The 57,671-nt window shown below is 63.2% G+C and carries 47 protein-coding genes (1 of these 47 running past the window's edge); 12 read left to right on the plus strand and 35 right to left on the minus strand.

Going from position 1 to position 57,671, the window contains the following annotated elements; all coding sequences use genetic code 11:
- Positions 1 to 215: 215 nt before the first annotated feature.
- Positions 216 to 1,313 (minus strand): sugar diacid recognition domain-containing protein, encoded by a 1,098-nt coding sequence (locus ACIP1G_RS22195; RefSeq protein WP_400740803.1) that lies wholly within the window; start codon positions 1,311 to 1,313, stop codon positions 216 to 218.
- Positions 1,314 to 1,476: 163 nt separating this feature from the next.
- On the opposite strand from ACIP1G_RS22195, the gene ACIP1G_RS22200 reads away from it, so the two are divergent.
- From ACIP1G_RS22200 to ACIP1G_RS22215, 4 genes are all read left to right on the plus strand, one after another.
- On the plus strand, positions 1,477 to 2,805 hold the full coding sequence (locus ACIP1G_RS22200; RefSeq protein ID WP_400740805.1) for an MFS transporter: 1,329 nt from the start codon (positions 1,477 to 1,479) through the stop codon (positions 2,803 to 2,805).
- A 244-nt stretch (positions 2,806 to 3,049) separates the two neighbouring features.
- Positions 3,050 to 4,570, plus strand: a complete 1,521-nt coding sequence (locus tag ACIP1G_RS22205) for an FAD-dependent oxidoreductase (RefSeq protein WP_400740807.1) — start codon at positions 3,050 to 3,052, stop codon at positions 4,568 to 4,570.
- Between the two features lie 72 nt (positions 4,571 to 4,642).
- Positions 4,643 to 5,653 (plus strand): aldo/keto reductase, encoded by a 1,011-nt coding sequence (locus tag ACIP1G_RS22210; RefSeq protein ID WP_400740808.1) that lies wholly within the window; start codon positions 4,643 to 4,645, stop codon positions 5,651 to 5,653.
- 222 nt (positions 5,654 to 5,875) lie between these two features.
- Positions 5,876 to 6,973: an alkene reductase gene (locus ACIP1G_RS22215; RefSeq protein ID WP_400740810.1), complete on the plus strand. Its 1,098-nt coding sequence runs from the start codon at positions 5,876 to 5,878 to the stop codon at positions 6,971 to 6,973.
- Positions 6,974 to 7,453: 480 nt separating this feature from the next.
- Here ACIP1G_RS22215 and ACIP1G_RS22220 read toward each other — a convergent pair whose 3' ends face one another.
- The 11 genes from ACIP1G_RS22220 to ACIP1G_RS22270 form a co-directional block, all read right to left on the minus strand.
- The gene (locus ACIP1G_RS22220; protein WP_400740812.1) at positions 7,454 to 8,434 is read right to left on the minus strand and encodes an LLM class flavin-dependent oxidoreductase; all 981 of its coding nucleotides are present in this window, start codon (positions 8,432 to 8,434) and stop codon (positions 7,454 to 7,456) included.
- Positions 8,435 to 8,534: 100 nt separating this feature from the next.
- Positions 8,535 to 9,446 (minus strand): LysR substrate-binding domain-containing protein, encoded by a 912-nt coding sequence (locus tag ACIP1G_RS22225; protein ID WP_400740814.1) that lies wholly within the window; start codon positions 9,444 to 9,446, stop codon positions 8,535 to 8,537.
- A 191-nt stretch (positions 9,447 to 9,637) separates the two neighbouring features.
- On the minus strand, positions 9,638 to 10,714 hold the full coding sequence (locus ACIP1G_RS22230; RefSeq protein WP_400740816.1) for a metal-dependent hydrolase: 1,077 nt from the start codon (positions 10,712 to 10,714) through the stop codon (positions 9,638 to 9,640).
- A 92-nt stretch (positions 10,715 to 10,806) separates the two neighbouring features.
- A complete protein-coding gene (locus tag ACIP1G_RS22235; protein WP_400740912.1) occupies positions 10,807 to 12,228 on the minus strand; it encodes an undecaprenyl-phosphate glucose phosphotransferase in 1,422 nt (473 codons plus the stop codon).
- 178 nt (positions 12,229 to 12,406) lie between these two features.
- Positions 12,407 to 13,165 carry a WecB/TagA/CpsF family glycosyltransferase gene (locus tag ACIP1G_RS22240; protein WP_400740914.1) on the minus strand — a complete coding sequence of 253 codons (759 nt, stop codon included), beginning with the start codon at positions 13,163 to 13,165 and terminating at the stop codon, positions 12,407 to 12,409.
- Positions 13,165 to 14,352 carry a glycosyltransferase family 2 protein gene (locus ACIP1G_RS22245; protein WP_400740818.1) on the minus strand — a complete coding sequence of 396 codons (1,188 nt, stop codon included), beginning with the start codon at positions 14,350 to 14,352 and terminating at the stop codon, positions 13,165 to 13,167. The genes ACIP1G_RS22240 and ACIP1G_RS22245 overlap by 1 nt, the downstream gene beginning before the upstream one ends.
- Positions 14,349 to 15,551: a glycosyltransferase gene (locus ACIP1G_RS22250; protein ID WP_400740820.1), complete on the minus strand. Its 1,203-nt coding sequence runs from the start codon at positions 15,549 to 15,551 to the stop codon at positions 14,349 to 14,351. The genes ACIP1G_RS22245 and ACIP1G_RS22250 overlap by 4 nt, the downstream gene beginning before the upstream one ends.
- A gap of 199 nt (positions 15,552 to 15,750) precedes the next feature.
- Positions 15,751 to 16,728, minus strand: coding sequence for a glycosyltransferase family 2 protein (locus ACIP1G_RS22255; RefSeq protein ID WP_400740821.1), 978 nt, complete (start codon positions 16,726 to 16,728; stop codon positions 15,751 to 15,753).
- 5 nt (positions 16,729 to 16,733) lie between these two features.
- On the minus strand, positions 16,734 to 17,258 hold the full coding sequence (locus tag ACIP1G_RS22260; protein WP_400740822.1) for a serine O-acetyltransferase: 525 nt from the start codon (positions 17,256 to 17,258) through the stop codon (positions 16,734 to 16,736).
- A gap of 8 nt (positions 17,259 to 17,266) precedes the next feature.
- Entirely contained in the window at positions 17,267 to 18,223 is a 957-nt protein-coding gene (locus tag ACIP1G_RS22265) for a glycosyltransferase family 2 protein (protein ID WP_400740824.1), read from the minus strand.
- 108 nt (positions 18,224 to 18,331) lie between these two features.
- A complete protein-coding gene (locus tag ACIP1G_RS22270) occupies positions 18,332 to 19,798 on the minus strand; it encodes an FAD-dependent oxidoreductase (protein WP_400740826.1) in 1,467 nt (488 codons plus the stop codon).
- Positions 19,799 to 20,366: 568 nt separating this feature from the next.
- On the opposite strand from ACIP1G_RS22270, the gene ACIP1G_RS22275 reads away from it, so the two are divergent.
- From ACIP1G_RS22275 to galE, 3 genes are all read left to right on the plus strand, one after another.
- Positions 20,367 to 21,893 (plus strand): O-antigen ligase family protein, encoded by a 1,527-nt coding sequence (locus tag ACIP1G_RS22275; RefSeq protein ID WP_400740827.1) that lies wholly within the window; start codon positions 20,367 to 20,369, stop codon positions 21,891 to 21,893.
- Positions 21,893 to 24,499 carry a cellulase family glycosylhydrolase gene (locus tag ACIP1G_RS22280; protein ID WP_400740829.1) on the plus strand — a complete coding sequence of 869 codons (2,607 nt, stop codon included), beginning with the start codon at positions 21,893 to 21,895 and terminating at the stop codon, positions 24,497 to 24,499. The genes ACIP1G_RS22275 and ACIP1G_RS22280 overlap by 1 nt, the downstream gene beginning before the upstream one ends.
- Before the next feature lie 107 nt (positions 24,500 to 24,606).
- Entirely contained in the window at positions 24,607 to 25,581 is a 975-nt protein-coding gene (gene galE / locus ACIP1G_RS22285) for a UDP-glucose 4-epimerase GalE (protein ID WP_400740831.1), read from the plus strand.
- 146 nt (positions 25,582 to 25,727) lie between these two features.
- Here the strand turns inward: galE and ACIP1G_RS22290 are convergent, their stop codons facing one another.
- The 9 genes from ACIP1G_RS22290 to ACIP1G_RS22330 all read right to left on the minus strand — a co-directional run bounded on the left by ACIP1G_RS22290 (position 25,728) and on the right by ACIP1G_RS22330 (position 34,258).
- Complete coding sequence (locus tag ACIP1G_RS22290; RefSeq protein ID WP_400740832.1) at positions 25,728 to 26,534, minus strand: CpsD/CapB family tyrosine-protein kinase; 807 nt, start codon at positions 26,532 to 26,534, stop codon at positions 25,728 to 25,730.
- A gap of 11 nt (positions 26,535 to 26,545) precedes the next feature.
- Positions 26,546 to 28,108, minus strand: coding sequence for a GumC family protein (locus ACIP1G_RS22295; protein WP_400740833.1), 1,563 nt, complete (start codon positions 28,106 to 28,108; stop codon positions 26,546 to 26,548).
- A gap of 19 nt (positions 28,109 to 28,127) precedes the next feature.
- A complete protein-coding gene (locus tag ACIP1G_RS22300; protein WP_400740834.1) occupies positions 28,128 to 29,243 on the minus strand; it encodes a hypothetical protein in 1,116 nt (371 codons plus the stop codon).
- Between the two features lie 24 nt (positions 29,244 to 29,267).
- Positions 29,268 to 29,825 (minus strand): polysaccharide biosynthesis/export family protein, encoded by a 558-nt coding sequence (locus tag ACIP1G_RS22305; RefSeq protein WP_400740835.1) that lies wholly within the window; start codon positions 29,823 to 29,825, stop codon positions 29,268 to 29,270.
- Between the two features lie 264 nt (positions 29,826 to 30,089).
- Positions 30,090 to 30,266: an EPS-associated small membrane protein EppA gene (gene eppA, locus ACIP1G_RS22310; protein WP_400740836.1), complete on the minus strand. Its 177-nt coding sequence runs from the start codon at positions 30,264 to 30,266 to the stop codon at positions 30,090 to 30,092.
- A gap of 259 nt (positions 30,267 to 30,525) precedes the next feature.
- Positions 30,526 to 31,068, minus strand: coding sequence for a helix-turn-helix domain-containing protein (locus ACIP1G_RS22315; RefSeq protein WP_400740837.1), 543 nt, complete (start codon positions 31,066 to 31,068; stop codon positions 30,526 to 30,528).
- Positions 31,069 to 31,295: 227 nt separating this feature from the next.
- Positions 31,296 to 32,714, minus strand: coding sequence for a short-chain fatty acid transporter (locus tag ACIP1G_RS22320; protein WP_400740839.1), 1,419 nt, complete (start codon positions 32,712 to 32,714; stop codon positions 31,296 to 31,298).
- Between the two features lie 153 nt (positions 32,715 to 32,867).
- Entirely contained in the window at positions 32,868 to 33,524 is a 657-nt protein-coding gene (locus ACIP1G_RS22325) for a CoA transferase subunit B (protein ID WP_201204503.1), read from the minus strand.
- 35 nt (positions 33,525 to 33,559) lie between these two features.
- Entirely contained in the window at positions 33,560 to 34,258 is a 699-nt protein-coding gene (locus ACIP1G_RS22330; protein ID WP_400740840.1) for a CoA transferase subunit A, read from the minus strand.
- A gap of 140 nt (positions 34,259 to 34,398) precedes the next feature.
- On the opposite strand from ACIP1G_RS22330, the gene ACIP1G_RS22335 reads away from it, so the two are divergent.
- Positions 34,399 to 35,304: a LysR family transcriptional regulator gene (locus tag ACIP1G_RS22335; RefSeq protein WP_400740842.1), complete on the plus strand. Its 906-nt coding sequence runs from the start codon at positions 34,399 to 34,401 to the stop codon at positions 35,302 to 35,304.
- A complete protein-coding gene (locus ACIP1G_RS22340; protein WP_400740844.1) occupies positions 35,292 to 36,113 on the plus strand; it encodes an aldo/keto reductase in 822 nt (273 codons plus the stop codon). The genes ACIP1G_RS22335 and ACIP1G_RS22340 overlap by 13 nt, the downstream gene beginning before the upstream one ends.
- Positions 36,114 to 36,568: 455 nt before the next feature.
- Here the strand turns inward: ACIP1G_RS22340 and ACIP1G_RS22345 are convergent, their stop codons facing one another.
- From ACIP1G_RS22345 to lexA, 4 genes are read right to left on the minus strand one after another with little or no spacing between them, the layout of a single operon-like run.
- A complete protein-coding gene (locus ACIP1G_RS22345) occupies positions 36,569 to 39,649 on the minus strand; it encodes an error-prone DNA polymerase (protein ID WP_400740846.1) in 3,081 nt (1,026 codons plus the stop codon).
- The gene (locus tag ACIP1G_RS22350; protein WP_400740848.1) at positions 39,646 to 41,064 is read right to left on the minus strand and encodes a Y-family DNA polymerase; all 1,419 of its coding nucleotides are present in this window, start codon (positions 41,062 to 41,064) and stop codon (positions 39,646 to 39,648) included. Before ACIP1G_RS22350 ends, ACIP1G_RS22345 begins: the two co-directional genes overlap by 4 nt.
- Before the next feature lie 6 nt (positions 41,065 to 41,070).
- Positions 41,071 to 41,691, minus strand: coding sequence for a translesion DNA synthesis-associated protein ImuA (gene imuA / locus ACIP1G_RS22355; protein WP_400740850.1), 621 nt, complete (start codon positions 41,689 to 41,691; stop codon positions 41,071 to 41,073).
- On the minus strand, positions 41,691 to 42,308 hold the full coding sequence (lexA, locus tag ACIP1G_RS22360) for a transcriptional repressor LexA (RefSeq protein ID WP_400740852.1): 618 nt from the start codon (positions 42,306 to 42,308) through the stop codon (positions 41,691 to 41,693). The genes imuA and lexA overlap by 1 nt, the downstream gene beginning before the upstream one ends.
- Positions 42,309 to 42,401: 93 nt before the next feature.
- Between lexA and ACIP1G_RS22365 the strand changes: the two genes are divergently transcribed.
- Entirely contained in the window at positions 42,402 to 43,058 is a 657-nt protein-coding gene (locus ACIP1G_RS22365) for an HAD family hydrolase (RefSeq protein WP_400740854.1), read from the plus strand.
- A gap of 300 nt (positions 43,059 to 43,358) precedes the next feature.
- A complete protein-coding gene (locus ACIP1G_RS22370; RefSeq protein ID WP_400740855.1) occupies positions 43,359 to 44,270 on the plus strand; it encodes a LysR substrate-binding domain-containing protein in 912 nt (303 codons plus the stop codon).
- A 36-nt stretch (positions 44,271 to 44,306) separates the two neighbouring features.
- On the opposite strand, the gene ACIP1G_RS22375 is transcribed toward ACIP1G_RS22370, so the two are convergent.
- From ACIP1G_RS22375 to ACIP1G_RS22395, 5 genes are all read right to left on the minus strand, one after another.
- Complete coding sequence (locus ACIP1G_RS22375) at positions 44,307 to 46,367, minus strand: TonB-dependent receptor (protein WP_400740857.1); 2,061 nt, start codon at positions 46,365 to 46,367, stop codon at positions 44,307 to 44,309.
- 100 nt (positions 46,368 to 46,467) lie between these two features.
- Positions 46,468 to 47,817 carry an MFS transporter gene (locus ACIP1G_RS22380; RefSeq protein WP_400740859.1) on the minus strand — a complete coding sequence of 450 codons (1,350 nt, stop codon included), beginning with the start codon at positions 47,815 to 47,817 and terminating at the stop codon, positions 46,468 to 46,470.
- Positions 47,818 to 47,884: 67 nt separating this feature from the next.
- The gene (locus tag ACIP1G_RS22385; RefSeq protein ID WP_400740861.1) at positions 47,885 to 48,208 is read right to left on the minus strand and encodes an NIPSNAP family protein; all 324 of its coding nucleotides are present in this window, start codon (positions 48,206 to 48,208) and stop codon (positions 47,885 to 47,887) included.
- A complete protein-coding gene (locus ACIP1G_RS22390) occupies positions 48,208 to 49,926 on the minus strand; it encodes an FAD-dependent oxidoreductase (RefSeq protein ID WP_400740863.1) in 1,719 nt (572 codons plus the stop codon). Before ACIP1G_RS22390 ends, ACIP1G_RS22385 begins: the two co-directional genes overlap by 1 nt.
- Positions 49,923 to 50,750: an SDR family NAD(P)-dependent oxidoreductase gene (locus tag ACIP1G_RS22395; RefSeq protein ID WP_400740865.1), complete on the minus strand. Its 828-nt coding sequence runs from the start codon at positions 50,748 to 50,750 to the stop codon at positions 49,923 to 49,925. The genes ACIP1G_RS22390 and ACIP1G_RS22395 overlap by 4 nt, the downstream gene beginning before the upstream one ends.
- 177 nt (positions 50,751 to 50,927) lie before the next feature.
- Here ACIP1G_RS22395 and ACIP1G_RS22400 point away from each other — a divergent pair, with 177 nt between their 5' ends.
- Complete coding sequence (locus tag ACIP1G_RS22400; RefSeq protein WP_400740867.1) at positions 50,928 to 51,800, plus strand: helix-turn-helix domain-containing protein; 873 nt, start codon at positions 50,928 to 50,930, stop codon at positions 51,798 to 51,800.
- A 120-nt stretch (positions 51,801 to 51,920) separates the two neighbouring features.
- Here ACIP1G_RS22400 and ACIP1G_RS22405 read toward each other — a convergent pair whose 3' ends face one another.
- From ACIP1G_RS22405 to ACIP1G_RS22425, 5 genes are all read right to left on the minus strand, one after another.
- Positions 51,921 to 52,691, minus strand: coding sequence for an IclR family transcriptional regulator (locus ACIP1G_RS22405; RefSeq protein WP_400740868.1), 771 nt, complete (start codon positions 52,689 to 52,691; stop codon positions 51,921 to 51,923).
- 65 nt (positions 52,692 to 52,756) lie between these two features.
- Entirely contained in the window at positions 52,757 to 54,214 is a 1,458-nt protein-coding gene (locus ACIP1G_RS22410; protein ID WP_400740870.1) for an amidase, read from the minus strand.
- Positions 54,211 to 55,521 (minus strand): citrate-proton symporter, encoded by a 1,311-nt coding sequence (locus ACIP1G_RS22415; protein WP_400740871.1) that lies wholly within the window; start codon positions 55,519 to 55,521, stop codon positions 54,211 to 54,213. Before ACIP1G_RS22415 ends, ACIP1G_RS22410 begins: the two co-directional genes overlap by 4 nt.
- Positions 55,522 to 55,602: 81 nt before the next feature.
- A complete protein-coding gene (locus ACIP1G_RS22420; RefSeq protein WP_400740872.1) occupies positions 55,603 to 56,778 on the minus strand; it encodes a M20 aminoacylase family protein in 1,176 nt (391 codons plus the stop codon).
- Between the two features lie 182 nt (positions 56,779 to 56,960).
- On the minus strand, positions 56,961 to 57,671 hold the 3' portion of the coding sequence (locus tag ACIP1G_RS22425; RefSeq protein WP_400740874.1) for an RHS repeat-associated core domain-containing protein. 102 nt of this gene lie beyond the right edge of the window; only the last 711 of its 813 coding nucleotides appear in the window; its start codon lies off the right edge, out of view — the gene reads right to left on this strand; its stop codon occupies positions 56,961 to 56,963.

Genomic DNA, 57,671 nt, shown 5'->3' on the forward strand with positions numbered 1-57,671 from the left:
AAGGCGGTCGCGCGCGCCTGGCACAGGAGGGACTGGCCCGAAACAAACGTAGGAGCGGCTTTAGCCGCGAAGCGCCGCGCGGGCGGCGCTCGATCGAATAGGCGCTGCTGAAGGCACGGAGAACACCTTGCACCGGCTTTGCCGGTGTTCGCGGCTGTAGGAGCGGGTTTACCCGCGAAGAATCCAACGCGGTGCATGGCGAGCGCAACATGCCTTTAGTCAGCAGGCAACAGCTGCAACCCCAAGTACAAGCTGAGCATGCCTTCCAGGCGCTGCGGGTCGACTTCACCCAGTTCGGCAATCCGCTCCAGGCGGTAGCGCAGGCTGTTGCGGTGAATGCCCAGGGCGTCGGCACAGGACTGGCTCTGGCCGTCATGGGCGCACCAGGCTCGCAGGGTGGCGAGCAGCTGACCACTGCTGTCCTTGCTACGTATGCGCTGCAATGGCTCCAGCAGCTCATCCAGCGCATCATCGTTGCGATGCCGCCACAACAGCGCCGGCAGCCGGTAACGCTGCAGGCTGAGCAAGCGCTCGCCGGGCAGCACCTCGCGCCCGTAGGCCAGCAAGTCACGCACCCGGCGATAACCCCGGCGCAATTGCTCCAGACTTTGCGCGGCACTGCCCAAGGCCAGCCGCTCCACGTCCCAACCATGGCGTTGCAGGCGCTCCAGCAGGCGCGACTCATCCAGCGCCACGCCGGCTGGGCGGCACCACAGTAATGACTGGCGCGCCGGGCTGACGCACCAGCTGTCCGGGTAACGGCTCATCAACCAGGCTGAAAGCGCCTCGGCGGGTGGCCCCGAAGCCAGTTCGAACAGGCACGGCACGCGCGCCAGTTGAGGCTTCAGGCCCAGTTGCCGAGCTTCGTCGAGCAAACGCGGGGAGTCACCGCTACCGCCCAGCAGCAACGCCAGCAGGTCGTCACAGCGCTGCCGCCGCCATTGCTGGTCGGCCTGCAAATGGCGCTGGGCCAACAACATTTCGGCGGTCATGCGTACCAGCTCGCCATAGGTGCGTACCTGCTGCGGGTCACCGGTCAGGCCCAGCACGCCCATCAGCCGGCCATCGAGCATCAGCGGCAGGTTCACCCCGGGCTGCACACCCTTCAGGCATTTGGCAGCATCCACGTCCAGTTCGACGATGCGGCCGTTGGCCAATACCAGTTGCGCGCCTTCGTGACGGGTGTTGATGCGCTCCGGTTCGCCACTGCCCAGGATCAGGCCCTGGCTGTCCATGACATTGACGTTGCACGGCAAAATGGCCATTGCCCGGTCAACGATATCCTGTGCCAGGTCATGGTCGAGTTCGAACATTGCGTGTTCCTTTGGGTGTTAGGCTTTTGGGCCCGGGCACAGCAGCCTGGGTCAAGCACTGTGCAAAAGCACAAAGACAGGCACGCCGCAGTCCCCGAGACTCGTCAGGGCGAGCGCCGGAACAGGCGACGCGGCGACAACCATAACAACAGAGAACCCGATCATGGCACACAGCCCCGCCCCTGACCAAGGCACGGATACCACCCGCAACGCGCTGTACCGGCGCATTACCCTGCGGCTGATTCCGTTCATTTTCATCTGCTACCTGTTCAACTACCTGGACCGCGTCAACGTCGGCTTTGCCAAGCTGCAGATGCTCGACGCCCTGAAGTTCAGCGAAACGGTGTACGGCCTTGGCGCCGGCATCTTCTTCATCGGCTACGTACTGTGCGGCCTGCCGAGCAACCTGGCGCTCAACCGCTTCGGCCCGCGGCGCTGGATAGCGCTGATGATGATCGCCTGGGGCAGCTTGTCCACCTGCCTGCTGTTCGTCACCACCCCAACCGAGTTCTACGCCCTGCGCCTGCTCACCGGCGCTGCCGAAGCCGGCTTCTTCCCGGGTGTGGTGCTGTACCTTTCGCGCTGGTTCCCGGCGGCCCGTCGCGGGCGCATCATGGCCCTGTTCATGTCGGCGATCCCGGTATCGGGCCTGCTCGGCGGGCCGTTCTCCGGCTGGATCCTGCAGCACTTTGCCGCTGGCCAACATGGCCTGGCCGGCTGGCAGTGGATGTTCCTGATCCAGGGCCTGCCGACCGTTGCCTTGGGTGTACTGGCCGTGTTTCTGCTCAGTGACGGCTACCACAAGGCCCCCTGGCTGAGCCCGGCAGAACGCCAGGTGATTGCCAGCGACCTGGAGGCCGATGCCGCAAGCAAGCCGAGCACCACCGGCGACAGCGTGCTGGCCGTGCTGACCAACCCGCTGATCTGGACCTTCGGTTTTGTCTACTTCTGCATCCAGAGCGGTGTGTACGCGATCAACTTCTGGCTGCCGTCGATCATCAAGAGCATGGGCTTCGACAACCCACTGCTGATCGGCTGGCTCAGCGCCATCCCGTACCTGCTGGCCGGTGTGTTCATGATCCTCTGCGGTCGCTCGGCCGACCTGCGCAACGAGCGCCGCTGGCATCTTGTAGTACCGATGCTGATGGGCGCCATCGGCCTGCTGATTGCGGTGAACTTCGCGGGTAATCCGACCATTGCCATCCTCGGCTTGTCGATCGCCACCATGGGCGCCCTCACTGGCTTACCGATGTTCTGGCCGATGCCGACGGCGCTGCTCAGCGCCAGTGCCGCCGTGGCGGGCCTGGCGATCATCAACTCGGTGGGGCAGATGGCTGGCTTCCTCAGCCCGTATCTGGTCGGGTTCATCAAGGACCAGACCGGGTCTACCGATGCCGCGTTGTATTCGCTGGCGGCGCTGATTGTGGTCGGTAGCCTGGTGGCCTTGCGCGTGACGCGGGCTGGTGCGCTGAGTTCTGCACGGGCCAGTTGAACCCATTCGCGGGTAAACCCGCTCCCACAGGGATACCACAATCTTCCAGCTTGTGGTTACCCTGTGGGCCCCGCAGGGATCCACTCTGCCCAAACCTGAGGTGATCCTGTGGGAGCGGGTTTACCCGCGAAGAGGCCCGCCCAGGCCACACAAAACTTCCCGCCCCCGCCGATCGTCAGCTCAACGCACCCCTTCCCCAGCCCAGGCGTCAAATGGTTCCAAAGGCCCCCTTTGGAGAAGCCCCATGACCCAGCACGCCGTGGCCCGCCTGGCCCAACTGGACGAAAGCCGCCCCTTGCGCGTCCAGGCCGGTAGCGAAGAACTCATCCTCATCCGCCAAGGTGACCAGGTACATGCCTACCAGGGCAACTGCCCCCACGAAGGCGCCCCGCTCAATGAAGGCGTCATCTGCGGCGGCCTGCTGGTCTGCCCCTGGCACAAGGCCGCGTTCGCCGTGGACGAGGGCGCGGTCTGCGAACCCCCGGCCCTGGCCGACCTGCGCCGCTACAAGGCTTGGGTCAAGGGCGATGAAGTCTGGGTCGACGACCAACCGCTGCCAGCAATCGAACCGCCCAGGCACAGCGATGCCCGCTGTTTCGTAGTGGTCGGCGCCGGTGCCGCCGGCAGTGCCGCAGTCGCCACCTTGCTGGCCCATGGCTTCGCCGGCCGCCTGGTCTGGGTCGATCAGGAACGCCAGCCAGCCTACGACCGCACCTCGCTAAGCAAATTCGTGATTGCCGGGCAGATGGCGCCCGATGAAGTGCCCGCGTTGCTCCAGGCCGACGCCTTGCGCAAGGGCCAGCTGGAGCGCAAGCACGGCAAAGTGCGTACGCTGAACAGCCAGAAGCGCCAACTCATCCTCGCTGACGGCCAGCAGATCGACTACGACGCCTGCCTGATGGCCAGCGGCGGCAAAGCGCTGCGGCCCGATATCCCCGGTGTCGACCTGCCTGGGGTGTTTACCCTGCGCTCACGGGACGATGCCGCGCAATTGCTCGACGCCGCCGAACCCGGCCAGCCAGTGGTCATCGTCGGCGACGGCTTCATTGGCCTGGAAGCCGCCTCGGCGTTGCGCAAGTACGGCGCACAAGTGCACGTGGTCACCCGGCATGAAGTGCCCTTGGTCCGGCAGCTGGGCGAGCGTATCGGCCGCTCTATCCGCGAGTTGCATGAACGCAAAGGGGTCACCTTCCACGGCCCCACGGAAGTCGAACGTATCGAAGGCCAGAGCAAGGTCGAAGCCGTACTGCTGGCCAACGGTGAGCGGCTGCAGACGCCGCTGGTGTTGCTGGGCACCGGGGTAAAGCCGGCCACCGCGTTCATCCAGTGCGTGCCGCTGGCCGACGACAAGTCAGTGCGTGTCGATGCCGAAATGCGCGCTGCCGACGGCCTGTGGGCCGCAGGGGATATCGCCACCTTTCCACTCTCGGGGCGCCCGGTGCGCATCGAACACTGGCGCCTGGCCCAGCAACACGGGGTGATCGCCGCCGCCAACATGCTCGGCGAGCAGCGCCGCTACGCCGACGTGCCGTTCTTCTGGACCTATCAGCACGGCCGCACCTATGAAGTACTGGGCCATGCGCGGGACTGGAACCGTATCGAGTACGTCGGTGAGCCGGAAAAAGGCGACTTCATTGCCCTGCAATGCGTGGATGAACAGGTCGAGGCGGTCATCGCCAAAGGCTATTCCGATGCCATGGCGACACTGTCGCAGCGCATGAAGCGACCGTTGAGCCTGCAGGACGCTTTGGCACTGATCAGTTGAGGGTTGCCTTTCAATGCACCTCGGTTGTGTGTAAAACAGGTAGTTCAGCCGATTGCAAAAGGACCCACGCGCATGATCTACCGTCCCCTCGGCCACAGTGGCCTGCAGGTTTCCGCCCTTACCCTGGGCAGCATGATGTTCGGCGGGCAGACCAGCACCGAGGACGCCCTGCGTATCATCGACAAGGCCTGGGACCAGGGCATCAACTTCATCGACACCGCTGACGTGTACAACGGTGGTCGCTCGGAAGAAATCGTCGGCGAAGCGGTGGCCCGTCATCGCCAGGACTGGATTGTCGCCAGCAAGGTCGGCTTTGGCCCGGTCGACGGCCTGCCTAACCGTAGCGGGCTGTCGCGCAAGCACATCTTCAACGGCCTGGATGCCACGCTGACGCGCATGGGCATGGACTACCTGGACATCTATTACCTGCACCGCGAAGACCACAAGGTGCCGCTGGAAGAGACCGTGCAGGCGATTGGCGACTTGCTGCGCCAGGGCAAGATCCGCTATTGGGGCGTGTCCAACTTCCGCGGCTGGCGCATTGCCGAGGTCTGCCATATTGCCGAACGCCTCGGTGTGCCCAAGCCGGTGGTAAGCCAGCCGCTGTACAACATCGTCAACCGCCAGGCCGAGCCGGAGCAACTTACCGCCGCAGCAGCCCATGGCCTGGGCGTAGTGCCGTTCAGCCCGTTGGCGCGGGGCGTGCTCAGTGGCAAGTATGCGCCGGGTGCGGTGCCGGATGCCGGCAGCCGCGCCGGGCGCCAGGACAAGCGCATCATGGAGGTGGAGTGGCGCCAGGAATCGCTGGCCATTGCCCGGCAGATCCAGGCGTATGTGGAGGCCAAGGGCGTGGGCAGCGTCGAGTTCGCGATTGCCTGGGTGCTGAACAACCAGCTGGTCAGTTCGGCGATTGTCGGGCCGCGGACTGAAGAGCAATGGGACACCTATGGCGGTGCGCTGGCGGTGAAGATCACTGCGGAGGATGAGGCGTTCATTGATTCGCTGGTGACGCCGGGGCATGCTTCTACGCCGGGGTTCAATGATGTGGCGCATTATGTGAGTGGGCGTTTGGCGCGTAGTTGATTTTCCTCCTGTTCTGGCCTCTTCGCGGGTGAACCCGCTCCTACAAGGATTACCTACACCTTCGGGCAATGTGCAATCGTTGTAGGAGCGGGTTTACCCGCGAAGAGGCAAAACAGGCAACACACAGGCCATTGGGGAGCCCTGCGCCGGGCTCCCGGTCCCCCCTTTCCCCAATCACCTCGGTATCGTGCGCACCATTGGTTTTCCACCTCTGGAGCTGCAATGAAACTCTTGCAACCGCTGCAAATCGGCCCACTCACCCTGCCCAACCGCGTGTTCATGGCCCCCCTCACCCGCCTGCGCAGCCTGGAGCCGGGCGACGTACCGACCCCGCTGATGGCCGAGTACTACCGCCAGCGTGCCAGCGCCGGGCTGATCATCACCGAAGCCACGCAAATCTCTTTCCAGGCCAAGGGCTATTCCGGCTCGCCAGGCATTCACAGCGCTGAGCAGATCGCTGCCTGGAAAAACATCAACGAGGGTATCCACGCCGACGGCGGCCACAGTGCCGTACAGGTATGGCACACCGGGCGGGTGTCGCACACTTCCCTGCAACCCGGCGGCGAAGCCCCGGTGGCGCCGTCCGCACTGCCGGCCGGGGCACGTACCACCCTGCGTGACGAGCAAGGCAACCTGATACGTGCCGAAACCTCTGCACCGCGCGCACTCAGCGAGGCAGAAATTGCCGGTGTCGTCGCCGATTTCGGCCAGGCTGCGGTGAATGCCCGCGAGGCCGGGTTCGACTTCATCGAGCTGCACGCCGCCCACGGCTACCTGTTGCACCAGTTCCTCACCCCAAGTGCCAACCAGCGCGAAGACCGCTACGGCGGTAGTGTCGAGAACCGTGCGCGCATCGTGCTTGAAGCAGTGGACGCGGCGATTGCCAGCTGGAGCGCTGAACGCGTGGGTATCCGTGTGTTCCCGTTGGGTGGTTTCAATGGCGTGGACAATGGCGAAGACCAGGAAGCCGCAGGCTTGTACCTGATTCGCGAGCTGGCCAAGCGCAACCTGGCCTACCTGCACCTGTCCGAGCCGGACTGGGCCGGTGGCAAGCCGCTACGTGATGAATTCCGTCAGGCCATCCGCGCCGCCTACCCGGGGGTGATCATTGCTGCTGGTGCGTATACCGCCGAGAAAGGCGAAGACCTGATTGGGCGGGGTCTGATTGATGCCGTGGCGTTCGGGCGCAGCTACATTGCCAACCCGGACCTGGTCGAACGGCTGCGGCTGCAGGCGCCGCTGAACGAGCACCGGGCGCAGTTCGATTATGCCAATGGGGCTGAAGGGTATACGGATTATCCGTTCCTCAAGCGGGCGTGATGCTGGAAAGGGAGCTTGTTAGGCTCCTTTTTAAGCATCTTGGTTGCGATGTGCTTGGCACAATATTTTCGTCGCCTTTGAGATCGAGCGCCGCCCGCGCGGCGCTTCGCGGGACAAGCCCGCTCCCACTGTCTGTTTCGGGCCAGTCACGCCTGTGAAGTCACCGCTGGCCGCCTTGCTGTTCCCTTCGATATCGAAGGGGACGCAGTGGCTCCTCATCGATCTCCAGCCAGGCACCAGGGCTGCAACCCACCTGGCACAGGAATAATTGGCCCGAAACAAATGTGGGAGCGGCCTTGTGCCGCGAAGCGCCGCGCGGGCGGCGCTCGATCTGTGCATCGCCTCAAATCCCAAGACATGCACCTGAGCGCCTTTTCTGTTGCCTGTGCCGGCCTCTTCGCGGGTAAACCCGCTCCTACAGGGGGCCACAAAATGTGAGGTCTTGTAGGAGCGGGTTTACCCGCGAAGACGCCGGCAGCCTTAACCCAGTTCAGCCAGTGCTTGAGCCGCATAGGCATGCGAGCGCTGCCGCGCCAGCGGGTCATGGATGCGGCAATCGATCATCAGTTCATCCGCCCCGGTCTGCTCGATCAGCGAGCGCAACCCTTCCCGAACCCGCTCAGGCCCACCGGCCACGGTGCAGGCCATCACCTGCCCCAGCACTGCCCGCTCATGTTCCGGCAGGCTTTCGACATAGCCCTCCTGCGGTTTGGGCAACAAACCGAAACGCCCGACGTGCAGGTCAAGCATCCACTTGCGATGGGAACTGGCCAGGTAATCCGCCTCGGCATCGCTGCCTGCGGCGAACAGGTTCATGCCCACCATCACATAGGGCTTGGCCAATTGCGCCGACGGCTGGAAGTTGGCTCGATAATGGGCAATCGCCTGCAACAGGTAACGCGGGGCAAAGTGCGAGGCAAAGGCATAAGGCAAGCCCAACTTCGCCGCCAGGTCGGCGCCGAACAGGCTGGAGCCAAGGATCCACACCGGCACCGCGTGCGCGCCCGGTACACCGCGCACCCGGCGGTTGCCGTTGTCGGCCAGGTAGTCACGCAGCTCGGCAATGTCCTGGCTGAAGTCGCGCTCTGGCGCGGCACCGCGCAAGGCCCGCACGGTCGGCCCGGAGGTGCCCGGCGCGCGCCCCAGGCCCAGGTCGATGCGGCCCGGGTGCAGGGTGTCGAGCGTGCCGAACTGTTCGGCCATCACCAGCGGCGCATGGTTGGGCAGCATGATGCCACCGGCACCTACGCGGATATGCTTGGTGGCGTTGGCGATCTCGTTGATCACCAGCGAGGTGGCGGCCGAGCCGATGCCCGGCATGTCGTGGTGTTCGGCGATCCAGTAGCGGCTGTATTGCTGTTGCTCGACATGGCGCGCCAGTTGGCGGGATTCTTCGATTGCGTCGGCGAAGGTCTTGCCTTCGCCGATCATCACCAGATCCAGTACGGACAGAGCAGTCATGGGGTCTCCAGAGGGATTATCAGTGGCTGCCAGTTTCCCTGCTGCAAAGCCAGTGATAAACCCAGCTTCAGGCCCGACATAAGGGCCTGTCAGTCCCCAATCAATACTCCCAGGGCACGCCCGGTTCCCAGCTGGCCACCAGCAGGTCGATGAAGCCACGTACCCGTGGTGACAGGTGACGCTTGCTTGGGTACACGATGCGGATCGGGTCTGCCGGTGGCCGGTAGCCTTGAAGCACTTCCACCAGGGTGCCGGCGCGCAGGTCGTCACCGGTGATGTAGGTGGGCAGGTGAATCAGCCCGAAGCCTGCCCGAGCGCCATCGAGCATGGCCTCGGAGCTGTCGATGTTCAGCCGCCCGGGGTCTTCGCACAAATGCAGCCCAGCCTCGGTATGGAAGCGCCAGGGCATGGCTTTTTCGCCGGCCAGGAAGGCGATCTTGTCGTGGCCGTAGAGGTCGGCGGGCACCTGGGGTACACCACGCGCGTCGAGGTACGCGGGCGACGCACAGGTGACAAACTGCTGCCAGGCCACCGTGCGGGTCAACAGTTGTGAATCTTCCTTGGGCGCGCCGATACGCACGGCGACGTCAACACCCTCCTCGACCAGGTCGACGAAACGGTCGGTGAAGCGAATGTCCGCGCGCAGTTCGGGCCATTTCTTGAGGTACTGGTCAAGAATCGGCAGCACGTGACGCTGGCCCAGCGACAACGGTGCGGTCAGGCGCAGGGTGCCGGTGGGTTTGCCGCGGCGCTGGGCCATGGTGCTTTCCACTTCATCCAGGTCATCCAGAATCTGCCGCCAGCGCTCGTAGGCGACCAGGCCCTCGTCGGTCAGGCTCAGCTTGCGCGTAGTGCGGTTGAGCAGGCGCACGGCCATGCGTGCTTCCAGGCGGGCGATGCTCTTGCCCACCGCCGAACGCGTCAGGCCCAGGCCGGCGGCGGCGGCGGTGAAACTGCCGGCCTTCGCGGCACTGACGAAGGCGGCGATGTCGCCGAAGCGGTTGGGTTCCATGGCTGGGATCCTTGGTTCAAGGTGACCGCTGTAGATGGGTATGAAATTGAAGATTGCAAGCGGGGGCCGCGTTGCGGCCCTTCGCGGGTAAACCCGCTCCTACACGGGACAGCGCAAGTCTCAAGCACAGCGCTGTCCCTTGTAGGAGCGGGTTTACCCGCGAAGGGCCGCAACGCGGCCCCATAGCAGACTCAACGCACGCGCTCTGCTGCGCCGGGCCGAAGATAGCGCTCGGTCCAGGCAGCCAGCGGCAAAGGCGGCTGTTGTGCAACGATACGCCGCCAGATCAGCACCAGGTCATCGCCATTGAACATCGAGCCAGGCCCGGCACCTTTCCACATCGAGGGCACATCGACAACCCAGTGGCCTTGGCTGTCGCGGTGCGCCATGTTGAAGCGAAAGGTGTAGCCCCCCGGGATGCCCATGCGCAGGTCGGTGACCACCAGCGCATCGCCCACCTGGTCGTAACGCAGCCAGTCGTTGGTGAACCAGCGCAGGCGCTGATGCAGTGGGTCAGCTGCCAATGCTTTGGCCAATTCCAGATTACGCGGCAAGCGCTGCATTTCCGGTGCCTGGCGGTCGAACCCGCTGCTGATGCCTTCGTAGTAATCGCCATCCGGGGTCTTGGCCAGCACCCGCCAGACCAGGCTGTTGAAGGCAATTGGTACGGCGCGTACGTCGCTGGCGACGATACCTTGCTGGTTCAAGGCCGCCTGGAAACGCTGCTCGGCCGCCATGCGCCCGGCCAGGCCAAAGCCCAGGTAAGCCGTGCTGAACAGCAGCGCCAGGGCAAGTAATCGCACAGCCTTGCCGCTCAGCCCTTTGATGACCGCGTAGGCCACCGCGGCCAACAGCGGCAAGGTGTAAACCGGGTCGATGATGAACACCGCTGCCCAGCTTTCCGGGGTGGTTGGCAAGGGCCAGAACAGCTGCGTGCCGTAGACCGTGAAAGCGTCGAGCAGCGGGTGTGTGACCAGCACCAGCCAGAACGCCAGGAACAACCTGGGCAAGGTGTAGCCTTTACCGGGCCAACATGTGTTGACCAGCCAGGCCAGCAGCAAAGCCAGCCCGGTCAGCACGAACAGGGAGTGGGAAAAACCGCGGTGGTAGGTCATCTGCGACACCGGGTCGGCATAGCGGATGATGACATCCAGGTCAGGCAGTGTGCCCAGCGCAGCACCATAAAGCAGCGAGCGGCGGCCCTGGATGCGGCCCAGCACGGTACCTTGCAGGGCGGCGCCAAGAACGGCTTGGGTGATCGAGTCCAAGGGAGCATTCCTGAAAGGGGGTTTCCGGAAGCTACAGTCATCCAGGCCAGCAGTGCAAATCGGCTACTGGCCAGTCATGCCTCACATCGCGCTCAATAAGCCTGCTTGCCTGTGAACGCATTGAGGGTGCGCACCAGGATCACGAAATCCAGCCACAACGACCAGTTGTTGATGTATTCGATGTCCGAGTCCACCCGCTGGATCATCTGCTCGATATCCTTGGTCTCGCCCCTGAAGCCGCGCACTTGCGCCAAACCGGTCATGCCAGGTTTGATGTTGTGGCGGGCAAAGTAGTCGACGATGTCCTGCGAGTACATCGTGTCATGTTGCAAGGCATGCGGCCGTGGGCCAACCAGCGACATTTCCCCGGTCAGCACGTTGAACAACTGCGGCAGTTCATCCAGGCTGGTGCGGCGGATAAAGGCCCCTACCCGGGTCAGCCGCGGGTCATTCTTTTGCGCCTGTATGACCGCGCCATCTTCCGGCTTGTGAACATGCATGCTGCGGAACTTCCAGATGCGGAACGATTCCCCGGTCCAGCCCGCACGCTCCTGGCGGAAGAATACCGGCCCGCGGCTGTCGAGCTTGATTGCCAGCGCAACGGCCAGCAGCACGGGCGATGCAAATAACAGAATCAGCGCCGCCAGCACCCTGTCTTCGAGGTTTTTCAAGAACAGGCTCATGCCCGTCAGCGGTGTTTCAGACAAGGTCAGCACCGGGATACCGGCAATTTCCCGCACGCTGTGGTTGATCAGGCGTAACGAAAAGATATCCGGTACCCAGTTCACCGCAATGCACTTGTCGAGCAACTTGAAGTAGACATCATTGATGACTTCGGAGCCCCCGAGCGGTGTTACCAGGTACACGGTTCGAATACCGTGCTGGACCAGGATCTCGTCGAGCTCGGTAATATGCCCGAGCACCGGCAGGCGTTGTTTGCCCTCGGCACTTTCGCGCCCCGGCTCATCGGCCTGGCCGATCAGCACGCAGCCCAGTACCCGCTCGCCGAACCAGGGGTTATTACTGATTTTTTGATACAGGAAGTTAGCCAGGTCACCGGCGCCAATAATCAGTGCATTATCCAGGCGCGCATGCGCAGTAAAACGCTTTTGCAATTCACGCACAGCAAAGTGCAGGAATAGCTGGGCAATGTAGCCAATGATGAACAACTGCACGACCAGCAGCCGCGAATAGGTTTCACTTTGTTTGGTCAAAAAGGCCATGACCACCAAAAAACAAAACGTTGCCGACCACGCCTTGAAGAGCCGGAATGCCTTGATCGAAAGCGCGACGTTGGTACGGTAGATCGCATAATGATCGTAAATGACGGCCAGCGCACCTATCAGCAACAACAGCATGATCACGTAATCAGACGTGATATAGCCGAACTGATCATAGATCAGGTACCAGGCAATACCGGTTACAGCAATACCGTCAAGACCTGCCTGGATGGCGTTGCTTACGCTACTTCTTCTTTGCAGCAAAGAGCGACTGCTTCTGGGTTCGAAAACCATTTCAGACCTCATTAATTTGAGCGTAGCAAGTGCCTTTCCATCAAACATCAAGTCTTGAAAACAGCTTATGCAAAGCCAATGAAGCAGGATCGTGCGGCCCCCAAGCCATTGATATCACTGTAGCAGCCACCTGCCGCGGGTGTGCCGTGAAAGGTCGTTACCTCGTTTTTTGGCCGATTCACACGGCTCGCCTGGCCGAAACCGCCGCTTTGCCAAACAACAAGCTGCGCAGCAAAAATAGCGGATTGCCCACCACGTAGCGCTTGAACAAACGTTTCGGCTCACACAGCAGCCGGTAGGCCCACTCGCCCCCCAAGCGCCGCAGCCAGCGCGGCGCCCGGCTGACCTTACCGCCGAGAAAGTCCAGAATCGCCCCACCACACACGATCAGGCAGGGCCTGCCCGTGGCGGCCAACCTGGCCGCCACGGCTTCCTGCTTGGGCATGCCCATGCCCAGCACGATCAGCTCCGGTTGCTGCTCCCTGGCCAACGCCAGGTAGCTATCGACACTGGCAAAGCCATCGTGAACCGAAACCGGCACTACCCCGAACAGGCTTTCGCTGCGCTGCACGGCCTGCCCCAAGTAAGGGTGCTGCGTGCCCCAGAACGCCACCCGTCGCCCCCGGTAAGCAGCCATCAGCCTGGGGATGAAGTCGGTACCGTTCATGTTCAGCCCAGGCTCAAGCCCCAGGCGGCGGTAAAGCAGCGACATGCCGGAACCGTCACGCAGCAACACGTCTGCAGCCGAGAGCGCAGCGCAGTATTCAGCGTCTGCTACCACCAGGTTCATTGCATGGGCATTGACAAAACCCAGCACCGTGGTTGTTTCCGGGCAGGTCAGCGTGTTCAGCAGGCGCTGCGCTGCGGCGTCGTCCGGTACCACATCGAGCTTGTCGATAATAGTCTTCCAGCGTTTCTGCCAATGCTGCTCGCCCATCAGCCATCGTCCCTTTTTGAACGCACCCATTCGACCTGGCGCTTGATCAGAAAACCGAGATACAAGGGGATTTTCCTTGCCGCGTAAAATGGCGCATACAGCAGTACGGAAAACGGGATCAGTTCGCGACAGAACCGCGCCCACGCCAGCACAACGGCAAGGCCCAGCATGCCCAACGCGGTAAGCGCGATGCACGCAGGGGCCACCAGGCCGAACAGCAGGTAGGCCAACCACGCCACCAGGTTCAGCCCTAGCAGCGTCAGCACCAACAACGCCAAAGGGGGCACCATCAGGTCCAGGGTCATCGCAAACAGGCTGCCATTACCCTGGGCAAGCGCAGCCAGCACCCGCTTTGGCGCATCGGCCAGTATCAAGCCAAGGTGACCATGCTCCCAGCGTGTACGCTGGCTGTTCAGGCCTTGCTGGCTGGATGGGAACTGGCTGGTGACCAAGGCTTCGGGGCAGAACACCGGCGGCTTGCCCTGCTGGCAAAGGTCCAGGCCGAGCTTGATGTCTTCGACCAGGTGACCATTGGCCAGGTCGATCGAGGCCAGGTCGTGCCAACCAAACGCCATGCCCGCGCCCATCAACTGGCATGGCAAGCCCAGCCGCGCCCAGCCACGTGGGCGCACCAGGTTTTTCACTCGCCAGGCAAATTCGGCAACCTGCACTTTCAACCCGGCACCTGCGGGTGCACGCATCAGGTAAAGCGCTTGTACCGGGCGTTCGACTTCCTGGTAGCGACGCGCCAGGCGCTCGATCGCCCCCGCGCTTACCTGGCAATCCGCATCCACCACAATCACCACTTCGGGCGGCCGCTGGGCCAGGTGCCGCACGCCGAAGTCCAGCGCGTAGCCCTTGCCGCGCAACAGCGCATCGTGGCGTTCCACCACTTCGGCACCGGCCTCGCGAGCCAGTCGCGCCGTGTCGTCCGTGCAGTTGTCTGCCACCACCAGCAAGCGGTCGCCCTCCAGCAACTGCGGCCCGACAGTCGCCAGCGTTGCACGAATGATCGACGCTTCATCATGAGCAGGTATCAACACCGCCACCCGTGGCCGCACGCTGTTGCCCAGGGGCCGCGTGCGCGCCGGCAGGCAAGCCAGCAGCACCTGCAGGAAAAACACTGTCGCAGGCACCAAGGCGATAACCGCCAGCAGGCCCAGTAACCACCCCAGTACAGTTATCATGCGGATGCCTTGAAGTAGCCGGCCAGCCTGGCCGCCTCGGTGTCTATGTCGTGCCGTTGCAACACGCGCTGATAGGCCGCCTCCCCCATGCGCTGCAGCACTTCGGCAGGTTGTGCCAGGCAGTCGGCCATGGCCGCCGCCAGTTCGTCCACGGCACCGGCGGGGAACAACCAGCCGTTCTCGCCAGTCCGCACCAGCTCGGGGATGCCGGCCACATAGGTGGTCAGCACTGGCCGACGCAAGGCCATGGCCTCCATGATCACCACCGGCAGGCCCTCGGCGAAGCTGGGCAGCACCAGCGCGCGGGTGGCGAGGATTTCTTCGCGCACCTGTGCGCTGCTGATCCAGCCGGTAATGCGCACCTGCTGCTGCAAGCCGTGCTGGGCAATCAAGGCTTCGATCTGCGCGCGCATCTCACCGTCACCCGCCAGTACCAGCTCAAAGGCAACCGCCTGTGCGGCCAACCTGCGCGCCGCCTCGATCAACAGCAACTGGCCCTTTTGCTCGCACAGGCGCCCGACGCACACCAGCCTGGGTGCCGACGGCACATTGACCGGCGCCACCTGATGAAAGCCCCGCTCCAGGCCGCAATGCACCACCTTCACCTTGGCCCAGTGCTCATGCGCCACCCAGCGGAACAGCTGGCTGCGGCCGTAGGAGCTCACCGCCGCGACAAAGGCGGCACGCCGCACCTTTTCGCCCATGTGCAGGAACTGTGGCTTGTCGAACTCTTCCGGCCCATGCACGGTAAAGCTGAACGCCGGCCCGCCGAGCACGTTGGCCAGCATGACCACTTCGGTGGAATTGGTACCGAAATGCGCATGCACGTGTTTCGCCCCGCCAGCCTGCAACCACTGCAGCACTTGGCAGGCCTCGGCCAGGTAGACCAGGTGATAGGGCCAGGGGCGGTCCGCCCGTAGGCCAAGGCGCATGGCCAGCCACAGGGCCTGGAAGAAACGCCCCGGCTGCGCGCGCAGCACCTGCCACGTCGGTGTCAGCAACCCTTTGACGCCGTCTTGCAGTACGTAGCGGGTCTTGCCCCGCTCCGTGGTGTCCTCGGCGTCCTGCAGCTCGGCGTCCCAGCCGCGCAGGGCAATACGCTGCACCTCTACCCCCTGGCGCTCAAGCGCCAGGATTTCGCGGCGGATGAAACTGTGGCTGACCTTTGGGTACTGATTGATGAAGTAAGCAATGCGCATACGTATCCAGATCCAAACCCGCTTGATGACCAACCTCCCCTGCCCAGCTTCACTGCTGTCGACTACGGGTGGTGTGTCTACTGCCGATGCATTCAACGTAAATGCATCCCCCTGTTTTCCTTGTAGCCCAAGGTTGTGAACGCTGCTTGGAATGCTGCCTGCAAGTGGGTGAAAACATCGTCAAGCCACTGGGCCTTGCTCATTTGTATTCGATCAAAGCCGACTTGCCGGCCGCAAAGCGGTGGCGCAGGAACTTCAGCTGGCCGAGCATTTCCGGAAACTTGCCCAGCACCAGGAACACCGCTTGCAGCCAGTTCTCGCGCGTCGCCTTGCCACCGCGGCGCGCCAGGCGCACGGCCTGCAGCGGGTACACCAACAGCAACAGCAGGCCCCAACCGCCCAGCAGCAGGCAGGCCAACAGGACCGTCACGGGTATGCCCAAGCCCCATAACCAGGCCCGGCGCGACTCACGCAGCCAGTGCCGCTCGGGTGGCCGACCATGCAGGTAAGCCCCTTCGGCATAGGCGTGGCCGGCACGCAGGCTGCGCCGCCACCATTGGCTGAAATGGGTCATGGCAGCGTCGTGCAAGGTCATTTCGGCGCCCAGGCGCCAGACCTTCCAACCCTTGGCGCGCAAGCGCACGCACAGCTCAGGCTCCTCGCCGGCGATCAGGTCGGGGCGGAAACCGCCAACGGCGGCGAAGGCCTCCACGCGCATCAGCGCATCGCCACCACACGCCTTGGCCTCGCCAATCGGTGTGTCCCATTCCAGGTCGCACAGCAGGTTGTACACCGACCGCTGGGGGAAGCGCTCACGCCGGCGCCCACACACCACCGCGACTTCCGGGTGCTGGTCGAGAAACGCCTGCGCGGTGCCAAGCCAACGGGCATCCACCTCGCAATCGCCATCGACGAACTGCACCAGTTGCATCGTTGGCAGCAGCCGCTGCAAGGCGGCGAAGCCTTCGTTGCGGGCGCGCGCGGCGGTGAACGGGATGCCCATGTCCAACGCCAGCACCTCCACCCCCAGGCTGCGGGCCAACTGCAAAGAGCCGTCGGTGGAGCCCGAGTCGACATACATGACCTTGTCCGCACCTTGCGCCAGCGAACGCAGGCAGCGCTCCAGGCGCTGGCCTTCGTTGCGGCCGATGACCACCACTCCGATTGCTTTCCCCATGGTCCTCACTCGACAGGCGCCATTGTGGCCGGTTGCCTGGCCTTGATGGTGGCCGGCACGCCCACCGCCAGGGAGTTGTCTGGTACATCCACCAGCACCACGGCATTGGCACCGATGATCACATTGTTACCAATGCGGATGCTGCCCAGTACCTTGGCCCCGGTGCCGATGTCCACGTTGTTGCCGAACACCGGTGCAACCACCTCGCTGACATTCTTCAGGCCCACCACCACGCCATTACGAATGCGGCAGTCGTCGCCGAACCGGGCATAACCACTGACGACGATGCCGCCAAAATGGTCGATGACGAAGTTGCGGCCGATCACTGCCTCGCACGGCAGCTCCACGCCGGTGATGATCTGCACGAACTTGTACAGGACCTTGTAAATGCCTGAGCACAGCTTGCGCAGCAGCGCCGGGCGCACGCCATAGCGCCAACGGCCAAAGCGATAGACCAGCAATACCCAGAAGCCCTGGGCGCCCCAGTCCCCGCCGTGGGCACGCAGGTCGGCACGAATATTCTCGAACATGGCTCCCCCTACCTTGTCGGTTGGCTGGCATACCGGGTCTTGAGCAGCAGTGACCAGGTTGCCCGGCAATGACGCCAGCAGGCCTGTATCGCGCCCCAGCCGCGTCGTTTCAACAGCGCCTTGAGTGCCAGCAGCATGTCGCTCAGGGTAACCAGCAGCATGTGCAGGGCTAGCCCCACTACCCCGTGATGCTTGCGGAAATACAGCAGTTCGCTTTCGATCTGATAAGTCGAAATCTGCCGGCTGGCCGCCTCCAGTTCGGTCACCGACTTGGAGCTCTCGCCACCAATGTGCACCACCGTGGTGTGCGGGTAGAACACCACTTTCCAGCCTGCCTCCTTCACCCGTTTACAGTGGTCGACCTCCTCGTAGTAAAGGAAGTAGCGGGGGTCGAACAGGCCCACCTGGTCGAGCACCTCGCGGCGTATCAGGTAGAAGCAGCCAGGCAGCCAGTCGCACTCGCGCACCGAGGCATGGTCCCAACTCATTTCGTCGACCATCTTCAGGCCCGGGAAAAAACGCTCCAACCCGGTACGCCCGACAAACAGGTTCAGCGGTGTCGGGAAGTAGCGGCAGCTGGGTTGCAGGGCGCCGTCACGGCCTTCCAGGCGAACGCCCAGAATGCCGCACTCCGGGTGGGCATCCATATAGTCGAGGGTTTTCTGCAGGGAATCGGCCGCCACAAAGGCATCGGTATTGAGCAACAGGGCGTATTTGCCCCTCAGGTGCGCCAGCAACTGGTTGTTGGCGCGGCCAAAACCGATGTTCTTCTTGTTGCTCAGCAGCAGTGCTTCAGGGCACACCTGGGCCATGCGCTGTACCGAGTCATCGGCCGACGCGTTGTCCACGACCAGGTAGCTGGCCAGCTTTTCGCTGTCTGCCTGGCGCAGCGCATCGAACATAGGCTGCAGCAATGACGCGGTGTTGAAGTTGACCACCATGACATCAACCGGTTTGTTATTCATTGTTGTTGCCCCCCCAGGATCAAAGCAATCTGAACTGTCCCTGAGGCGCTTTCGGTCTCGTTGTTCTGGGTGCTGACCGCAGCGCACTCAACCCGTGTACTACAAACATCACGCAGCGGCGCCGTTGGCCGCCTTCATCTTGGCATCGAGGTGGTCGGCCAGCCGCACAGCAAACTGCAATAGCGGCATGGTCGGGTTGGAGGCACCGCCCTTGGCGAAGATACTGCTGCCGGCGACATACAGGTTTTCGGTACCGAACACCTTGCAGTTGGCATCGACAACCCCGAATTGTGGCGACGCTGCCATGCGCGTGGTGCCCATATGGTGGGCATGGGGCGCCATCTTCAGGGGTATCGAGGTGTCATAGACAAAATCGTTGAGTTTGACGAAGCCCAGGTCCATGTCGGCAAACTGCTTGGCCAGTTCGCTGCCAATGCACTTGATGGTGTGCCTGTCTTCGGCGTTCAATGCCCAGTTGACATTGACCTTGGCCACACCCAGCGCATCCTGCTCGTCCAGCAGTGAAATGCGGCTGTGCAAGTTGGGGAACTGCTCGATCATCGTGCTGATGACGCCGTCGCCGGGGCAACTGAACTTGGCGACAAAGGAGACCTTGTTGGCAATCCCCATGTCACACGCCAGGTTCTCGAGAAAATGCTTGACCTGGGCGGTGCGCCCGTAGGCCTGCACCTCGGCCAGCAAGGTGGCCGTGACATTGCCTTTACCGGCGTTGTACTCGGCAACGAAGGCATCAGTGGTGTAGTACTGGCGCTGCTCTGGGTCTTCCCCGGAATTGAGGATGAACGTACCCAGGTCGATATTCAGGTGCTCCATGAAACACCCGCCGACCAGCCCGTCCTTGCTCACCACACCCGCCGCCCGCAGCGACTGGCTGTTGAGCAGTTGCCTAGCGTTCTCGATGGCGCCCGTGGCCAGGATGAACTGCCTGGCCACCAGGCGTTGGCGGTTGCGATCGTAGTCAGACAAGATCACCGCCGCCAGGTGGCCGGAGGCCTGGTCGAATTCCAGGTCCACACAGTTGCAGTTGATGAACACGTCCAGCCCTTTGGTCTGCTCCAGCGCCGTGGCGTACTTTTGTGCAAAGCGTGTCGGTGTGCTGAGCAGAAAGCGGTCTGGTTCGAAGTCGCCGCCATTGAGGCCGGCATTCATTGCATGAAAATCCGACCCTGGCGGCAAGTCGACGATGTCCATGGCCGCCGGCAGGTAACCCTCGATTTCTGAATAGGGAATGGGCCAGCCCGGCAGGTTGCCCGGGGGCTCGATGGTGAAATCGGACGGGGTAAACGGGCGGCAGCGGCCCGCCCAGTGGTTGGATGTACCACCCAGGTAACGCAGGCGCGTTTCTTCGGCGTACAACTCCAGGCCCGTGGAGGTGCAGGCGTACAAACCTTGCGAGAGCGGTGAATACTCCCGGCCCCCGCCTTCGGCCAGCAACACACTCCAGCCGGCGCTGGCCAGGCGCAAGCCCAGCGTGATGCCTGCCGGGCCAGCACCAATGATGCAGAAGTCGTAGCTGTCGCGCAGCGTCTTGTGCTGCTGATAATCGCTGATCATGCCGGCTCGTTCCGGAAGTAACGGGACGGCAATACCCAACCGTTGATCACCACGAAACCGGGCTTTTCGACAGGTTTGCTCGCAACCGCTGCGCCGGCACCGAATACCGCAGTACCTGCGCCAAGCAAGACACAACTCTGGAGAAAGCCTCTACGGCCCAACTGCGCGGTACAAAATGTGAGCTTCCCCATGATCCCGTGACCTGTACGCTTTGAAGTTTTACCCAGCCAACCGCATTACAACCACACCTGATGCGCCAATGTATAGCGCAATGTAAGCAGGAAATTTCTGGCGTCAACACGCTGGCGCTGAGTGATGCTCAGGCGCCGGCCGACAGCGGAAAATCGCAGGGGTACTGAAGCGCAGCCAAGGCACATCAGCGGTGACGCCACTGTCGATACAGGGTTACATGACCCGGTCTTCAGGGCTTGCTTGCGCAGGCTCACGGTGACAGACACATCAATCGACTGCATGACTTCAATCTCTGACTGATTAGCTAAAAGTCACTATAGTTTCATTTAGCCATGCCGCTAGCCGTTGCCCACCGAAGGAAAGGTGTACATAGCCAATGCCTGAACATATTCGTGCGTTGATCGTCATTTTGTTTTTGGCAAGCGTGGTCTTTGTACTGGCGCGACGGCCCGCCACCGACCTGATTCCGCTCAGCGATTTCAAGCGCCGGCGCAACCTGTGGTTCCTGCTCACCCTGCTGGCCTTTTTCTCGCACAGCTTCTGGCTGTACCTGGGTGCGGGCGCGGTCATCCTGTACATCGCCGGGCGCCGCGAACACAACCCGATGGCCTTGTTCTACATGCTGCTGTTCCTGATCCCGCCCGCCTCGGTGCAAGTGCCTGGGTTTGGCGTGGTCAATTACCTGGTCGACCTCAACCACATCCGCCTGCTGACTCTGTGCGTGCTGCTGCCGGCGGCGCTGCACCTGCGCCAGCAAAGCGACACGTTGCGCTTTGGCCGCACCTGGCCCGACAAACTGCTGGCGGCCAGCCTGATGCTGATGAGCGTGCTGTACCTGCGTGAAACCACCCTGACCGACACCCTGCGCCAGACGCTGTACCTGTACGTCGACGTGTTCCTGCCGTATTACGTCGCCAGCCGCGGGCTGCGCGAGTTAAGCGACTTCAAGGACACCCTGCTGGCGTTCGTGCTCACGTCTTTCGTGCTGGCCTTGATCGCCGTGGCCGAGTACGTGCGCCACTGGCTGCTGTACAGCGCCCTGGTCGACGCCTTGGGCGTGCCGTGGAGCTTGTCCGGCTACCTGAACCGTGGTGGCTCGCTGCGTGCCAGCGTCACCACCGGGCAGGCCATTGCCCTGGGTTATGTGATGAGCGTGGCCATCGGCCTGTTCCTGTTCGTCCAGGGTTATGTCCGCCGCCCTCTGCACCGGCTGATGGGTGCCCTGCTGCTGGCCGCCGGGCTGTTCGCACCGTTGTCGCGTGGCCCGTGGATCGGCGCGGTGGTCATCGTGGTGGTGTTCATTGCCCTGGGCAAAAGGGCCGTCAAGCGCCTGGCGCTGCTGGCAGCTGCCGGCATGCTGGCCCTGCCCTTGCTGACCGTGGTGCCCGGCGGCGAAAAGGTGCTGGACCTGCTGCCGTACATTGGCAACATCGAGAAAGAGAACATCACTTACCGCGAGCGGCTGATGGACAATTCCTGGATCGTCATCCAGCGCAACCCGTTGTTTGGCTCGTTCGACTTCCGCAACACCCCGGAAATGCAATCGATGATCCAGGGTGAAGGCATCATCGACATCGTCAACACCTACATCAACCTGGCGCTGCGGGTCGGGCTGGTCGGGCTTGGCCTGTTCGTGGCGTTCTTTGCCGTGGTGCTGCTGGGTATCCGCAAGGCCATGCTCAGCTTTGCCGAAAAGGACGACGAGCGACGCCAGCTCGGCCGGGTGCTGCTGGCAACGCTGATCGGCATCCTGGTGATCATTTTCACCGTCAGCAGCATAACCTTCATCCCGGTGGTGTACTGGTCTATTGCCGGGTTGGGCGTGGCCTACATCCAGATGGTACGCCGGCTCCACAACAGCCAGGCGATAGCGCTGCCCGACCCCGGCCTTCAACCCAGGTAATGCCTATGAACGTGCTCACCCTGCACCGCTTCGTGCGGGTTTCGGCCATTGCTGGCCTTGCCTTGCTGCCGTTGGCCGGCTGGTCATCGGACTGGCAGGTCAGCGTCGAAGAACAGAACGGCCTGCCCACGGTGACGCGCGGCGGTGGGCAGGTGATGAAAGCCAAGTTCGACTTCTGGGCGGCCAACTGGGGCTGGACGGCTTTCGACACCACCTTCAAGGTCAACGGCCCCTACCACTACACGCTGCAGGGCAGCAACAAGGCGCTGGATTTTGACCTGACGGCAGACATCCGCAAGGAGCAGGCGCAAACCCTGAGCTGGGCCTTCGACCTCAATGCCCACAGCCGCCAGGCCGGGGTGATGGGTGGCGGCATGGTCTTTGAGTTTGACCCGGCACAGATTGCCGGTGACATGGGGGCCCCGCAACTGCTGCCCGACAACCACGGCTGGTCGTGGGGCAAGGCTGGCCAGGGCCGGCGCATCGAGATGCGCTTCGACCCGCCGCTGGCCAACGTGTATTTCGAGCGCAACAACCCGTCCGAGCTGCGTGCGTTCTTCTACAAGGACCCGATCAGTGCCGGCCGCCAGCAGGTCAAGGCCGTACTGAACATCACCGGGGACATAGACCTGGGGCCCACGCCCACCGAGCGCTTCGGCCTCGCCGACCCCGCCAGCTGGCCCAACGACCAACTGGACTGGCGCACCGCGCCGGTGGACCTGTCGTTCCTCAATGCCGCAGAGAAGCCCGCCGGCAAACATGGTTTCGTCAAGGCTGTCGGCGAGCAACTGAAGTTCGAGGACAACACCCCTGTGCGCTTCTGGGGCACCAACCTGTCCGCCTATTCGCTGTTCAAAAGCCCCGACGAAGAAATCCGCCAACAGGCCAAGCGCCTTTCGGCACTGGGCTTCAACCTGGTACGCCTGCACCACCACGACTCGCCGTGGGTCAGCCCGAACGTGTTTGGCGACGGCACGCTGGTGCGCGATACCCAGCAGCTCAGCGCCGAGTCGCTGCGCAAGCTCGACCTGTGGATCAAGGCGCTCAAGGACGAAGGCATCTATATCTGGCTGGACATGCACGTGCAGCGCGCACTTACCGCCAACGACAACATTGACGACTTCAAGGAACTGGCCAAGGGTGGGGAGCACGTCGACCTGAAAGGCTACGCCTATGTGAACAGCAGTATCCAGCAGGCGATGAAGCGCTTTGCCGAGCAGTACCTGACCCATGTGAACGAGTACACCGGCCTGGCCTACAAGGACGACCCGGCCATCGCCGCAGTGCTGATCACCAACGAGAACGACCTTACCCAGCATTACGGTAACGCCCTGATGCCGAACAAGGATGTACCGCGCCACAGCGAGCGCTACATGAAGGCGGCCAAAGCCTTCGCCAAACAATATGATTTGCCTGTCGACCTTACCTGGCGCGCCTGGGAGCATGGGCCGTCGAAGCTGTTCCTGAACGAGCTGGAGCAACGCTTCAACGCCGACATGATCGCGCACCTGCGCGGCCTTGGCGTGAAAGTGCCGATCGCCACTACCAGCACCTGGGGCGGCAACGGCCTGAGCGCGCTGCCGGCGCTGACCGTGGGCGATGTCATCGATGCCCACAGCTATGGCGCCATTGGCCAACTGGAGAAAAACCCGCTGACCAGCGACGGCATGATCAACTGGATCGCCGCGGCACAAGTGGTCGGCAAACCACTGACCGTCACCGAGTGGAACGCCGAGCCGTTCCCGCTGCCCGACCGCCATTCGTTGCCGCTGTACGTGGCCGGCACTGCCAGCCACCAGGGCTGGGACGCACTGATGCAATACGCCTATAGCCAGCAGGCCTTCAACCCAGGCTGGCGCACGGCGGATAACTGGCACGCTTACAACGACCCGGCGCTGCTCGCCACCCTGCCCGCTGCCGCCCTGCTCTATCGCCGCGCGGATGTGCAACCGGCCACCACCCGTTACGTATTCGCCCCGACGCCAGCCACCCTGTACAACCAGGAGATAACCCCGCGCAACTCACCGCTGTTGCGCACGGCCATGGAAAAAGGCCAATTGCAGATCGCCCTGCCAGCAACGCCAGAACTGCCTTGGTTGAAACCCGCCGCCATCCCCACCGACGCACAGGTGCTGCACGACCCAGGTCAATCGCTGCTGGCCGCCGACGCCAGTGAAGCCGTGACCGATACCGGCGAGCTCAAGCGCAACTGGCAAAAGGGTATCTACACCATCGACACGCCACTGACCCAGGCCGCCACCGGCTGGCTGGGTGGCCGCACGATCAGCCTGGGCGCAATCGAGGTGCAGACAGTAACGCCCTACGCCAGCGTCGTGGTGCAAAGCCTGGACGGCAAACCCCTGGGCCAGTCGCGCGAGCTGCTGCTGTCGCTGGGCACCCGTGCCGTGCCCAAGGGCGAATACAAGATACCGTTCAACGTCGAGCCTCTGGAAGGCACGCTCAGCATTCAAGCGCCTGCCGGCCTGAAGTTGTTCGCACGGGATGCGCAGGCGCAGTTGAAAGCGCTGCCAACAACCTACAAGGACGGGCGCTATCTGATCACCTTCGACGGCAAGTACATGTCCAACTGGCTGTTCTTGAAATAGGGCACATGGCCTTCTACGCTCAAGGCATCTGTAGCTGATCATGCCACCTGAACTTATCAGGGACGGTTCACTGCGTCTGTAACCAAAGCAGTTCACAGGAGGTGCGGATGAAGTTCCTGGTTGTCGGTGGTGCTGGCTACATTGGCTCGCACATGGTCAAGCACCTGCTCGATGCAGGCCATGAAGTGGTGGTGGCAGACCTGGTCTCGCCTGGCCCCGGCATCCAGTGGGTCAAGCTTGACATTGCCGACGAAGCCGCCCTGGACGTGCTGTTTGGCGTTTGCCGCTTCGATGCGGTGTTCCACTTTGCCTCGTTCATCCAGGTGGGTGAGTCCGTCAGCGTGCCTGGCAAGTACTACCAGAATAACGTCGCCGCCACCCTTGCCCTGCTGCAGGCCATGGTGAATGCCGGAATCAAGCACCTGGTGTTTTCTTCCAGTGCCGCCGTTTACGGTAACCCGCAGTACGTGCCTATCGATGAAGTGCATGCCAAAGGCCCCATCAACCCCTATGGCCTGAGCAAATGGATGGTCGAGCAGATTCTCGAGGACTTCGACAGGGCCTACGGCTTGAAGTCGGTGTGCCTGCGCTACTTCAATGCTGCCGGTGCCGACCCCGAAGGCCTGTTGGGCGAGCGCCATGACCCGGAAACCCACCTGATCCCGTTGATCCTGCAGGCCGCTTCCGGCAGGCGTGAGGCGGTGACGGTATTTGGCCGCGACTACGACACGCCGGATGGCACCTGCATACGCGACTATGTGCATGTGACCGACCTGGCGGCCGCCCATGCGCTGGCGGTGGATTACTTGCTGGCGGGTGGCGAGCGTGCCGCGTTCAACCTGGGCAACGGCCTGGGCTTTTCGGTGCAGCAGGTGATCGACACTGCCCGTGCCGTGACTGGGCGGCAGATCAATACCCTTGACGCCCCACGCCGCGCTGGCGACCCGCCCCGCCTGGTGGCGGATGCGAGCAAGGCGATGCGGGTGCTGGGCTGGCGACCGGAGTTTGCTTCGTTGGAGCAGATTGTGCGGCATGCCTGGCAGTGGGAGTTGCAGTATCCCTGGATGACGCGCCAAAGCTGAAATTTCTGGGGGCGCTTTGCGCCCCTTGTAGGAGCGGCTTTAGCCGCGAACACCGGCGAAGCCGATGCCATACACCGCGTCGCACTCTTCGCGGGTAAACCCGCTCCCACAGGGGCGCGGTATGGCAATGCCTACGCGCTAATGCCTTAGTAATAGGTCCGCGGCTGCTCGTCGGCCTTGTTCAGCACCGTCCCGATCAGGTTCACCGTGCCCAGGTGATGCAGGCAATCCTCGATCTCTTTCCTGTTGTTCATCCCGTTGGCCACCACCAGCAATACACAATCGAACTTGGGTATCACGGTGATCGCATCGTCCGAGCTGAGCAACGGCGGCAAGTCGAAAATGCAGATGCGCGACTCGTAGCGGTTGCGCAGCTCGCTGATCAGGTTGTTGACCTTGGGCGACGACAGCATTTCGGTGGACAACGGCACCGGCACCCGCGTTGGCAGCACCACAAAGCGTGGCAGGGTCGGGTTGACCAGGCAGTCTTGCAGCTCGGCCTTGTCCGTCAGGAACTCGTTCAGCGCATTGTCCATGGGCAGGCCCAGGCTGCTGCCGACCTTGGGCCGGCGCAGGTCGAAGTCGACCAGCAATGCGGTCTTGGTGGTGTGATGGGCGATGCTCATGGCCAGGTTGATCGCCAGCACCGTCTTGCCCGCTTCAGGCGTTGGCGAGGTGATCGCCAAGGTACGCCAGCCGTTCTCGTCCATTGCCCTGAGCACCTGGGTGCGCAACAGGTCGATCGGCCCGTTCATGATGGAATTCTTGTTGTAGGCCACGATGCGGTGACGCTCCAGGTGATCGGCGCGCAGCGCCACCACCTTGGTGTTCACGTAGTCGAACTGGCCAGGCACTTCCGCCAGTGCCGTACCGGGTGCCGGTGACAAGGCCTGAGGGGTGCCCGGGGTAACCTGATGAAGATTATTGCCAACAGCCGGCTTGGTCCTGTCCATCACTGCTTTCCCTATACAAACCGAGACATGACTTTGTACAACAGCACATCCAGAGGCATGTAGAACACGTGCACCAGCACTACCATGATAGCCGCCAACGCCAGTGCCGCCAGGATCAGCCAGTTACGCCAGCGCTTGCGCCTGGCCACATCGGCCCTGGTTTCGATGTAGGGCAGTGCCACCAGCACCCGCTTGCCAAGCAGGTTTTCCAGGGCGCCAACGCCACGCACGCGTTGGTTGAGCATTTCCAGCAGCATCACCAGCGCACCGCCACCCGCCGGTGCCAGCACCAGGCCCAGCGCCGCGATTTTCTTGCGGTTGGGCTTGATCGGCTTCTCGGGCATCAACGGCGGCTCCAGCAGTACAAAGCGCTCGGCCTTGTTTTCCTGCTCCAGGCTTTCGGTAATTTTCGCGCCCATTTCCTTGGCGCGGATTTCCTCGTACTTCTTGCGTGCGTTGTCGTGGTCACGCATCAATGTCACCAGGCCACGTTCGACCTGCGGTGCTTCGAGGATCTCGGCCTCGTAGCCTTCCATCTTCCTGGTCAACTCGCGCTTTTGTTCGGCCAAGGAAATGATGCGTTCCTGCGTGGCGCTCATCTTGGCACGAACGCGGGCGACGTCGAGGTTGGCCGAAGAGGCCACGGCCGTGCGGTTACCACTGGTTTCGAGTGCCTGGATCCGGCGCTTGACCGCCAGCACATCCGGGTGTGCTTCCTTGTAGCGGGTCAGTAGCCGAGCATACTCGGCCTTCAGGCTTGGCAGGTCCTGAAGCTGGTCGACGCTCGCCGGTTTGCCACCATCGGCAGCCTTGGTGGCCAGGCCGGCATTGGCCGCAGACAGCTCCAGCTCCAGGTAGCGCAGCTCTTCCTGGGCGGCCTTGTAATCGCGATCGACCTCACGGAACTCCAGCTCCGAGCGCGACAGCATGTTCATGCGCAGGGTCTGGTGCTCTGGCAGGGCATTGGCATGCGCTTGCTTGAAGTCCGCCAGCTGGTTTTCCAGGCTGGCCAGCTCGGCGCCCAGCTTGTTCGCTTCCTGAGTCAGGAACTCGGTGGTTTCGTTGGCCCGCTCGGTGCGCTGCTTGAGGTTTTCATTGAGGAACAACGCGACCAGCTCGTCAGCGACTTCCTTGGCCACTTCTGCCTGCTTGTGCTCGAAGGAGACATTGAACGCCACGGTCGCTTCACCGCGCCCGCGCACGTAGGTAGTCAGGGTTTCGACCACGATGGCACTGCGCATCTGGTCGATCTTGTCGCTTTCGCTAAGGCGCTTGTCAGCAAACAGGTTGTACTTGCCGATGATGCGCAGCAGGTTCTCGCGGGTCATCACCCGCTGGCGAATGACTTCAATACGCTCATCGGCAAAGCTGGTGCTGTTGGTCGACACCAGCTCGGGGGAAATTTGCTGCGACTCCACCAGGATGGTGCCGGTCGACTGGTAGATCGGTGGCACCGCCAAGGCGACGGCCACCGTTGCGGCAAGAATGACTGCGGCACTCACCCCTAACACCAGGGCCCTGTCCTTGATAATGGCGATGTAATCTTTGAGGGAGAGCTCGTAGTCAGACTTCATGTGGCCACCTGCCTGCGGTTCAGATGTCGGGGTACCTGTAGGTCAACGTCAAACCAACGATCGTAGCGGTCGCATCAGCTTCGTGGTCCTGCTGCCGTTCCTTGTACATCAGCGACAGGCGCAGGTCCCAGTAAGGCGAAATCTGGCGGTTGGCCCATACGCTGTATGTCTGCAGTGTATTCGGGGTCTGCCCTTTGCTGTCCTGCCAGGCGGCGTCGGCACCTACGCGGGTCAGCTCGCCGACCGCATAACTCCACACGCCACGCACCTGGTCCAGCTCGGCGAAGCCGCCTTCGGCACTGGCTACCGTGCTGCGTTCGGCCGTGAAGCTGGCGTCGGAACGCACACCGGTATACAGCAGCGAAACCCCACCCTCCCCGCGTCGGCCACCTTCGTCGCCGGAAACCTCGTTGACGCCTACGTGTGCATCGGCACTCAGGCGATCGGAGAGCTGGTACTTGACCCCCACTGCGGGGGTGTAGCTGTTGGAGGCTGTCGCGGTCTGGTCTTGTTCAGGCTCATAACGCCTGGCGCCGAAGCGGGTATACACATCAGCCCGCTCGCTCCAGGCGTAGGTCCAGGTAAAAACGTTCGCCAGTTCGTCATAGCCAGTCAACGTGCTGATGTCATATCGCGCACGGTTGTACGTGGTTTCGTTGCTCAGGGTGCTGCGCTCGGTAATTGCCTGGCTCCAGTTGCCCGTCAATGTGTAGAGCTTTTGCGTGCCGTCGGTGGTGACCACACCGGTATCCAGCACTGTCCCCGACAAGGTCGAACTTTCGTTGTAGCGTGCCAGCAAGCCGAAACGACCACGTTCGGTGGTGCGCTGCCAGCCCAGGCTTACATCGGGGTCTTCACGATCATCGACCACGTCCGTGTCGGACGAGCGCAATACATGCATGCCCAGCCCCAACCTCAATTCGTCACGGTCGAAGGTACCGATCAGGGTGTAGTCCGGCGCGATGATCGTGCGCGTTACACCCTTTTCCTCCGAGGACAGCAACAAAGGGTTGCTGTCGTATTCGACGGATGTCGGTACCACCACCGTAGACTGCCAATTTGCCGCCAGGACCGTGTCCGTGAACGGCAAGACCAAGATTGCCGTTGCAATGCTAGTTGTTCTAAGAAGAGGCATTAAGTGTTCTTATTAAAGGCAAGATCAAGGAACGACCAGCGTATCGCCAGCCTGAAGTTGAATGTTGGTGGACATGTCACGCCCAGTCACCAGGTCCTTATATCGCACGGGCAGGATCTTTTGGGAAGCGCCAGTGCCGCGGACCACCTTGATTTCGCTTTCGTCAGCAAACTTGTCCAGGCCGCCGGACATGCTCAGGGCCTGCAGCACCGCGGTAGGGCCGGCCATTTGTACTGGCCCGGGCTTGATCACTTTGCCTTGGACATAGACCATGTTGCCGGCGATGCTCTTGACGACAACGCTGACGTTCGGGTCGGGGAGGAATTTTTCGAGTTTGGCAGCCACTTGCTTTTCAACTGCCGTTACATCCAGCCCGGCGACATTGATGCGCCCGGCCAGGGGGAAGGTAATACTGCCATCGGGAAGTACGGTGGCTTCTTGACGCAGGCTTTCTTCCTGCCACACCGAAACCATCACCACATCACCAGGACTGAGCAGGTAGGCTGCACTGTTCTGGTCGGCGTTGCTGGCACCGGACCACAGCGTCAGCATGCAGAGCGCGGCAAACATTGAACGCATCATGGGGTCCCTCCGGCCAAATGGCCCGACAAAGAGCACTGAATGAGAACAGCAAACCAACTCTCGCTCCGCTTCGCGACCTACACCCGCCGCGATGGCCCGACCTTCCTGGAGGCCCTAACCTTGACGCTGTGCAGCCTGGGGCTGCAATGCCTGTAACCGTAGGCCTTCACTGGCTACTGGGAATATAGCAACGGTTGGGAAATTGACAAGCCGAGCACTGTGTCAACGACATCACCGGCAAACTGCCGCCGGCATATCAGTGGCTCAGATCTTTCTGCGGTTGGCCACCGCCACAAAGCCGACAACGGCAAATGCGAAGAACCACCCTGCGGTTGAAACAGGGATGATACTGTTTTGATTCAGATACGAATCTGCGGCGCGAGCCGCGCCACTCAAAAGCACCAGCAAGAACATCGATTTGATAATCAGAGCCGTGCGCATACGCCCCTCCTTTAAAGAGGAAAATCAAATAGTTATTGGCGCGGTGTTGCGGGGGTTGTTTCGCTGTTGATTTGAGCTTATGGGCACTATGACATTACGTCAATGATCCGACACCATAATAAAATTCAATGGGTGAGTAGCCTTATCGTCAAATAACCGGCATGCAATTTGTGCATGTCAGCGTCATGAGTGCTGGATGCACCGTTTCACCGATGAGAAAGGCAAAAGTCGTGATGAGGCCGCAGCAAGCCCCTGCGTTTCATTCGTCTGCGTGGTGTACCACCACCAGCAACTGCGCTGGCTGCGGGCCTACTGAGCGTAGCCGGTGGGGCGTCTGGGCGTTGAAATGCAGGGCGTCGCCCTGCTCCAGCAGTACCCGCTCGTTCATGAAGTCCACTTCCACCTGGCCTGCGTGCACGAACAGGAATTCCTCGCCCAGGTGTTCCTTGAAGGTAGGGTCGCTGAACGTTGACGGCGGCTGGATCAGGAACGGCAGCAGGTTACGCTGCCCTACCTGGCTGGTGAGGGCTGCGTAGCCCGGCCCTTCGCCGTCACCCACCAGGGCTTGGCGTTGGCCGTGACGTACCAGGCTGTAGCGGCTCTGGTGGGTCTGCTCTTCGGCGAACAACTCTTCGACATTGACGTTAAGTGCCCGTGCCAACTTGAGTGCGGCGGCAATCGACGGCGTGTTCAGCCCGCGCTCGACCTTGGACAGGTAACTTTTGGTCATGCCGGTCTTGTCGGCCAGCATTTCCAGAGTCAGCCCCAGTTTCTTACGCAGCAGTTTCAATCGGATAGACATGTGACGCGGGTTTCCCAGGCGAAGGCAGCCTGACAATGATACGTGGACTGTCAAGGAAATGCCTGGCTGCCTGGCTTGCGCGGTGTTTTTGTAGGAGCGGCCTTGTGTCGCGATCGGGCCGCAAAGCGGCCCCAGGTTTTTAGCTTCGCAGCAGAAATAGCCGGGGCCGCCATGCGGCCCGATCGCGACGCAAGGCCGCTCCTACAAGGGACCGCGTGGCTTTCAGGTCATGGCATCACCGGTGGCACATACTGCAGCGTCGTGCCCAATGCCCACAGCAACACCAGCACCAACGGCACATGCACCAGCAACTGCACGAACGAAAAACCAATCAGGTCGCGCGCCTTGAGCCCCAGCACACCCAGCAGCGGCAGCATGTAGAACGGGTTGATCAAGTTCGGCAAGGCTTCGGCAGCGTTGTAGATCTGCACCGCCCAACCCAGGTGGTACTGCAGGTCATTGGCCACCAGCATCACGTAGGGTGCTTCGATGATCCACTTGCCGCCGCCCGACGGGATGAAGAAGCCCAGCACCGCCGAGTACACGCCCATCAGCACAGCATAAGTGTCATGGGTGGCGATCTGGGTGAAGAACAGCGAAATGTGATGGGCCAGCGTCTGTTCGTCGACGCCCTTCACCTGGGTGAGGATGGCAGCAATCGAACCATACAGTGGGAACTGGATAAGCACGCCAGTCGTGGTGGGCACAGCACGCGCCACCGCATCAAGGAAGCTGCGTGGGCGCCAGTGCAGCAAGGCACCGAGCATGATGAACAACAGGTTGTAGGTGTTGAGCCCGGAGATGGCGGTAATCGCTGGCTTGGTGGCGAACTCCTGGTACAGCCAGCCGCCAGCCAGGGCTACCAGCAGCAGGATCAGGATCGGGCTGTACTCCAGCCACTCACCCGGGCGCGTACGCTGCGGTGCCGGTGGTGCACTGAAGCTGGGGTCGACGCCGCAGTCTTCGGCACTGCGCGCACTGTTCGGGCCTGGCGCTGTGGCATAGGCGATCACCAGCGATACCACCACCAGCGCCGCCAGCATCACGCCGGACTGCCAGAGGAAGATGGTTTCGGTAAACGGGATCACCCCGGTAATCGACAGGATCGACGGTGGCAGGCTGGCCGGGTTGGCCTGCAACTGCGCCGCCGACGATGACAGGCCCAGCGCCCACACCGCGCCCAGGCCTAGGTAAGCAGCCGCACCGGCGGCGCGGTAATCCATCTTCAGCTCGGTGCGCCGGGCCAGGGCACGTACCAGCAGCCCGCCGAACACCAGCGAAAGCCCCCAGTTGAGCAACGACGCCAGCATCGAGATCAGCGCCACCCAGCACACCGCTGAACGGCCATTGCCAGGGATGCGCGCCAGGCGGTCGATCAGCCGCGCAGCGGGCGGCGAACTGGCCACTACGTAGCCGCCGATAACCACGAAGGCCATCTGCATGGTGAACGGGATCAAGCTCCAGAAGCCATCGCCAAAGGCCTTGGCGGTATCGGTCGGCTTGGCCCCCATGGCCAGGGCGCCAATGCACACCAGCAGCACCGCCAGGGCGGCGAACACCCAGGAATCGGGGAACCAGCGTTCGGCCCAGTTGGAACAGCGCAAGGCAAAGCGGGCGGAACGGCTGTCTTGGAGTTCAGCGGCCACAGTTCAATTCCTTTTATTGGTTTTATGAGGTGAAACAGTATTGCCAGGCAACACAAAAACCCCTGTAGGAGCGGGTTTACCCGCGAATGCGGCGGTGAATGTGCCGACGCATTCGCGGGTCAACCCGCTCCTACAGGGGTTGCGGTAATGCTGTTAGAAGGTCATTTCCTTCACATCATCCGGCACAATCAGCTTGCCGGCAGTTTTCTCGATGATCTCTTCAACGCTCACCCCCGGTGCGGTCTCACGCAGGATGAAGGCGCCGTCTTCGATTTCCAGGTAGGCCAGGTCGGTCAGCACCTTGCGGATGCAACCGGCACCGGTCAGCGGTAGGCTGCACTGCGCCAGCAGCTTGGACTCGCCATCCTTGGAGGCATGGGTCATGGTGACGATGATGTTGTCGGCGCCGGCCACCAGGTCCATGGCACCACCCATGCCCTTGACCAGCTTGCCAGGGATCATCCACGAAGCGATGTTGCCCTGTACGTCCACCTCGAAAGCGCCCAGTACGGTCAGGTCGACATGGCCGCCACGGATCATGGCGAACGATTGCGCCGAGTCGAAGATCGAGGCGCCGCGGCGGGCGGTGACGGTTTGCTTGCCAGCGTTGATCATGTCGGCATCAAGGGTGCTTTCGGTAGGGAACTCGCCCATGCCAAGCAGGCCGTTTTCCGACTGCAGCATCACATCCATGTCGGCGGGTACGTAGTTGGCCACCAGGGTTGGAATGCCGATACCCAGGTTGACGTAGTAGCCGTCCTTCAGTTCACGGGCGACGCGTTGCGCCATCTGTTCGCGGGTCAGTGCCATGGTCAGGATCTCTTTGTTGTTCTGATGGATGGCGCTCAGGCCTTGACGGTGCGCTTTTCGATACGCTTTTCGAAGGTGCCGACGATGACGCGGTCAACGTAGATGCCCGGGGTGTGGATCTCGCTGGGCAGCAGCACGCCTGGTTCGACGATCTCTTCCACTTCGACCACGGTGATCTTGCCGGCGGTGGCCGCCAGCGGGTTGAAGTTTTGCGCAGTGTTGCGGTACACCACGTTGCCGTAGTGGTCGGCCTTCCAGCCCTTGACGATGGCGAAGTCGCCGGTGATGGATTCTTCAAGGATGTACTTGCGGCCCTTGAACTCGCGCACTTCCTTGCCGTCGGCAACCGGGGTGCCATAACCGGTAGCGGTGTAGAAAGCCGGGATGCCGGCGCCGCCTGCGCGCATTTTCTCGGCGAGGGTGCCCTGCGGGGTCAGTTCCACTTCCAGCTCGCCGCTGAGCAGCTGGCGTTCGAACTCGGCGTTTTCGCCCACGTAGGAGGCGATCATCTTGCGGATCTGCCGGTCTTCCAGCAGCACGCCAAGGCCGAAGCCGTCGATGCCGCAGTTGTTGGAGACCACGGTAAGGCCTTTGACGCCACGCCGCTTGATTTCACTGATGAGGTTTTCCGGGATGCCGCACAGGCCGAAACCACCGGCCAGTACCGTCATGTTGTCGGTCAGGCCTTCAAGGGCCTGTTCATAGGTTGCAACGCGCTTGTCCAGTCCGGCCATGCTGATCCGCCTTTTGTAGTTGTTGAACCGACGAGGCTGTCGGTGAGCGTGTGCAGACATCTTCACCGCAAGCGACTGATTTGTTAATTTTGTTTTCATCATTGATTAATAACTTTTGCAAAACAAACAATAGGCCCGTCATGAACGTCAAGCAACTGCGCGCCTTTGTCGCCGTGGCCAAGTACCAAAGCTTCGCCCAGGCCGGCGAACACCTGCATGTTTCGCAACCGGCCCTGAGCCTGACCATCAAGGCCCTGGAAGAAAACCTCGGCGGCGCCCTGCTCAGCCGCACCACGCGCAGCGTCAGCCTGACTGCCGAAGGCGAAGTGCTGCTGCCATTGGCACGGCGCCTGCTGGCCGACTGGGACGACACCGAAGAGATGCTGCGCCAGCGTTTCACCCTGCAATTGGGCCGGGTTTCCGTGGCGGCCATGCCGGCCTTTGCCGGCAACTTGCTGCCCCAGTCGCTCAAGGTGTTTCGCCAGCGCTACCCGAAGGTCAATGTCACCGTACATGACGTGATCAACGAACAGGTTCAGGAACTGGTGCGCCATCGCCGCGTCGAACTGGGCATTGGCTTTGAGCCAGACAACATTGATGGCCTGGACTTCCACCCGTTGTACATGGACCGTTTCGTTGCGGTGGTGCCCGCTGATTCACCTTTGGCGCTGTTGCCCGAGGTCAGCTGGGCACAGCTGATGGCCGAAGACTTCGTGGCCCTGCAGCGCCCTTCGGCGGTGCGCCTGCTGATGGAGCAGAACGTGGCCGCCCACCACGGCAAGCTGACGGTTGCCTTCGAGAGCCACCAGCTGGCGACCATCGGCCGCATGGTTGCCAGCGGCCTTGGGGTAAGTGCCGTGCCAGCGCTGTGTATCAACCAGATGCAGGAGCTGGGCGCCCGCTGCGTGACCTTGGTCGAGCCCACCGTCGAACGGCGCATCGGCGTGATTGCCCTGAGCGAACACAAGCTGTCCACCGCAGCGCAAGCGCTGCTTGAGGTACTGCTTTCCAATACCCGGATCCCGGAGGTGACATGCGTTACGTGAAACTGGCAGGTTCGAGCGTTCCGGCCATTGGCCAGGGTACCTGGTACATGGGTGAAGACCCAGGCCGCCGTGCTGCCGAGGTAGTGGCCCTGCAGCAGGGCATCGAGCTCGGCATGACGCTGATCGATACCGCCGAGATGTATGCCGAGGGCGGCGCGGAACAGGTGGTTGGCCAGGCTATTGCCGGGCGCCGCGACCGGGTGTTCCTGGTCAGCAAGGTCTACCCGCACAATGCCAGCCGGCGCGGCATGGCGGCTGCCTGCGAGCGCAGCCTCGCACGCCTGGGCACCGACTGCATCGACCTGTACCTGCTGCACTGGCGTGGCCAACACCCGCTGGAGGAAACCGTCGAAGCCTTCGAGCGCTTGCGCGAGCAAGGCAAGATCAAGCGCTGGGGCGTGTCCAACTTCGACGTCGACGACCTGCGGGAACTGCACAACCCCGATTGCGCCACCAACCAGGTGCTGTACAACCCGGCCCAGCGTGGCATTGAGTTCGACCTGTTGCCGTGGTGCGAAAAGCGCGCGTTGCCGACCATGGCCTACTGCCCGTTGGCCCAGGCCGGGCGCCTGCTGCAGCACTCGGTGCTGGTGGAGATTGCCGAACGCCATGGCGCCACACCGGCCCAGGTCAGCCTGGCCTGGGTGACCCGCGATGACGGGGTGATTGCCATACCCAAGGCCGTGGCGCCCGAGCATGTGCGGCTGAACGCAGCCGCTGGTGCGCTGACCTTGAGCAGTGAAGACCTGCGGGCGATCGACCGGGCGTTCCCGGCGCCGACGCGCAAGCAGCGGTTGGCGATGGTGTGACGCGATCCCTGTGTAGGAGCGGCTTTAGCCGCGAACACCGGCAAAGCCGGTGCCATGCACCGCGCTGGATTCTTCGCGGGTGAACCCGCTCCTACAAGGACTGTGCAACGCGATCCGTGTGTAGGAGCGGCTTTAGCCGCGAACACCGGCAAAGCCGGTGCCATCCACCGCGCTGGATTCTTCGCGGGTAAACCCGCTCCTACAAGGACTGTGCAACGCGATCCCTGTGTAGGAGCGGCTTTAGCCGCGAACACCGGCAAAGCCGGTGCCATCCACCGCGCTGGATTCTTCGCGGGTGAACCCGCTCCTACAGGGACTGTGCAACGCGATCCCTGTGTAGGAGCGGCTTTAGCCGCGAACACCGGCACAGCCGGTGCCATCCACCGCGCTGGATTCTTCGCGGGTGAACCCGCTCCTACAGGGACCGCATGAACATTTCGTGCCGGGGCCTGGGCTTAATGGAAGTCCCGGCTACGCACATCCAGCCCCTGCAACAACGCGCTCACATCCTCCAACCGCCGCGCAATCAGGTGCCTCACGCCATTCTCCTGTTCCAGCCGCCCGCTGACCTTGAGCAACTGCGACCCTACCAGCGCCCGCCGCTGCCGCTCGGCAAGCTCGCGCCACACCACCACGTTGACCATGCCGTACTCATCCTCCAGGGTGACAAAGGTCACCCCGCTGGCGGTCTGTGGTCGTTGCCGGCCCACCACCAGCCCGGCCACGGCGATGTTGTCGCCATGCTCGACACCTTGCAGTTCGCAGGAGCTGCGACACCCCAGCGCCCTCAGGCGTGAACGCAACAAAGCCAACGGGTGCGGCCCGAGCGTGGTGCCCAAGGTCTGGTAGTCCGCCACCAGGTCTTCTCCCACACTGGGCACAGGCAAATTCACGGGTGCTTCAGGCACGGCGTCCACGTCAGCAAACAACGGCAACTGCGGCTGCACCGCCGCCACCTGCCAGCGTGCTTGGTGCCGATCGCTGGCCAAGGCGCGCAGCGCTCCGGCATCGGCCAGGCACGCACGGGCGCGTGGGTCGAGCCCGGCGCGCAGGCACAGGTCTTCGACATCGCGCCAGGGGCGCTGCGCCCTCGCCTGCTCCAGGCGCCTGGCATCGGCTTCGGCCAGGCCACGTACCAGGCGCAAGCCCATGCGAATGGCCAATGAGCCTTGAGCATCACGCTCAAGGGTGCAGTCCCACTCGCTGTGGCAAACATCTACCGGTCGCACCTCGATGCCTTGGCGTCGAGCCTCCTGCAGCAACTGGTCGGGGCTGTAGAAACCCATGGGCCAGCTGTTCACCAGCGCGCAGGTGAAAATCGCCGGCTCATGGCACTTCAACCAACTGCTGGCATAGCACAGCAAAGCAAAGCTGGCAGCGTGCGACTCCGGGAAACCATAACTGCCAAATCCCTTGATCTGTTCGAAGATGCGCTCGGCAAACGCCAGTTCGTAGCCATTACGCAGCATGCCCTGCACCAGCCGCTCGCGGTGCGGCTCCAGGCCGCCGTGGCGCTTCCAGGCCGCCATGCTGCGGCGTAGCTGGTCGGCCTCGCCCGGCGTGTAGTCGGCCGCGACCATGGCCAGTTCCATCACCTGTTCCTGAAACAGCGGCACCCCCAATGTCCGCTCGAAGACGTCCTTGAGCTGCGGCGAAGGGTATGTCACCGGCTCCTGCTTCAGGCGCCGGCGCAGGTACGGGTGCACCATGTCGCCCTGGATCGGCCCAGGGCGGACGATGGCCACTTCGATGACCAGGTCGTAGAACGTGTTGGGCTGCAGCCGTGGCAGCATGGCCATCTGCGCACGTGACTCGATCTGGAAGACACCCATGGTCTCGGCGCGGCTGATCATCGCGTAGGTAGCCGGGTCTTCACTCGGGATGGTCGCCAGGGTCAACTGCCGGCCACGGTGGCGCTGCAGCAAGTCGAAGCAACGGCGCAAGGCACTGAGCATGCCCAATGCCAGCACATCGACCTTGAGCAAGCCGACCATGTCCAGGTCGTCCTTGTCCCACTGGATCACCGTGCGCTCCGCCATCGCGGCATTCTCCACGGGCACCAGTTGGTCCAGCGGTTGCTGCGAGATGACGAAACCGCCCGGGTGTTGTGACAGGTGCCGGGGGAAGCCAATCAGCTCACCGGCCAGTACCAGCACCCGCCGTAGCGAAGGGTTGCCCGCCTCGAAACCGGCCTCGGCCAGGCGCTGGTCATCAGGTATGCGGTCGCTCCAGCGACCACAGCATTTGGCCAGGGCGTCCACCTGGTCCGCCGGCAAGCCCAGCACCCGCGCCACATCCCGCACCGCGCCAGCGGCATGGTAGGTGTTGACCACTGCGGTCAGCGCGGCACGGTGCCGGCCATAGCGACGGAATACATACTGAATCACCTCTTCGCGCCGATCGTGCTCGAAGTCCACGTCAATATCGGGCGGCTCGTTACGTTCGCGCGACAGGAAGCGCTCGAACAGCAAGCGATGTTCCATGGGGTCGAGCTCGGTAATGCCCAGCACGAAACACACCACCGAGTTGGCCGCCGAACCACGGCCTTGGCACAAAATGCGCTGGCTGCGGGCAAAGGCGACGATGTCATGCACGGTCAGGAAGTAGCTTTCGTACCCCAGTTCCTCGATCAGCGCCAGCTCCTTGGCCAGCACCTCGCGCACCTTGCCACTCGGCCCGGCCGGCCAACGCAATGGCAAGCCCTGCTCGCACAAAGCACGCAGCCAGCTTGCCGGGGTATGGCCTTCAGGCACCAGTTCGCGCGGGTACTGATACTTCAGCTCGCTCAGCTCGAAGTGGCAACGCTCGGCGATGGCCAGGGTCTCTGCCAGCAAGTCATCGGGGTAGAGTTCACACAGTTGCGCCTTGCTGCGCAAATGCCGCTCGCCATTGGCAAACAGAAAACGCCCGGCCTCGGCCACCTGGCAGTGCTGACGGATGGCAGTCATGCAATCCTGCAAGGCTCGACGGCCGCGCACATGCATGTGCACGTCGCCACAGGCCACGGCACGGATGCCCACCTGGGCTGCCAGGCCTCGCAAGCGCTGCAGGCGCAGGGCATCGTCACTGCTCCGGTGCAGGTGCACGGCCAGCCACAGGCGTTCACCGAACACACTGCGCAGCCACGCGCCGGTGGCCGTGTCGTCGCCATCGTCGGCTACCCACAAGGCCAGCAGGCCCTGATGGTGCTGCTGCAGGTCGTCGCGAAACAGCTGGTACTCGCCCTTTTGCGCCCGCCGCCGGGCCCGGGTGATCAGTGCGCACAGGTTCTGGTACCCGGCCAGGTTTTCTACCAGCAGCACCAGTTTGGGGCCGTCCTGCAGTTGCACCTCGCTGCCCACGATCAGCCGCAGCTGGTGCTGCTTGGCGGCCTGCCAGGCACGGACGACGCCAGCCAACGTGCATTCATCGGTGATTGCCAGCGCCTGATAGCTCTGCTCACGCGCGCGCCGGAACAGCTCGTCCGCACTCGACGCACCGCGCTGGAAACTGAAGTTGGACAGGCAGTGCAGCTCGGCATACCCCGGGGTGCTCATGCGAACCAGCCCTGCAGCCACAACGGGCCGGCCTGGCTCAGGTCGCGGTAGGCCCAGCCGCGCAGGCCGTCACGGGTTTCGATGCGGTAGTAATCGCGGCGTACATCAGCGCCATCCCACCAGCCCGACTCGATGCGCTCGGCCTGGCCTTGCACTTGGCAGCCGGTTTCATCCAGCGCCATGGGTGCGGCAAGCAGCCAGCCAGGGCGGCTACCGGGGGCAACGGGCATGTTGCCTTGGCCCCCCTGCTCTACCGGTTGCCAGGCGTATTCGGGGCGGTGATCGGCCGCAGCGCTCAGGCCCTTGACTGCTTCATCCCCCAGGCGGGCGCGCAGCCGCTCGCGCAATTGCTCCCAGGGCTGCGCCTGTTGGGCGCGGGGGTCGAACAGCGGCTGGTGCTGCGGCACGAAGGCCGGCAGATCCTCGGCTACCAGCCGCAGGCTGCGCACGGGGGCGGGAATGCGCAGTGGCTCCAGTCGACCACGGGCCAGTTCGAACAGCATCGCGGCATCGCGCTCGGCAGCCAGCAAGCCTACCTTGAGCGAGGTGTCTGGCCCTTGGGCGTGCTCCAGGTACAGGCAAAAACGTTGCACGCCGCAGTCGCGCCCGGCAAGGAAAGCAGCAAGGTCGTTGAGCATGCGCCGCAGCGGGAATAACAGGGCCTGGTGCGATTCGACGTCAAAATTCAGTTCCAGCCGGGTTTCGAAGCGATCCGGTGGCAGGTAGAAGTCCAGCCCCAGCTTGCGCAGGCCGAGCAACTGGTCGAGGTGCAGCTGCACCTGAGCAGGAAAGCGCCTGGCCAAGGTATCGCGCGGCAAGGCCAGTACCTGGCCCAGTTGGCGCAAGCCCATTCGGGCAAAGGCTTCGGCGGCCTGCGCTGGCAAGCCGATACGCTCGATTGGCATGCCCAGCAGCGCTGCACGTGTGGCGTCGCTATCGCTCACGGCCAAGCCGTCATGACCATTGGCGAGCATGCGTGCCGCCACGGGGTTACTGGCCAGGACAATGCGCTGGCGCAGGCCCAGCTCAGCCAGCTCCTGGCGCAAGCGCGCTTCGAACAAGGGCCAAGGGCCGAACAGTTGCAGGCTGGAGCCCACTTCCAGTAACAACGCCCGTGGGTAATGCAAGCTGACCTGGGCGCTGAAGCGGTAGGCCCAGGCCGCCAGCAGTTGCTGCACCTGGTCGATGCGCTTGGGGTCGGCTTCGACGCAAGTGAAGCCATCGGCCAGGGCGCGCGCCGCTGTCAGCGTTTGCCCGGCCCGCAGGCCGAGTTCAGCCGCTGCCGGGTTGACCGCCTGCAACACGCGACGCTGGGTCGGCCCGCCAAGCAGCACCAGGGGCGTATCAGGGTCGTCTCGCTCACGCAGGACGGTGTCCAGCGCCAGCTGAGGAAGCAGTATGCAGGCCCAGAGCATGGTGCATCAGCCCCGCCCTGGGCAGGCGATGGGCAGCGCCGGCGGCATGCCACCGCGGCTTTTCAGCACGCGCCATTGCGCCGGGCGGGTGTCGACGGCAATGCGTAGCGCTGCGGGTGAAGGGTTGTGCGCGGCCTGTTGCGGCCGGCAGGCGAATGCCAGCGCCTGGCCGGTTTCAGCGGCCACCTGCAAGCGCCGCAAGGCGCGGTCATCGGCACGTTCCGGCCAGCACAGCACCGCCGCGCAACTTCCAGAACGCAGGCACTGTTCGGCGGCCCACAGGGCATCGGCGGGCTCGGCGCTTACCTGCACCAGCCAGCGCAGGTCCACCCCCGCTGCCTGCCAGGCCGGCGCATAAGGAATGAAGGGCGGTGCCACCAGCACGACGCGACTGCCTTCACAGCTAAGGCGCGCCAGGGTTGGCCACAGCAACTGCAATTCGCCACAGCCGGGGCTGGCCAGCAATAACTCGCTAAGTGCTGCCGCGGGCCAGCCGCCTTCCGGCAGGCGTTCGTCGAGGGCTGCATGGCCGGTCGGCTGCAACCCGAGCGGCCGCGCCTGGGCCTGCCGGCCACGCCATACCCGGCGCTGGTCGAGCAGCCTGTCGAGGTCGACCACCGCCCCCATCAGTCACGCCTCAGCAAGCCGCAGAATACGCCTTCGATGAAGAATTCCTGCTCAGGCTGCACATCGATAGGGGCATAAGCCGGGTTGCGGGGCAGCAGCCGGTAATGCTTGCCTTGGCGTTGCAGGCGCTTGATGGTCACTTCACCGTCCAGGCGCGCCACCACGATCTGGCCATCGCGGGCGTCGGTCTGTTGCAGGATGCCAACCAGGTCACCGTCGAAGATGCCGTCGTCGATCATCGAGTCGCCACGCACTTTAAGCAGGTAGTCGGGGGTACGGCGGAACAGGCTGGGGTCGAGCAGCAACTGCTCGTGGATGTCCAGGTCCGGGCCGATGGGGGCACCTGCCGCCACCTGCCCCAGCACCGGCACTTCGAGGATTTCTGGCCGGCGCAGGGGCTCGGCCAGGCGAATGCCGCGCGCCTGGTTTGGCGTGACATCGATGTAGCCGGCCTGGCACAAGGCAGTGATGTGCTTGCGCGCGACGCTGCGCGAGGCAAAACCGAAGCGCGTGGCGATATCGGCCAGGCTCGGCGGCTGGCCGTGGTCGGCGATGCGCTCACGGATGAATTCGAAGATGGCGCGGCGTTTGGGGGTAAGATTGTCCATAGAGCACATTTGTACTCTTTTACGGGCGCACTGAACAGCCCCCTTTGTCGTCAGCTTTCGCTATGATCCCCCAGGCTTGTGTTTTTTTGATTTGGATATCCAATGCTGACTGCCCTGCTGTTCGACCTCGATGGAACCCTGACCGACACTGACACCTTGCACCTGCAGGCCTTTCGCCAACTGCTGCGTGAGCACGATGGCCGCGAGCTGAGCCAGGCACAGTTCGATGCCCAGGTCAGCGGCCGCGCCAACGGTGAGCTGTTCGCCGAGCTGTTTGCCGGTGCCAGTGCCGAACAGTGCCAGGCGCTGGCCGAGCACAAAGAGGCGCTGTTCCGCGACATGTCGCCGACTCTTGAGCCAATGCCGGGCCTGTTGCGCCTGCTGGAACATGCCGAGGCGCGTGGCATGGGCATGTGCGTGGTGACCAATGCGCCACGGCTGAACGCCGAACACATGCTGAAGGCCATGGGCCTGGGCCAGCGCTTCGAGCATGTGCTGGTGGCCGAGGAGCTGGCCCGGCCCAAGCCGGACCCACTGCCCTACCTCACCGGGCTGCAACGGCTGGGGGCCGAGGCTGGGCAGGCGCTGGCGTTTGAGGATTCGCTGCCGGGGGTGGCGGCGGCCAGTGGTGCAGGGATCTTTACTGTGGGCGTGGCTACCACGCAGACGCCGGAGCGGTTGCTGGCGGCGGGGGCTCGGTTGGTGGTTGAGGATTTCAATGATCCGCAATTGTGGGGGTTGATCGAGGGTATGGGGTGATGTGAGGTGCAAGCCTTGGGTTTTCTAGCGCCTATGAGATCGAGCGCCGCCCGCGCGGCGCTTCGCAGCACAAGGCTGCTCCTACATCTGTTTCGGGCCAGTATCGCCTGTGCCAGCGCGCGCGACCGCCCTGTTTGTCCGACACGATATCGAGGTGAACACCAAGGGACCGCGCGTCTGCGCCTCAGGAATAACTGGCCCGAAACAGATGTAGGAGCAGCCTTGTGCTGCGAAGCGCCGCGCGGGCGGCGCTCGATCTCAATGCCACCATAACCCCCAAGCCGTACACCCAAGGCCCCCATGCTGATCGACGAAGAACTGACCCTAAAAAAGCTGGAAACCTTCCTAGCCTTCATGCGCACCGGCAACCTCGCCCGCGCCGCCGCCGAGCTGTCCACCAGCGCGGTCAGCGTGCACCGTGCCATCCACTCGCTGGAAAGCGCCCTGCGCTGCCCGCTGTTCAAGCACGAAGGCCGCCAGCTGATCCCGCTGGAAAGCGCGTACGTGCTGGAAAAGAAAGCCCGCCAGCTGATCCAGGATGCCGAGCAGATGGTACGCCAGACCCGCGAGGCCGCCGGGTTCTACGCCGAGCGCTTCCGCCTGGGCGCGCTCTATTCGCTGACGGTGAAAACCGTGCCCAAGCTGGTCATGGGCCTGAAGCTGCGCCGCAGCGAGCTGAACATCGACCTGACCCTGGGCTCTAACGTCGACCTGCTGCAACGCCTGAAAAACCACGAGCTGGAGGCCATCCTTGTATCGCTCGACGAAAGCGTCAGCGACCCGGCCTGCGAGCAACTGCCGCTGTTCTCCGACGACATCTTCCTCGCCGTCCCCACCGACTCGCCCTTTGCCGAGCAAGCCGAGGTAGACCTGGCCGACCTCGCCGACTCCACCTTCATCACCCTGACCCAGGGCTTCGCCACCCACCGCGATGGCGCACGGGTATTCCAGCAGGCCGGCTTCGAGCCAAAGGTGGCCATGCAGGTGAACGATATCTTCACCCTGCTAAGCATGGTCAGCTCAGGCGTGGGCTTTGCCCTGCTGCCCGGGCGCATTGCGGCGGTGTACGAAAACCGCGTCAGGTTGATTGCCCTGAAGCCGCAGTATCGCTTGCAGCAGCACATTGGCGTGGTGTTCCTGAAAGCGCGGGAGCGTGAGCCGAACCTGCTGGCCTTGCTGGCGGAGTGCCGAATGTACAGCAGGGAGAATTGAGCCTGCGGTGGCCACAACCACCACAGGCTGCTGGGCTTAAAGGTCGTAACGCAACGCCAGGCCCACCGTGCGCGGCGCGCCTACATCAAGGATGTCACCGCTGCGGTTGTTGGTGATGTACTCCTTGTCGAAGGCGTTCTTCACAAACCCGGACACCGCGATGTTACGGGTGATCTTGTACTCGGTGTTGAAGTTGACCAGCCAGTAATTGTCGCTACGGCGCTCGTCGATGACCTGCCCGGCGTCATTGAACTCATACTCCGACGGCGAGGTGCTCTGGTACACCACGTCGGTGTTGAGGGTGAGGCGCTCGTTCCAGCGGTAGGTCGCGCCCACCGACATCTTGTACTTGGGCGAATACAGGAAGTCTTCGCCGCTCATGTCGCGGCCATCGCCAGTGACAAAGTCCTTGTACTTGCCGTCGGTAACCGAGGCTGCAGCGTTGAGCGTCAACTGCTCGCCGAAGTCTTTCTCGACAGACACTTCCAGGCCTTTGATGTCGCTGCTGCCGGCGTTGAACACTTGGGTGAACGGGGTATTGGGTTGCAGCACGCTGACCTGCTGGTCCTTCCAGTCGGTGTAGTACAGGTTGGCGCGGGTGCGCAGCGTGTCGTCGTAGAACGAGCCACGGTAGGACAACTCGTAGTTGGTGGTGTATTCCGGGTCATAGGCCTCATGCCCGCCACCGGCACGCATGTTCACGCCGCCGCCGCGATAACCCTTCTGCACCATGAAGCCCAGGTACTGCCCCTCGGCCAGTTGGTAATCCAGGCCAAGCTTGGGCAGCACGGCGTCAAACGACTTGCTGACCTTGCCGGGGCTGGAGAAGTCGTCCTGGTCAATGTCCGTGTCGTTGGTTTCGTGGTCGTAGCGCAGGCCGGTGATCAGCGTCCAGCGCGGCGCGAAGGTCCAGTTGATTTCACCGAACAATGCCTTGTTCTCAATCGTGGTATCGCCTTTGGCGGTGCCGAACAGCGCATTGTTGAAGAGCAGGCGGTCGTGAAAATCGTTGGTATTGTGGCCGTAGTAGGCCCCAACGAAGCTTTTCAGCGTGTCGCCGTTGTAATTCAGGCGCAGCTCCTGACTGAACAGGTTACCGTCCTGCTGGCGCAATACCACCTGGTTGGCATCGGCCGACTGGTCGAAGTCCAGGCGGGCGTCGTAGTCCGAGCTAGTGTTGGCGGTAAGGCTGGTCAGCGACCAGTAATCGTCAAGGCGGTAATCGACCTTGGCGCTGACCGTGTCCTGCTCCAGTTTGTCGAAGGCCTTGGTGTTGGAGGTCATCTTGTAATAGCGGACCTTGCCGTTTTCCCGCATGACCGTGTTATCGCCCTTGCGGCTTTCACCGTGGGCATAGGTCAGCAGGATATCGAGGTCGTCGCTGGGCAGGATCAGCAGCTTGCCGCGGGCGTTGGAGGTGCGGCCGGGGTTGGCGTCATCGTGCAACGTGGTGTTGTCGATGTAGCCGTCGCCTTCCTGATAGTCCACGGCAATGCGCCCGGCTATCTTGTTGTCGACCAGCGCGCCGCCGCCTGCCACTGCCGCCCCGCGCTCACCGTAGTTACCCACGTTGGTTTGCGCGGAAAAGCTCGGCTCGAAGGTGGGGTTGCGGGTCTGGATCACCACGGCGCCGGCCAGGGAGTTTCGGCCCTGGGTAGTGGACTGCGGGCCGAGGAATACCTCGACCTGCTCGGTATCCCAAAGCTGCATGGGGCTCAAGGTCAAGGCGCGGTTGGGTTGCACGGCGCCGTCAACGAACACCGACACCGCGCCATTGAGCGTGGCCGGGCCCTGATCATCGAAGCCGGACACCGGTACGCCGCGGATCCCCCAGTTTTCGTTGCCGGACTGGTTGTACACACCGGGGGTACGCGCAAACACATCGACCAGGTTGTGGTCTTCCTTCTCGCGCAATTGCTTGTCGGTGACCACGACCACACTCGACTGGGTTTGCGCCAGGGTGCGGTTGATCTTTTCCCCGGTTACCGTGATCTGCTCCAGCTCCACCGCCCCGACCGGTGCTGCTGCCCAGGCATTGTTGGCCAGGCACAGGGCCGACCCCACCGCCAGCGCCAGTGTACTTTTCTTGATGTCCACGCCCCGCTCCTTCGACAGATTGCTTTTGTTATTGCCGTATGCACGCGCGCTTTGGCGCTGGCGAAGCGGAGTCTGGAGCAAAGGTAATGGGAAGTAAATACTATTGATAACGTGTCGCATTTGTGACAGGCAACGCCCTGCTCGCGTGCTGCCCTTGCAGCAACACCGCCAACGCCGCCAGCCCGGCAGGGATCAGCAACGATGCGAACACTTGTGCAAAGCTCCAGCCCAGCGCCAGCATCTGCGCCCCGGCAAAGGCACTGAGCACGGCGCCAATGCGCCCGATGCCGCTCATCCAGCTGGCCCCGGTCGCCCGCGCTTCAGTCGGGTAAAAGGCCGCCGCCAATGCATTCATGCCAACGCTCGCACCGTTCAGGCCAAAGCCCACAGCGCAGGCAATTGCGCACAGCCAGGCGAAATCCTCGGCTACCTGGCCGATAGCGAAGATAACCGCGCCGCTGAACAGAAAGCTCAGCATCAGGACGCGCTGCGGGTTACAGCGATCCATGGCCACGCCTACTGAAACCGCGCCCAGCGGCCCGCCAATCTGGAAGCAGGCAGTGACAATGGCCGCTTCGGAAACCGAAAAGCCCCCGCCCTCCTTCACCAGCGTTGGCAGCCAGCCGCTGAACAGGTAGACCAGGAACAGGGCCAATATGTAACCGGCCCAGAGCATGCAGGTGCCAAAGCGATAGCGTGGCGAGAGGATGGTGCCGATCGCGCCACGCTTTACTTGCGCGCTGGCGGGCATGACGAAGGTGCTATCGGCGCAGACCTGTTGCGGCGCCAGGCGGCGAACAATGGCCAGAATGCGCTGGCGGTCCGCACCTTTGCTGACCAGGAAGGTCACCGACTCTGGCAAACGCCAGCACAGCAGCGGCAGGGTCAGCAGCGGCAATACCCCGGCCAACGCCAGCACGCTGCGCCAGCCCAGGTTGGGGATCATCCAGGCGCTGACGAAACCTCCGGCCGCCGCCCCCAGAGAGAACCCGCAAAACGCCAGGGTGATCAGCAGCGAGCGGCTGCGCGCCGGGGCGTACTCGCTGACCAGGGTGCTGGCGTTGGGCATGGCGGCGCCCAGGCCCAGGCCGGTGAGAAAGCGCAACGCGACCAGGGTTTCCAGGTTGGGGGAAAACGCCGAAGCCAAGGTCCAGATGCCGAATAGCAGCACACTGCACAGCAACACCGCCTTGCGCCCGTAGCGGTCAGCCAGTGGCCCGGCAATCAGGGCGCCTAGGGCCAGGCCGATCAGCGCAGCGCTCAATACCGGGCCCAGGCTTTGCGCACCCAGGCCCCAGTCGGTTTTCAGTTGCGGGGCAATGAAGCCGATGATGGCAACGTCCAGGCCGTCCAGGGCGATAATCAGGAAGCCGAGGAACACCACCCATTTCTGGTAGCGGCCGATGGGTTGCTGGTCGATCAGTTGGCGCACGTCGAGCGTGTTGTTCATGGGTATCACCTGTTGTTGTTTTTATGACGGTGTTTCTGCCTGGATGCGGTCCGTGTAGGAGCGCGACTCAGGCCAGGCGGGGAAAGTGCACAGGCCTTATGATCCGTGTCTCCTGTGCCACCACCAGGTCACGGGTGGCGTGCAGGTAGGCGGCAAAATCCGGGTCGGCATCCCGCGCCGCGCTGCGCTTTTCAAAATCATCGAGGCTGTCATATCCCCACAAGTGCACCACTTGGTTCAGCGGCCCGATGCTGCTGGTGTAGAACCCCAGTGGGGCGCCGAGGTGGCGCAACAGTATTGGCATCGCCAGTTGGCCGAAGGCCTCAAGAAAAGCCGCCATGCAACGCGGGCGAATGGTGTAGGTACGGTGGTCGACGATGGCCTTGTCCATCACGCCACCTCCCGCGTATTGCCCGCAGCCGCCAGCCCTTGCTCAACCCCCGCCAGATGGCGCCCGGTGATGTAGCCAAAGGTCATGATCGGCCCCAGGGTAATGCCCGCACCGGGGTAGTTGCCGCCCATGATGCTGGCGCGGTCGTTACCCACCGCATACAGGCCGTCGATGGCCTGGCCGTCGGCCGTCAGCACTTCGCCGACCACGCTGGTGCGCAGCCCGTCGAAGGTGCCCAGGTCACCCATGATCACTTTCACGGCAAAGTACGGCCCCTCGCCCACGGGCGCCACACACGGGTTGGGCCGCTGCTGCGGGTCGGCCAGGTAGCGGTTGAAGCTGGTGCTGCCACGGCCGAACTGGCGGTCTTCGCCCTGGACAGCGCCGAGGTTGTACTCGCGCACGGTCTGCTCCAGGCTTTGCACATCAATACCGGCCTTGCCTGCCAGCTCCGCCAGGGTATTGCCCTTGAGCAGGTAGCCGTTACGCAACAATGGCCCCAGCGGCATGGGCGCAGGCTTGGCGAAACCCAGGCCGTACTTGGCCAGGGTGCGACGGTCACACACCAGCCACATGGCGGTTTCTGCCTGCCCGGTACAGGCTTCGATCATTGCCGCACCCACGTCATGATAGGAGTTCGACTCGTTGGTAAAACGCTGACCCGAACGCAGCACTCCGATCACGCCGGGCTTGTAGCGGTCGAGCAGATGCGGAAAGGCAATATGCCGCCCGCCCCCCACCGGCACCTTCGACACCGGCATCCAGGCCGCTGGCGCTTGCAGGCGGATATCGACTTTGGCGCCCAGCGCCTCCGCCATGCGCGCAGCATCGCCAGTATTACCCGCCGGCACCGGTGAAAAATGCTCACCGCCACGACGCACATGCGGGTAGGCCTGACGCAGCCGTTGCAAGTCATGGGAAAACCCGCCGCAGGCCAGCACCACGGCGCGCCGGGCCTGGATGCGCTGTTCGCTGTCGCCTTGCCCGACCATTGCGCCCACCACCCGCCCGCCTTCGCGCAGCAGCTGCCGCGCCGGGGTGCCGGTAAGGATCGGGATGCCCAGGTCCAGTGCCGAACGCACCAGCCGCGCCGCCAGGGCATTGCCACTGGTGACCTGGGTGCCACGGCGGTACAGGGCCAGCTCCTTCAGGTGGGTCATCAGGCGCTTGGCCACATACACGAACGAGGTCAGCGAGCGGGTAACGTTGAAGAAGTGCTTGAGGTCGGCATTCGACGAGTTGAACATCATGCCGATGAAGGTGATGGTCTTCAGCGGCGGGCGCAGGCGCGCCATGTCTGGCCCCAGCCCACGGATGTCATAGGGCGCGGCCAATATCGAACGGCCGACGTCGACACCGCCCTCCACCTGCGGGTGATAGTCGGGGTACAGCGTGGGCACGAACTTGACCGCCGTCTCGCGCTCGAAAAAATCCACCATCTGCGGCGCGTAGCGCAGGAATGCCTCGACTCCCGCTGCATCAAAGCAGGCACCGGTTTCGTTGCGCAGGTAGGTCAGGGCCGCCGGCTGGCTGTCGTTGGCCCCGTGCTTGTTGCCCGGCACCCACAGCACACCACCAGAAAATGCCGTGGTGCCGCCAAAGCAATCGTCCTTCTCGATGATGACTACATCCAGGCCATGCTTTTTTGCCGTGATCGCTGTCGCCAGGCCACCTGCGCCCGCGCCGATCACCAGTACATCGCAGCTGCGTGTATTCATTGCCCTGCCCCCTCGAAGCCTGGACGCGGGATCAATGCCATGGGCATGCATTCCAGCCCGCCATCCACGGTCAGTTCGGCGCCGTTGATGTAGTCGGCACGCCGGCTGGCCAGGAACAGCACGGCCTCGGCGATATCCTGCGGCTCACCGATGCGCCGATTGGCAGTCATGGCACTGCGCTGGCGTTCGACGTGCGGGTCGGCATAGAACGCCGCCGACAATGGCGTACGGATCAACCCTGGGCATACCGCGTTGCTGCGCACACCCCGCGGCCCCCACTCCACGGCAAGCTGCCGCGACAGCATGCTGACCCCGGCCTTGGCCGCGCTGTAGGCACCGCTGTTGGGTTGCGGGTAATGGGCGGCAATCGAAGCCACGTGCACGATGCGGCCCTGGCCGCAAGCCAGCATCGAGCGGCCAAAGGCCTGGGCACACAGCAGGTAACCGCTGAGGTTGACCGCCAACACCTGGTTCCATTGCTCCAGGCTCAGCTCATCCAGCGCACCCGGGCGCAGCACGCTGGCATTGTTGACCAGCACATCGCAGCGCCCGTGCAAGGCCTGCACCTGGGCGGCGGCCTGTTCCACGCTGGCAGGGTCGGCGATGTCGCAGCCCACGGCACTGACCTCGCCGGCGCTGCGCTCGCCAAGGTTGGCGGCCAGTTCGCGGCATTTGTCCAGGTCGCGGTCCAGCAGCACCACATGGGCCTGCTGCTCGACCAACGCGGCGGCCAGTGCTGCGCCAATACCACCTGCGGCGCCGGTGACCACGCAAACGGCCGATTCCAGGCCCAGCCAGTGAGAGGGGATATTATTGTTGTGCATGCTGCTCTCCAGAATGTCGCTTCATCTGGGCCACAGCCTAGGGCCGGCAGGCACACCGGCAGAATGGACAAAACCTGCAACCAGCCCCACATTCCGCTCAATCTTTCCTCTACCCCCTGAAGCCACCGGGCAGCTGTGGCACAGTAGCCAGGTACCGAGCAGAACAATTACAACAACATGAACAAGATCCCCAACTACGCCCTGTACGGTGAAACCGCCCAGCCGGTGTGGCACGAAGCCCTGCATGTGGAGCAAATCTCCAAGCGCTCCGGTGCGCACAACTGGGAGATTGCCGCGCACCGCCACGAAGGCTTGCTGCAGCTGCTGTACCTGCAGAGCGGCGGCGGTGAAGTGCTGTTCGACAGTGAGCGGGTCCAGGTCCAGGCGCCTTGCGTGGTGTATGTGCCGGCGCAGGTGGTGCATGGCTTTCATTGGGCCGGCCAGGTCGAGGGCCAGGTGATTACCGCCGCCCAGCACCCGCTGGAAAGCATCGCCCAGGTGCTGGCGCCCAACCTGCTGGTGCAGGTGCGCAAGCCACAGGTGGTTGCCCTGCCGCAGTGGGCAGCCGACGAAGACCCGTTGCTGCCGCTATGCCGTGCCCTGCGCGAGGAATACCACAACCGCGCCCGCGAGCATGTAGCCAGCAGCATGGCGCTGCTGCTGACGCTGTTGATCCAGGTGCTGCGCCATGAACCGCAAGTGCCCCAAGGTGAGCAGCGCCCGGTGTCGAGGCGCAGCCAGCAGCTCACCGGCTTTCGTGAGCTGGTGGACATGCACTACCGCGCGCACTGGCCACTGGCGGACTACGCCGCCGAGCTGGGCATGACCTTGGCAACGCTGGGGCGGCTGTGCCAGGAGCACCTGGGCATGACGCCGATGAGCGTGATCAATGCCCGGCTGGTGCTGGAGGCCAAGCGCATGCTTGGGCATTCAAGCCTGAGCGTGAAAGAGATTGCCCATGAGTTGGGGTTTGTCGATGTGGGGTATTTCAGCCGGTTTTTCCGCAAGCAGGCGGGGGTGAGCCCTAGTGGGTTTCGGGAGGGCCAATGAACCCTGCAGGGTTTTGCTGTGGCCTGTACCGGCCTCTTCGCGGGTAAACCCGCTCCTACACAGGCAACGCAATCCGTTGTAGGAGCGGGTTTACCCGCGAAGAGGCCAGTGCAGGATGACTCAGGCCAAGGCCCGCTGCACCTCGCCCACCGTGCTCGCCAGGCTGCTCAGGTGCAGGTTCAGCACCCGCTCCACCGGCGCCTGGTCCAGCGGCCAGTGCAAGGCAATGCTCCCGGCCAGGCGCCCTTCGGCGTGCACCGGCAAGGCAATGGCGCGGATCAGATGCGGCAAGCGCACCGGGTACTCCCAGTGCCCCTCGGTACGCTGGCCAAAACCCTTGTGCGCCTCATCCTCGATATTGCGCAGCAACGTGTCGTCGCGCAGCCGCTCATGGGCCGCCAGGCGCTGCACTTCATCCACCGCCAGCTCACCCAGGCAGGCCCGCCCCATCGCCGAATGGAACAGGCTGGCATGGTGCCCGACGATCTGGCAGGTGTGCGGGTAACGCTTGCGCAGTACCTGGGGGATGGCACTCTCCATCACCTCCAACCGCTCACCGTCGAAACACGACAGGTCGGCCACCAGCCCGGTGCGCTCGCTCAGTTCCAGCAGCAGGGGCGCGGCGCTTTCCACCAGGCGCCGCTTGAAACGCAGCTGGCGGTCACCGAACAGGCGCCGCGCGCACAGCCGGTAACGCCGGTCGCTCAGGCCGCGGTACACCCAGCCCTGCTCCTGCAACGTCGCGAGCATGCGCGATACCGTGGCCTTGGGCAGCGTCGTCAGGTAATGCAGTTCTTCCAGGCCCAGCGCCTGGTGTTCGCCCAGCAGGTCGACGATGGCCAGCGCACGCTCCACCGACCGTACGCCGCCACTGTCTGCCGTGATGCCCATGGGTATGACCTCCTTGTAGCTGGATGGTCAAAAATGCCAGCAAGATCCGCGCCTGCCCAGCTGTTTCATATGGCCTGCAGGCACTCGGGTGGGCGCCGCTCAACCCAGCGGGTCAGTTGTTCATGGGCGTATGCCAGCTGCAACAGCGCATGGTCGGCCTGGGCCGGGCCTATGATCTGCAGGCCCATGGGCAAGCCGGCAGCGTTGAAGCCGACGGGTACGCTGATGCTCGGCAAGCCGGCCAGGGTCGGCCCGATCACCACTTCCATCCAGCGGTGGTAGGTGTCCATCGCCCGCCCGCCAACCACCTTGGGCCAAGGCAGTTGTGCATTGAAAGGGAACACCTGGGCCGATGGCAACAGCAGGAAATCGTAACGTTCGAACAGCTTGGCCAAGGCGCGGTACCAGTCGCTGCGGTCCTGCGAGGCCTGATACAGCGCCGCCGCACTCAGCTGCAAGCCACCCTCCACCTCCCACTGGGCTTCGGGCTTGAGCTGCGCGCGCTTGCCGGGGTCGGCATAGGCCGCGCCGAGGTTGCCGTGCACCAGGAAGTGGCGGTGGGTCAGCCAGCATTGCCACAAGCGCGCCAGGTCGAATGCCGGCTGGCAGGCCTCGACCTGGCAGCCCAGTTCGGCAAAGTCCGCCAGCGCCGACTCGCACAGGCTCAGCACCCCGTCATCCATGGGCAGGTAGCCGTTGTAGTCACCCAGCCAGCCAACCCGCGCGCCATGAAAATCGCGCTGCAAGCCGGCGGCAAAATCGCGCCGGCCTTCGCTCAGCGACAAGGGCACCCGTGCGTCACCGCCGGCCTGGATCGACAGCAACCGCGCCACGTCGAGCACGCTGCGGCCCATCGGCCCCTCGGTGGCCAGCTGCTGCACGAACAGTTCCGGCGCCGGCCCATGTGGCACGCGGCCCTGCGACGGGCGCAGGCCGAACACGTTGTTGAACGCCGCCGGGTTGCGCAGCGAACCCATCATGTCACTGCCATCGGCCACCGGCAGCAGGCGCATGGCCAACGCCGCCGCCGCCCCGCCGCTGCTGCCACCAGCTACCCGGCCCGGGTCGTAGGCATTGGTGGTGGTGCCGAACAGGCTGTTGTATGTCTGCGAGCCCAGGCCGAACTCGGGCACATTGCTCTTGCCCACGATCAGTGCCCCACTCGCCCGCACCCGCGCCACGCTGATTGCGTCCTGCTCAGGCACCTGCTCGGCAAACAGCGGCGAACCCAGGGTGGTGCGCAACCCGGCGGTGGCGGCCAGATCCTTGATTGCCTGGGGCATGCCATGCATCCAGCCGTGCGAATGGCCACGGCTGAGATCAAGGTCACGCTCCTCGGCCTCGGCCAGCAGCGCCTCGGCCGGGCGCAGCGACACCAGGGCGTTCACCTGTGGGTTGAAACGTTCGATATGCGCCAGGTAGGCCTGCATCACCTCCCGGCACGACACCCGGCGGGCATGGATGGCTTGGGACAATGCCTCGGCATCGAGGGCTACGATGGGGTCGATGGCTAGCGGCTTCACGGTTTTACTCCAAGGTTGAAAGCGGCAGGCTTGCCCGCCCGGGGTGCTTCTTTGAGGCAGTAGGTGCCCAGCAACGTCAGCAGGCAGGCAAACAGCACGTAGAACGAGGGCGCCACTGGGGTGCCGAGCACTTTGCTCAGCCAGGTAACGATCAACGGGGCAAAACCGCCGAATACCATCACCGCTACGTTATAAGCCACCGATACACCGGTAGAACGCACCTCGACCGGGAACTGCTCGGCCAGGGCGGTAGGGGCCGGCCCGAAGAAGCCGCCAATGGCCGTGCACAGCAGAAGCTGCATCACCAGCAGGCGCTCGATGGACGGCGCGCCAGCCACCCACACGTACAGCGGGTAGACCATCACGAAAAACGCCAGGGTGAAGGCCATCAGCACCGGGCGCCGCCCCAGCCGGTCAGACAACGCCCCGGACAGTGGGATCACGATGGTCATCAGCCCCACGGCAAGCATCTGCACCAGCAGCACCTGGTCCAGCGGCAGCCCGAGGTTCTTGTGGGCGAAGGTCGGCATGTTCACCAGCACCACGTAGAACGACACCGTCGCGCCACAGGCCAGGCCCATCGACACCAGCAGGCTGCGCCGGTGCTCACGCAGCACCTGCAACAGGCTGGGCGACGGGCCCTTGGCCTGGCGGCGCGCTTCGACGAACTCTTCGGGTTCTTCCATGTGCTTGCGAATCCACAGCCCCACTGGGCCGATCAGCAGGCCCAGCACGAACGGGATGCGCCAGCCCCAGCTGTCCAGTGCTTCGGGCGAGCACAGGTGGGTAACCAGGGCTACCATCGCCGCGCCGGAGAACACCGCCAGGCACTGCCCTACCAATTGCCACGAGCCATACAGGCCCTTGCGGTGGGCTGGCGCGCTTTCCACCAGGAATGCCGTGGCGCTGGCGTACTCGCCGCCGGTGGCAAAGCCCTGCAGCATGCGCGCCACCACGATCAGCATCGGTGCAGCCATGCCAATGGCCAGGTAGTCAGGGGCAAACGCGATCATGGCGATCGACACCGTCATCAGCCGGATAATCATCTGCATCGCCGCCTTGCGGCCCTTGCGGTCGGAATACATGCCCAGCAGCACGCCGCCCACCGGGCGCATGAAAAAGCCGACGCCAAAGGTGGCCAGGGCCATCAGCAACGAGGCGTACTCGTCGTCGGACGGGAAGAACTGCCGGGCGATGATGCTGGCCAGAAAGCCATACACGATAAAGTCATACCACTCCAGGGCGTTGCCAATGACGGCAGCGACCACTTGCCGGGTACGCGACACGCCGGTGCTCGAAGTCTGCATAGAAACACTCCACACGATGATTGGGTGATCGCCCAGGCGCGGTCGCGCCCGGGTTCCAGCGGCAGTCGTCAAAAAGGCCGGTCAGGCCGGCGCGAGCCAGCGCTCTGCGAGCGCGCCCCAGTAGGCGGCGCCGGTCAGCAGGATGTCGTCGTTGAAGTCGTACGCCGGGTTGTGCACCATCGGCCGCGATACGCCATTGCCAATGAACAGGTAGGCACCCGGGCAGCGTTGCAGCATCCAGGCGAAGTCCTCGCTGCCCATCAGCTTGCGGGTGTTGCCGTCTACCGCCTCGGCGCCGAGCAACTCGACCCCGACCTGGGTGGCGAAGGTGTTTTCTGCGGCATGATTGACCAGCACCGGATAAGCCGGGCGGTGTTCGATGGTAGCGCGGCAGCCAAAGCTTTCGGCCTGGCTGACGATGATCGCCCGCATCCGCTCCAGGGTCTGCGACCGTACCTCGGCATTGAGCGCGCGCAGGCTCAGGCGCAGCAGCGCCTGTTGCGGAATCACGTTGGCCGCTTCGCCGGCCTGCAAGGCACCGACAGTGACCACGGCGGCCTCCTGGGCATCGATATTGCGCGCCACCACGGTTTGCAGCGCCATTACCACACTGGCGGCTGCCACCAGTGGGTCCACGGTCAGGTGCGGCATCGAGCCATGCCCGCCGACGCCGTCCAGGGTCACCGTGAGCAAGTCCTGCGAGGCCATCATCGGCCCTTCGCGAAAGCCCAGGTGCCCGGCTGGCAGCCCCGGCATGTTGTGCATGCCGAACAGTGCATCGCAGGGGAAGCGTTCCAGCAGGCCGTCGGCCAGCATCGCTTCGGCACCGCCCTGGCCCTCTTCGGCCGGCTGGAAGATCAGTGTCAGCGTGCCGTCGAACTGGCGGGTTGCCGCCAGGTAACGGGCGGCGCCCAGCAGCATGGTGGTGTGCCCATCGTGGCCACAGGCATGCATGCAGCCTTGGTGCTGGCTGCTATAGGTGGCGCCAGTGGCCTCATGGATGGGCAGCGCGTCCATGTCGGCACGCAGGCCCAGGCGGCGTGTGCTGCTGCCATTGCGCAGCACGCCGACCACGCCGGTCTTGCCGATGCCGGTGTGCACCTCGTAGCCCCATGCTTTTAGCAGCTGTGCAACCAGTGCCGAGGTGCGGTTTTCTTCAAAGCCCAGTTCCGGGTGGGCGTGGATATCGTGACGGATTGCGTGCAGGTCGCTGGCTACGTCGTTGAGCCAGGCCAGGATGTGCTGGTGTCGGGACATGTAGAGTCTCCTCGCGCGGGTGGTTTCCCGTTCTTGTTGTTCGCCTTTAGGTCACGACGGGTAAGGCAGGTCGTGCTGGGTGACAGCTAAACGCGAGGAGAGAGGACGCACAATCGAATCTGGTTTCACACAGTGGAACCGAAAGAGCCGATGAAAGCTGGCATCGTTTGCCAGGATTACCATCACGCTCTGGAAGGGAAACGCACCAACAGTACTTTCTCCGGCAAGGGCTCGAGGATCGCTGACTCCCGACCAACGAAACGATTCCAGCCGGTTGCTTCCTTGACGGACTCTATCGCCAACTTGCCCAGTGGCAGCCTATTCGACCTGGCTTCGTGATAGGTCGACTTCATGTCGGTAAACAGTTGCCTCAGTTTGCCCACCCCGGCGAGAGACGCTGCCCCTATTCCGGCCCCTGCAACGACTTCTGCCCCTATTGACTCAAAGGGTGCTGAAAATGCAAATGCCGCACCGGGTGCCTTGATAATGGTGCCCGCCAAACCACCGATAAATATCATTGCATTGTTGGTGCGGCTTGTGTGGTCAAATTCCTTGGGGATTGGCGTCCCATTAGCCTTGGCAATCGAACGTTTTACAATTGCCTTGGATGCCTTGTTCAGCGAGGACAGCATGCCCACCGTCCCCCAGACAATTCCGGTTGTTTGCCCGACGGCACGGGTGGGCGAATGACCATCACGGTCAACATGGTTAACCGGGTCGCAGTTGCAATAGGCATAAGCATTGCGCCCTCCCCGACCAAACGGGCTGAATGAATCCGGACGATGAAAGCGCATCAACACAGTGTCATACGCGCGTTTTCCGTTGCCAAGCAGATAACAGTGCGACAATAACGCACTGGGTTCTCCGGCAAAAGCCAACAAGGCACCGCCCTT

The organism is Pseudomonas sp. NPDC089392, assembly GCF_044749595.1.
Lineage (GTDB): Bacteria > Pseudomonadota > Gammaproteobacteria > Pseudomonadales > Pseudomonadaceae > Aquipseudomonas.

Excerpts from the sequence above, each read along its gene's own strand:
- ACIP1G_RS22325 (WP_201204503.1), bottom strand. The coding sequence starts at position 33,524 with ATGGCACTGACCCGCGAACAGATGGCGCAACGCGTCGCCCGTGAACTG.
- ACIP1G_RS22280 (WP_400740829.1), top strand. The coding sequence starts at position 21,893 with ATGCCTATGAACGTGCTCACCCTGCACCGCTTCGTGCGGGTTTCGGCC.
- ACIP1G_RS22400 (WP_400740867.1), top strand. The coding sequence starts at position 50,928 with ATGAACAAGATCCCCAACTACGCCCTGTACGGTGAAACCGCCCAGCCG.
- ACIP1G_RS22390 (WP_400740863.1), bottom strand. The coding sequence starts at position 49,926 with ATGAATACACGCAGCTGCGATGTACTGGTGATCGGCGCGGGCGCAGGT.
- ACIP1G_RS22265 (WP_400740824.1), bottom strand. The coding sequence starts at position 18,223 with ATGAATAACAAACCGGTTGATGTCATGGTGGTCAACTTCAACACCGCG.
- ACIP1G_RS22220 (WP_400740812.1), bottom strand. The coding sequence starts at position 8,434 with ATGACTGCTCTGTCCGTACTGGATCTGGTGATGATCGGCGAAGGCAAG.
- ACIP1G_RS22210 (WP_400740808.1), top strand. The coding sequence starts at position 4,643 with ATGATCTACCGTCCCCTCGGCCACAGTGGCCTGCAGGTTTCCGCCCTT.
- ACIP1G_RS22200 (WP_400740805.1), top strand. The coding sequence starts at position 1,477 with ATGGCACACAGCCCCGCCCCTGACCAAGGCACGGATACCACCCGCAAC.
- ACIP1G_RS22225 (WP_400740814.1), bottom strand. The coding sequence starts at position 9,446 with ATGGAACCCAACCGCTTCGGCGACATCGCCGCCTTCGTCAGTGCCGCG.
- ACIP1G_RS22420 (WP_400740872.1), bottom strand. The coding sequence starts at position 56,778 with ATGTCCCGACACCAGCACATCCTGGCCTGGCTCAACGACGTAGCCAGC.
- ACIP1G_RS22405 (WP_400740868.1), bottom strand. The coding sequence starts at position 52,691 with ATGGGCATCACGGCAGACAGTGGCGGCGTACGGTCGGTGGAGCGTGCG.
- imuA (WP_400740850.1), bottom strand. The coding sequence starts at position 41,691 with ATGGGGGCGGTGGTCGACCTCGACAGGCTGCTCGACCAGCGCCGGGTA.
- ACIP1G_RS22415 (WP_400740871.1), bottom strand. The coding sequence starts at position 55,521 with ATGCAGACTTCGAGCACCGGCGTGTCGCGTACCCGGCAAGTGGTCGCT.
- ACIP1G_RS22300 (WP_400740834.1), bottom strand. The coding sequence starts at position 29,243 with ATGCCTCTTCTTAGAACAACTAGCATTGCAACGGCAATCTTGGTCTTG.
- ACIP1G_RS22275 (WP_400740827.1), top strand. The coding sequence starts at position 20,367 with ATGCCTGAACATATTCGTGCGTTGATCGTCATTTTGTTTTTGGCAAGC.
- lexA (WP_400740852.1), bottom strand. The coding sequence starts at position 42,308 with ATGTGCTCTATGGACAATCTTACCCCCAAACGCCGCGCCATCTTCGAA.
- ACIP1G_RS22370 (WP_400740855.1), top strand. The coding sequence starts at position 43,359 with ATGCTGATCGACGAAGAACTGACCCTAAAAAAGCTGGAAACCTTCCTA.
- ACIP1G_RS22245 (WP_400740818.1), bottom strand. The coding sequence starts at position 14,352 with ATGATAACTGTACTGGGGTGGTTACTGGGCCTGCTGGCGGTTATCGCC.
- ACIP1G_RS22380 (WP_400740859.1), bottom strand. The coding sequence starts at position 47,817 with ATGAACAACACGCTCGACGTGCGCCAACTGATCGACCAGCAACCCATC.
- ACIP1G_RS22295 (WP_400740833.1), bottom strand. The coding sequence starts at position 28,108 with ATGAAGTCTGACTACGAGCTCTCCCTCAAAGATTACATCGCCATTATC.
- eppA (WP_400740836.1), bottom strand. The coding sequence starts at position 30,266 with ATGCGCACGGCTCTGATTATCAAATCGATGTTCTTGCTGGTGCTTTTG.
- ACIP1G_RS22270 (WP_400740826.1), bottom strand. The coding sequence starts at position 19,798 with ATGATCAGCGATTATCAGCAGCACAAGACGCTGCGCGACAGCTACGAC.
- ACIP1G_RS22240 (WP_400740914.1), bottom strand. The coding sequence starts at position 13,165 with ATGGGCGAGCAGCATTGGCAGAAACGCTGGAAGACTATTATCGACAAG.
- ACIP1G_RS22305 (WP_400740835.1), bottom strand. The coding sequence starts at position 29,825 with ATGATGCGTTCAATGTTTGCCGCGCTCTGCATGCTGACGCTGTGGTCC.
- ACIP1G_RS22290 (WP_400740832.1), bottom strand. The coding sequence starts at position 26,534 with ATGGACAGGACCAAGCCGGCTGTTGGCAATAATCTTCATCAGGTTACC.
- ACIP1G_RS22315 (WP_400740837.1), bottom strand. The coding sequence starts at position 31,068 with ATGTCTATCCGATTGAAACTGCTGCGTAAGAAACTGGGGCTGACTCTG.
- ACIP1G_RS22215 (WP_400740810.1), top strand. The coding sequence starts at position 5,876 with ATGAAACTCTTGCAACCGCTGCAAATCGGCCCACTCACCCTGCCCAAC.
- ACIP1G_RS22330 (WP_400740840.1), bottom strand. The coding sequence starts at position 34,258 with ATGGCCGGACTGGACAAGCGCGTTGCAACCTATGAACAGGCCCTTGAA.
- ACIP1G_RS22345 (WP_400740846.1), bottom strand. The coding sequence starts at position 39,649 with ATGAGCACCCCGGGGTATGCCGAGCTGCACTGCCTGTCCAACTTCAGT.
- ACIP1G_RS22395 (WP_400740865.1), bottom strand. The coding sequence starts at position 50,750 with ATGCACAACAATAATATCCCCTCTCACTGGCTGGGCCTGGAATCGGCC.
- ACIP1G_RS22340 (WP_400740844.1), top strand. The coding sequence starts at position 35,292 with ATGCGTTACGTGAAACTGGCAGGTTCGAGCGTTCCGGCCATTGGCCAG.
- ACIP1G_RS22255 (WP_400740821.1), bottom strand. The coding sequence starts at position 16,728 with ATGGGGAAAGCAATCGGAGTGGTGGTCATCGGCCGCAACGAAGGCCAG.
- ACIP1G_RS22205 (WP_400740807.1), top strand. The coding sequence starts at position 3,050 with ATGACCCAGCACGCCGTGGCCCGCCTGGCCCAACTGGACGAAAGCCGC.
- ACIP1G_RS22195 (WP_400740803.1), bottom strand. The coding sequence starts at position 1,313 with ATGTTCGAACTCGACCATGACCTGGCACAGGATATCGTTGACCGGGCA.
- ACIP1G_RS22385 (WP_400740861.1), bottom strand. The coding sequence starts at position 48,208 with ATGGACAAGGCCATCGTCGACCACCGTACCTACACCATTCGCCCGCGT.
- galE (WP_400740831.1), top strand. The coding sequence starts at position 24,607 with ATGAAGTTCCTGGTTGTCGGTGGTGCTGGCTACATTGGCTCGCACATG.
- ACIP1G_RS22235 (WP_400740912.1), bottom strand. The coding sequence starts at position 12,228 with ATGGTTTTCGAACCCAGAAGCAGTCGCTCTTTGCTGCAAAGAAGAAGT.
- ACIP1G_RS22260 (WP_400740822.1), bottom strand. The coding sequence starts at position 17,258 with ATGTTCGAGAATATTCGTGCCGACCTGCGTGCCCACGGCGGGGACTGG.
- ACIP1G_RS22250 (WP_400740820.1), bottom strand. The coding sequence starts at position 15,551 with ATGCGCATTGCTTACTTCATCAATCAGTACCCAAAGGTCAGCCACAGT.
- ACIP1G_RS22335 (WP_400740842.1), top strand. The coding sequence starts at position 34,399 with ATGAACGTCAAGCAACTGCGCGCCTTTGTCGCCGTGGCCAAGTACCAA.
- ACIP1G_RS22350 (WP_400740848.1), bottom strand. The coding sequence starts at position 41,064 with ATGCTCTGGGCCTGCATACTGCTTCCTCAGCTGGCGCTGGACACCGTC.
- ACIP1G_RS22365 (WP_400740854.1), top strand. The coding sequence starts at position 42,402 with ATGCTGACTGCCCTGCTGTTCGACCTCGATGGAACCCTGACCGACACT.